Here is a 55,017-nt window from a genome sequence, read left to right as displayed (position 1 = left end):
ACCGCCTGGTCCACGTCCGGGTAGCCATGCAGCACGGTGATGTCGTTCATGTTCTCCGTGTCGCCGTACTCGGTCGGGTAGACACGGTAGTTGCCGCTGTCGTTGACCGGTGCGCCGTTCACCGTGACGCCGATCTGGTCGTTGGTGAATCCGCGGATCTGGTAGTTAGCGTCGAACAGGCCGCTCGGGTCGTCGGTGATGGCGACGACGCCGGGAATGGTGTCGATCAGCTGGGCGTAGGTGGCACTCGGCGCCGCTTCCTCGATGGCGGCGCGGGTGATGGTGGAAACAGCCTTGGGCGCGACCTGCACGGACATCAGCCCGCCGCCGATCTGCTGCCGCCCGTTGATGGACACCTTGTCCAGCAATTCGATCGTGCTCTTCGTCGCGTTCGCGTTCGTCGTGTTGGACGTCGTCGACGCATTGGCGCGCTGGGGCGCCTTGTCCGGTGCCGCCGCAGCATCCTTCCCGGCGTCCTTCGCCGGCTCGCCTGCGGTCTGCGCGCGCGCCGCACCGGCCGCCACCATGGCAGTCACCGCCACGCTCAGCGCCGTGAGGGCAAAACGGCCAAATTTCTGATGAGTCATCCCGATCACTCCTGTCAAGCGCGCAGCGCTTCCTCGCAAAAAAAGCCGCCCTGATCGGGTGGCCGATTCGTACTACTTAGTAAATTATTTGCAGGTTTCATGACAGCAGCTATTGCGGGGAATACCGATGACGCACGATGTTGTGAATTTGCGCCAGATTGCCGTGCCACGGCATCAAGCCCGGAATGGAAATAAAACTTCACAGACAGGCGGCAGCCGTCCATAGGGATGGGGTATTTCCAGGCAAGAGCGGCCGGGTGGCCTGAATGGGCGCGGCTGGCGACAGCCCTGCCACTGACGCCGTGCGGCTTGCAGACGATGATTGAGCCGGAAAGCTCCCGTTCGAGCAGCCGGTTAGGCCGGTCGGGCCGTGCAGCAACAATGGGGCAGAACCCAGGCGGGCCAGCGCTCTTTGCACCTATATTGGCAACCACCATATCTAGGGCGCCTCATGATTGTGCGGGCCGCATGGTTATCGTGCGATTCACCTGTCCGCCGCGCCATCGGCATATCTGCGGTGCAACCCGCCTATTTGTTGTGCAGTTTGCTTCGTTAATGTGCAGTTGGTATTTCGGCCATCGGGGCCTGCGGCGCCCGTCACGCCGCACGACATGATGCGCCGCGCGCTGCTGAAGTTGCTGATCACCGCCGCGGGCTTCTACGTCGCGGTGCTCGCCGCGCTCTGGTGGGGGCAGGAGAAGCTGCTGTTCGCACCGGATCGCCTGCCCGCCGACCACGTCTTCCACTTCGGCAACGATGTGCACGAGGTCAGCGTTGCGCGCCCCGACGGCGCCCGGCTGGACGCGCTGCACCTGCGCCTGCCGGCGCCACGCGGCATCGTGTTCTACCTGCACGGCAATGCGGGCGATCTGCAGTCCTGGTTCGGCAATGTCGACGTCTATCGCCGCGCCGGCTACGACCTCTTCATGCTGGACTACCGCGGCTACGGCAAGAGCACCGGCCGCATCGCCAGCGAGGCCCAGCTGCGCGAGGACGTGCGCGCTGCCTGGCAGCAGATTGCACCCCTGTATGCCGGCAAGGTGCGCGTCATCGCCGGCCGCTCGCTAGGCACCGGCCTCGCCGCAGGCCTGGCAGCCGAGGTGCACCCGGAGCTGACCGTGCTGATCTCGCCCTACCGCAGCATGCGGCGGCTGGCCGCCGAGCTCTACCCCTGGGTGCCGGGCGCGCTGCTGCGCTACCCGCTGGACACCGAGGCGCTGGCGCCGCGCATCACCGGCCCCGTGCTGCTGCTGCATGGCGACCGGGACTCGCTGATTCCGCCGGCCCACAGTGCGGCGCTGCAGGCCCTGCTGCCACACGCGCGCTTCATACCCATCGACGGCGCCGGCCACAACGACCTGCAGCACTTCCCTGCGTACACGCATGCCGTGCGCGAGGCGCTGGACGCGGCGGCACAGCGGTAAGAATTCAGTCCCTCGTCAGCCGCAAGAAACGTCGCGTCATGCGAATCAACTAGGCTGTCGCGACGATGCCGTCCCTCGCAACCACACCCTCCCCTTCCCCGTCGTCGCGGCTGCGCGCCGCGGCACCACTGATCCTGCTGGCGCTGTGGCTGCTGCTGGGCGCGCCCTGGCGGCAGGTCGCCCTGCCCGACGAAGGCCGCTACGGCGGCGTGGCGTACGAGATGCTGAGCAACAGCGACGCGCTGACGCCCACGCTGTTCGGCCTGCCCTACTTCCACAAGCCGCCGCTGATGTACTGGATCGACATGGCCGCGATCCACCTGCTGGGCCCGGTGCCGCTGGCGCTGCGCGCGGCGCCGCTGCTGGGCGCCTGGCTGCTGGGCCTGGCGCTGTGGATCGAGGCACGCGCCCGCTACGGCACGGACGTCGCGCGGCAGGCGCTGGCCTGGCTGGCCGTGCTGCCGCTGTTCTACCTGGGCGGCCAGTACGCCAACCACGACATGCTGGTGGCCGGCTGGATCTCGCTGGCCATCGTCAGCGTGCGCCGCGCCTTCGATGCCGAACGCCACCGCCTGGCCTGGCTGTGCGGTGCCTGGGCCGCGATGGGCTTCGCGCTGCTGTCCAAGGGGCTGATCGGCGTCGTGCTGCCAGGGCTCGTGGTGCTGCCCTGGCTGGTGGTGCAGCGGCGCTGGGCCGACATCCGCTTCGCCCTGCATCCGCTGGCGCTGGGCGTGTTCGCCGCCATCGCGCTGCCGTGGATGCTGGCCATGCAGCAGCGCTTCCCGGGCTTCTTCGACTACTTCATCGTCGAACAGCACTTCCGCCGCTACACCGAGGCGCGCTTCAACAACGCCCAGCCCTGGTGGTTCTTCCTCGCCGTGCTGCCGCTGGGCACGCTGCCGCTGTGCCTGCGGCTGCCGGCGGCGCTGCGCCGCGTCGGCTTCGACCTGTGGTGGATCATCGTCATCGTCGCCTTCTTCTCGGCGCCGCGCTCCAAGCTGGTGGGCTACGTGCTGCCGGTGCTGCTGCCGCTGGCGCTGCTGCTGTTCGAGGCCTGGCGAGGCCGGCGCGGCGCGCGCTGGGCGTGGGGGCTGAGCGCGCTGCTGTGCGTGGCCATCGTGCCGGCCGTGATGCGCTGGAGCAAGCCGGACACCTCCGACGTGGGCGCCGCGCTGCGCGCCCGCCTGGCGCCGGGTGACCGCGTGCTGGTCACCGGTGACCCGTTCTTCGACCTGCGCCTGCAGGCACGCCTGACCGCACCGCCGGCCGCGCTGGCCGACTGGGACGCGGTGCGCGCACAAGGCGGCGACAACTGGAAGCGCGAGCTGCTGGACGCCGCCCGCTTCGCCCCCGAGCACGGGGAGCAGGTGCTGTGGACACCCGAGCGCCTGGCCCGCGAGCGCTGCGCGCCTGGGCGGATCTGGCTGGTGGCCATGCCAGAAGACACGCTGCCCGGTGCGCAGGCCGTGTTCGCCGGTCGGCGCGGCACGCTGTACGAACTGCCGCGGCCGACCTCGTGCCCGTGAGGCTCAGCCCAGCGTGACGCCGAACTCGTCCAGGTCTTGCGCGAACGCGTCGCTGGCGAGGTAGGCCATCTCGTTGGCCCGCGCCGCGGCGATGGCGTCGCCCGGGTCGGGCTCGCCCAGCGCCGGATGGCAGAACAGCAGCGCGCCATCGGGCGCGTCGCGCAGCCAGCCCCGCACCAGCGCACGGTAGTCGGCACGCGGGTCGAAGCCGTAGACACCCACCAGCGCCGACGCGGTGGACAGGCGCCGCGCCTGCAGTTGCCCGGCCAGCGCACGGCCGCCGCAGGCCTCGATGACGCGGCGCTTGAACGCAAAGCCGGGGCCCAGCACGCGGCCGGTGTTGCGCACCGGCAGCTGCAGGCTCTGCGCAGCGGCCAGCACGACGGGCCGCACGCCGGGCAGCGCATGCACATGCTGGTGTCCATCGATGAAGGCCGGCCCGCGTCCCATGACGTCGACGAAGCGCTGCAGCTGGACCTGGAACTCGTCGGCCAGCGCGGCGGGCAGGCGGCCGAGGTGGGCCTGGGCGATCAATGCGCCGAGGCCGGGGAAGCGCGGCCAGTGCCGGCGCAGCGCGGCGCTCAGTGGCTCGCCTTCGGTGAGGTTGAAGTGCAGCCCCGCCGCCACGTCGACCTCGTGCAGCGCCGGACCGGCGTGGGGCCAGCGCGGCGGCGTGACGAGGCAGCTCAACGCCGTGATGCGGCCCCGGGCCGCCAGCGCAAGGATGCCGCGGTCTATGGCGGCGCCCTGGCCGTAGTCGTCCGCGCAGACGGCCAGCCGGCGCGTGGCCGTCATGTCGGGTCGCCCGTGTCCTGCGCGACGAGGTAGACCGGCCGCTGCTTGACCTCGTCGAAGATGCGGCCCACGTACTCGCCGATGATGCCGATGGACAGCAGCTGCACGCCGCTGAAGAACATCAGCCCCACGACCACCGTGGGCCAGCCCGGAATGGGGCTGCCGTAGACGAAGTGCTCGATGACGATCCAGCTGCCGTAGCCCAGCGCGCAGACTGCGATGACGCCGCCCAGCGCACTCCAGATGCGCAGCGGCAGGTTGCTAAACGCCGTCACGCCGGTGAAGGCCAGCCGCAGCAGCCGCCCCAGCGAGAAGTGGCTGCGCCCGCCGGCACGCGCCTGTGGCGTGTAGGGCAGGAACTCGGTGCGGAACCCCACCCAGGCGTAGAGGCCCTTCATGAAGCGGTTGCGCTCTGGCAGCGCGTTCAGCGCGGCGACGACACAGCGGTCCATCAGACGGAAGTCGCCCGCATCCGGCGGGATGTGCAGCGTCGTGAACGCATTGACGAGGCCGTAGAACATCCGCGTGCCCAGGCGCTTCAGCGCCCCTTCCTCGTCGCGGTTGGCGCGCACGGCGCAGACCATGTCGGCGCCACGCAACCAGGCGGCGCGCATCTCGGCGACGAGATCGGGCGCGTGCTGGCCGTCGGCATCCATCAGCAGCACGCAGTCGGCGTCGGCCAGCGCCAGGCCGGCGGTCAGCGCAGCCTCCTTGCCGAAGTTGCGCGACAGCCGCACGTAGCGCAGCGGCAGGCCGGAGCGGATGGCGGCCAGCGCGACGGCAGGGGTGTCGTCGCGGCTGCCGTCGTCAATGAGCAGAAGGCGCCAGCGCGGCGTGAGCGCACTGAGCATACGCTGAAGTTGCGCGAACAGCGCAGGCAGGTTGGCGGCCTCGTTGAACGCCGGCAAAACCACGTCCAGGCTGGCACCGGGATCTCGGGTCACGGCAGTCATGCTCCTATTGTTAGACAGCGGCATGACAGCCGCCTTGTGATTGACTGACCGCTGGCTTTCCCGAGCGGCAGCGACCGACGCGCGCTGCGCGCCCGCGGTTAGGCTGCAGCGATGCTCAGTCGGCTCCGACTCTACCTGCGCCAGCTCGGCCCCGGCCTCATCACCGGAGCCGCGGACGACGATCCCAGTGGCATCGCCACCTACTCCCAGGCCGGCGCCCAGTTCGGCTTCTCGATGCTGTGGAGCCTGGTGTTCACACTGCCGCTGATGGCGGCCATCCAGGTCGTCAGCGCGCGCATCGGCTACGTCACCGGCCGGGGCCTGGCCGCCAACTTCAAGAACGCCTTCCCGCGGCCGGTGCTGCTGGCGCTGGTGGGCCTGCTGCTGGCGGCCAACACGCTCAACATCGCCGCCGACATCGCCGCGATGGCCGAGGCCGTGCGCCTGCTGGCGGGCGGCTCGGCGCATGTCTACGCGCTCACGTTCGGGCTGGGCAGCGCGGTCATGCAGGTCTTCCTGCCCTACCAGAGCTATGTGCGCTGGCTGAAATGGCTGACGCTGGGCCTGCTGGCCTACGTGGGCGTGGTGCTGGTGCTGGACTTCGACTGGCGCGAGGTGCTGCTGCGCACCGTGCACCCCGACATCCGCTGGAACCGCGACACACTGCTGATGGTGGTGGCCGTGTTCGGCACGACGATCAGCCCCTACCTGTTCTTCTGGCAGGCCGGGCAGGAGGTCGAGGACCGCGGCGCCGGCGCGCCGCACACCGCGCAGGAGGTGAAGCGGCATCTGCGGCGCATCAAGATCGACACCAACATCGGCATGAGCTTCTCCAACCTCATTGCCTTCTTCATCATGCTGTCCACCGCCGCCACGCTGCACGCGGCCGGCGTGACGGACATCCAGACCTCGGCCCAGGCCGTGGAGGCGCTGCGCCCGGTGGCCGGCCAGCACGCGGCACTGCTGTTCGCGCTGGGCATCATCGGCACGGGCATGCTGGCCGTGCCGGTGCTGGCCGGCTCGGCGGCCTACGCGGTGGCGGAGGTGGCGGGCTGGCGCGGCTCGCTGAACCTCAAGCTGGAACGCGGCGAGGGCCGCGGCTTCTACGGCGTCATCGCCGCAGCCACGCTGGGTGGCGTGGCGCTGTGCTTCTCGACCATAGACCCGGTCAAGGAGCTGTTCTGGTCTGCCGTGTTCAACGGCGTCACGGCCGTGCCCATCATGGTGGCGATGATGGTGCTGGCGTCGCGCCCGTCCGTCATGGGCGGCCACGCCATCGGCCGGCGGCTGCGCGCGCTGGGCTGGCTGGCCACGGGCGTCATGGCGCTGACGGTCGTGGCGCTGGTGGTGAGCTAAGCCGACGCGCTCATCCCGTCACTGTTTTTTCGAAGCCGCCGCTTGCGGCCGGCTTCCCCTCCAGCGGCTGTCGTGGAACTGGCTTTGCCAGGCCACTGACAGCTGCCAAGGCCAGAGGCCTTGTCCTTCGCCAGGCACAAACAGTCCTCAGGACTGTTTGTGTCCGGGCTCAGCCCCCTTGAGGGGGAGGCGCGTGAGCGCCTCGGGGGTGGGTCAACCCACGCGGCAGACCTTCAGCATGTTCGTGCCGCCGGGGTAGCCCATCGGCTCGCCGCAGGTGATGGCGTAGGTGTCGCCCGGCATCAGCACGCCGCGCTCGACGAGCAGCTTCTCGGCCGCAGCCAGCGCCTCGTCGCGGTCCTTGAACTCGGGCATCAGCAGCGGCTTGACGTTGCGGTACAGCGCCATGCGGCGCTGGCTGACGGTCTGGCTGGTCAGGCCGAAGATGGGCACGTTGATGCGGTGGCGGCTCATCCACAGCGCCGTGGAGCCGGACTCGGTCAGCGCCAGGATGGCCTTGCAGCCGAGGTGGTGGGCCGTGAACAGCGCGCCCATGGCGATGGACTGGTCGATGCGGCCGAACTGGCGGCCGGCGAAGTCGGTGTCCAGCGTGACGAACTCGGCGCGTTCGGCTTCCAGCGCGATGGCGGCCATCTGCTCGACGGTCTCGATCGGGAACTTGCCGGCGGCCGTCTCGGCGGACAGCATGACGGCGTCGGTGCCGTCCAGCACGGCATTGGCCACGTCGGACACCTCGGCGCGCGTGGGCACCGGGTTCACGATCATGGATTCCATCATCTGCGTGGCCGTGATGGAGACCTTGTCCAGCTCGCGGGCCATCTTGATCATGCGCTTCTGCAGCGCCGGCACAGCCGCGTTGCCGACCTCGACGGCCAGGTCACCGCGCGCGACCATGATGCCGTCGCTGGCCTTCAGGATGGCTTCGAGGTGGGGGATGGCCTCGTAGCGCTCGATCTTGGCGATCATGGCCGGCTTGTGGCGCCACGGCTCGCCGGCCACGTTGGCCAGCTGGCGCGCCATTTCCATGTCGGTCGCATTCTTCGGGAAGCTGACGGCCAGGTACTCGCACTGGAACGACATCGCGGTCTTGATGTCGTCCATGTCCTTGCCGGTCAGCGCCGGCGCCGTCAGGCCGCCGCCCTGCTTGTTGATGCCCTTGTTGTTGGACAGCTCGCCACCCAGCTTGACGATGGTGTGCACCTGCGCACCGCGCACGGCCTCGACGGTCAGCACCAGCAGGCCGTCGTTCAGCAGCAGCGTGTCGCCGGGCTTCACGTCGCGCGGCAGTTCCTTGTAGTCCAGGCCGGCGACTTCCTGGTTGCCCAGCTCGGTGCGGTCGGCATCGAGGATGAAGGACGCGCCGGGGACCAGCTCGATCTTGCCGTTCTCGAACTTGCCGACGCGGATCTTGGGGCCTTGCAGGTCGGCCATGATGGCCACCGACTTGCCGACGCGCTCGGCCGCGGCGCGGACCATGTTGGCGCGGTCGATGTGGTCCTGGGCCTTGCCGTGCGAGAAGTTCAGGCGCACGACGTCGACGCCGGCGCGGATCATCTTTTCGAGCACCTCCGGCGTGTTGGAAGCGGGGCCGAGGGTGGCGACGATCTTGGTGGCGCGGGTCATGGCTTGTCTCAACTTTCTAGGGGCGGCGGAATTATGGGCCGCCCAGCCCCGCAGAAGTTTCGCCGCGTTTCAGTGCGCGATGAGCGCCAGCCGCTTCTCGAAGAAAACACTCAGCGGGTCGAGCGCGTAGCCGCCAAAAGGCTCGCGCTCGATGTAGCCGAGCCGCCGATACAGCGCCAGCGCCTCGGGCTGGTGGATGCCGGTCTCCAGCCGCGCGAGCGGCACGCCCCGCGCCAGCAGCTCGACCTCTAACCGTGCCATCAGCTGCCGCGCCAGCCCCTGGCCGCGCTCGCTGTCGAGCACGAACAGGCGCTTGATCTCGCCGTAGGCGGGCTCATCACCGACCGCCACATGCTTGACGCCGCCACAGGCCAGCAGTTGCTCGCCGCGCCAGATGCCGAAGAAGCTGCCGCCCGGTTCGCGCAGGCCATCGGCGGGCTCGAAGTGGTTGCTTTCGGCCGGGTAGAGCGCGCTCATCAGTGCCTCGGATTGCGCCATCAGCGCCTGCGCGTCGGGGTGGCCGGGGTCCAGGGGTTCAAGGCGAAGGGCTGGGTCAGCGGTCATCGTGGTTCGATACCAGTTACAGCGTGGGCACCGTCATCGCGAGCAGATAGCGCGCAGGCTCGGTGCCCGGGTTGGCGAAAACGCTGCGGCCGGCGCAGCGGAAGCTGATCGAGTCGCCCGCGGCCAGCTCGAACACCTGGCCCTGCAGCGTGAGCCGCGCGGCACCGTCGAGCAGGCACAGGTGGTGCTCCAGCCGTGCAACAGTGGGCTCGTCGTAGACCAGTTCGGCGCCGGGCGCGAGCCGCGCCTCGATGACCTCGGTCGCGAAGCCGGCCAGCGGCGGGCAGCGCATCAGGCGCTCGAAGCCGCTCTGCTGGTCGTGCCAGCGCGGCTGGTCGGCCGCGCGCAGCAGGCGCACGGGCAAGGCCTCGGCGTCGGCCAGCAGCCGGCTCAGCGGCAGGCCGTGGGCGCGGGCCAGGCGGGACAGCAGCGTCGCCGTCGGGCTGGTCTCGGCCCGCTCCAGCCGGCTCAAGGTCGCCCGGCTGACACCGCTCCTCGAAGCCAGTTCGTCCAGTGACCAGCCCGCCGCCGTGCGCAGCGCGGCCAGCCGATCGGCCAGTTGGCGCTCGAATTGACCTTCCTCGACCGAATCAGAGAATTCTTCTCTCATATGGGAATATGCTAGCGCAAATGAACGATCGCCATACCCCTCCCCTGCTCGCCGCGCTGGCCGTCGTGCTGGTCTGGGGCCTGAATTTCCCGCTGCAGAAGGCGCTTTTCGGGCAGATCGGGCCGGTGGGTTTCCTGGGCCTGCGCTACCTGCTGATGCCGTTCTGCGCCGTGGCGCTGCTGTGCTGGCGCTTCGGTACGCGCTGGCCGCGGCTGGACCGCGGCGAAGTGTGGCCGCTGGTGCGCCTCACGCTGGTGGGCCAGGGCCTGCACCTGTCGCTGTCGGCGCTGGGCATGCAGGGCTCCACCGCCTTCAGCGCAAGCGTGCTGCTGGCCTGCGGACCAGTGTTCACGCTGCTGATCCTGCGCGCCAGCGGCGTGGAGAAGCTCTCCCGCGGCCAGGTCGCCGGTGTCGCGACCGCGGCGACGGGCGCGCTGCTGTTCACGTCCGACAAGCTGCTGTCGGCCGACTGGCACGCCGGCCTGGGCGACCTGACGCTGCTGGCCGCCGCCGCGCTGTTCAGCTACTACACGGTCGCCAGCAAGCCGCTGATCCAGCACCACGGCGGCGTGACGGTGCTGGGCTACGGCAGCCTGATCTGCACGCTGCCGATGCTACTGTGGTGCGCGCCGACGCTGGCCACGCTGGAGTGGGCCGCCCAGCCGGCCTGGGTGTGGACGGGCACCGTCTGGCAGGTCGCCGGCGGCGGCTTCGTCGGCTGGCTGGCCTGGGGCTGGGCCAACGAGAAGCGCGGCGTCGCGCGCACGGCGCCGCTGATCTACCTGATGCCGCTGGTCGCCGGCCTCGCCGCGTGGGCCTGGGGTGGCGAAGTGTTCACGCTGCCGAAGCTGCTGGGCGCCGGCGTCATCCTCGCCGGCGTCGCCTTGGCGCAATTCAGCCGCGGCAACACAGCCCCTCGCCCAGTCTCGCCTCGCTGAACGCCGGCGAAGCTGGTCAGTCCCCGAGGGGACGGCGATGCCCGCGGCATCGAGCCGCGAGCACATCGCCTGACGGGCCGGCTAGGGAGCGGCCCGTCGCTTGGCCCGAACAACGCTGCGAGTTGCGGTCAACCGCGGTGCAACCTAGCTTCGTGCACGTCGGCCACCGCCAGAGCCGTCATGTTGACGATGCGGCGCACCGTGGCCGACGGCGTCAGGATGTGCACCGGCGCGGCCGCGCCGAGCAGGATGGGGCCGATGGTCACGCCCTGGCTGGCGCTGATCTTCAGCACATTGAACAGGATGTTGGCGGCGTCCAGCGTCGGCAGCACCAGCAGGTTGGCAGCACCCGTGAGCTTGCTGTCGGGCAGGAAGGCCTGACGCACGCTCTCCGACAGCGCTGCGTCGCCGTGCATCTCGCCGTCGCATTCCACCTCGGGGTGGGCCGCCGAGAACAGCTCGTGCGCGCGGCGCATCTTCAGCGCCGACGGGCGCGTGCTGGAGCCGAACATCGAGTGGCTGACGAAGGCCAGCTTGGGCGGCAGGCCGAAGCGGCTGACCTCCTCGGCGGCCATCGCGGCGATGTCGGCCAGTTCCTCGGCGGTCGGGTCGTCGTTGACGAAGGTGTCGGTGATGAACAGCGTCATCTTGTCCAGCATCAGCGCGTTCATCGCCGCAAACTGGCGCGAGCCTTCACGCAGGCCGACGAGGTCGCGCACCTGCTCGAGGTGGCGGTCGAAGCGGCCCACCAGGCCGCAGATCATCGCGTCGGCGTCGCCCAGCTCGATAGCCAGCGCGCCGATGGCCGTGTTGGAGCGCCGCACGGCCGACTTGGCCATCTCCGGCGTCACGCCGTTGCGCTTCATGCGGGCGTGGTACGCCTCCCAGTACTGGCGGAAGCGCGGGTCGTCCTCGGGGTCGATGACGGCCACGTCGTCACCCAGCTTCAGGCGCAGGCCGGCGCGCTGGATGCGCGCTTCGAGCACGGCGGGCCGGCCGATCAGCGTCGGCTTGGCGATGCCCTCGTCCAGTGCCACCTGCACCGCACGCAGCACGCGCTCGTCCTCACCCTCGGCGTAGATGACGCGCGCCGGATCGGCCTTGGCAGCGGCGAACACCGGGCGCATGAACATGCCGGTCTGGTAGACGAAGCGCTCCAGCGATTGGCGGTAGGCCGCCAGGTCTTCCACCGGGCGCGTCGCCACGCCGTCGGCCGCAGCAGCCGCCGCGACGGCGGGCGCGATGCGCAGGATCAGGCGCGCATCGAAGGGCTTGGGGATGAGGTAGTCGGGGCCGAAGGCCAGCTCCTGGCCAGCGTAGGCCGCGGCCACTTCATCCGACGTCTCGGCCTTGGCCAGTGCGGCGATCTCGCGCACGCAGGCCAGCTTCATGCCCTCGGTGATCTTGGTGGCGCCGCAGTCCAGCGCGCCGCGGAAGATGTAGGGGAAGCACAGGACGTTGTTGACCTGGTTCGGGTAGTCGCTGCGGCCCGTCGCGACGATGCAGTCCGGCCGCACTTCCTTGGCCAGCTCGGGGCGGATCTCCGGCTCCGGGTTGGCCAGCGCCAGGATGATGGGCTGCGTGCCCATGGTCTTGACCATCGCCGCCGTCAGCACGCCGGCCGCCGAGCAGCCGAGGAAGACGTCCGCGCCGTCGACGACATCGGCCAGCGTGCGCGCCTTGCTCACCTGGCAGTAGCGCTGCTTGGACTCGTCCAGCTTGCCGCTCCGGGCATCCTCACGCTCGCTCTGGATGACGCCGCGCGAGTCGCAGACGAACACGTTCTCGCGCTTCACGCCCAGGCCGACCATCACGTCGAGACATGCAATCGCAGCGGCACCAGCACCCGACACGGCGACCTTGACGGTGGCGATGTCCTTGCCCACCAGCTCCAGCCCGTTCAGCAGCGCGGCCGACGAGATGATGGCCGTGCCGTGCTGGTCGTCGTGGAACACCGGGATGTTCATGCGCTTGGACAGCTCGCGCTCGATGTAGAAGCACTCGGGCGCCTTGATGTCCTCGAGGTTGATGCCGCCCAGCGTGGGCTCCATCGCAGCGATGATGTCGATCAGCTTGTCCGGGTCGCGCTCGGCCAGTTCGATGTCGAACACGTCGATGCCGGCGAACTTCTTGAACAGGCAGCCCTTGCCTTCCATGACCGGCTTGGCGGCCAGCGGGCCGATGTCGCCCAGGCCCAGCACGGCCGTGCCGTTGGTGATGACGCCGACGAGGTTGCCGCGCGACGTGAACTCCGCTGCCAGCGATGGGTCCTGCTCGATGTCTAGGCACGGGTAGGCCACACCCGGCGAGTAGGCCAGCGACAGGTCGCGCTGGTTGCTGAGCGCCTTGGTCGGCGTGATGGAGATCTTGCCGCGCGTGGGGCTGCGGTGGTACTCGCGGGCGGCGTCGCGCAAGGCGGCTTCGGCGGGCGACAAGGGAGCGTTGTTCTTTTCCATGGCGGTCGGTTTCGCAGAGGGAACCCGCGAGGTTACGCCGCGTTTCAGCCTCGCCCGATGCAGGTTTCTTGGCGATTCATGCCGAAGCCGATATCACCCGGTCGCGCCCGCCATGCTTGGCACGGTACATGGCCTGGTCGGCCTCGCGCATCGCGGCCTCCAGCCCCGCCTCGTTGGGCGCCTCCGCCACGCCCCAGCTGGCCGTCACGGCGAGGCCCGCCGGCCACGGCGTGCGTTGCAGCACCGCACGCAGCCGCTCCGCCACAGCCACCGCCTCCTCGGCCGGCGTCTGCGGCATGACGATGACGAACTCCTCGCCACCCCAGCGCGCCACCAGATCGTCGCGCGGCAGGTTGGCGCGCAGCGTCTGGGCCAGCAACGTCAGCACCTGGTCGCCCACGTCGTGGCCGTGCTCGTCATTGACGCGCTTGAAGTGATCGGCGTCGACGAACACCACCGACAGCGGGAAGCTCAACTCCCCCTGCGCGCGCAACAGCAGCTCCAGCGCGCGGTTCAGGCCTTCGCGGTTGGCCACCTGCGTCAGCGGGTCGCGCAACGCCAGCTTCTCCAGCGCCTGCGAACGCCGCATGGATCGGCGCAGGCGCGCACGCACCGCCCAGCTCTCCCACACCAGATAACCCAGCAGGCTGGCCATCCACAGCATCACCAGGCCCAGGCGGAAGGTCTCCGGCGCCACCCAGTTGCCGATCAGCTCGGCACGATCCAGCCGGATGACATGCATGCCCGGCAACACCTGCCCGCCGGTACTGAAGCTGATGGCGCGCACGCGATCCAGTTGCGGCCCCATCAGCGGCACCGGCAGTGGGTGGGTCTGCGCCCACCAGGAGCTGACCATGAACTGCGACAGCCGCAGCTCCACCGGCAGTGTCAGCCCGGCCGGCGCGAAGACGACTTCATGCGGCTTGAGATCTTCACCGACGCCGTGGCCCGGGTAGCCCGGATGGAAACTGCGCAGGAAAACCCGCAGTTGCGCCGGGCCGGCGTCCTTCTGCGGGCCCTGCACGGTCACCCACAGCCGCAGGCTGCTGAAGCGGGTCAGGTCCAGCTCGCCACGCTTTGGCGTGATCTGCAGTTCGCAGAACGGCCACTCGAAGCCCGGCTTGATCTCGCAGCGCATCGTCTGCGCACCGTCGGGCGACGTGACCAGCTCGGCATGGCTGGCTCCGCCGCTGCCACTGTCGTCCACCACCTCGGCCTGCTGGCCCGGGCCGCGCCCGTCCAGCGCCAGCCGGCGTGTCATCCAGTGTTCGTTGGCAAAGAGACCCAACAACGTCGTGACGACGAGCAGGGCGAGCAGCCAGCGCAAAACCATCGGGCCATTCTGGGCGCCGAAGGCGCAGGCGTCCATCCGGGACGCCCGCGCGAGCGTGACGGCCTCACGCCGCCACGCGCGGGATCAGCCGGCCGCGCGCTTGCTGAGGATCTCGAAGGCCGGCAGCGTCTTGCCTTCCAGCACTTCGAGGAAGGCGCCGCCGCCGGTGGAGATGTAGCCGACGTCCTTCTCGATGCCGTACTTGGCAATGGCCGCCAGCGTGTCGCCACCACCGGCAATGCTGAAGGCGACGCTCTCTGCGATGGCGCGGGCGATGGCTTCGGTGCCGTGGGCGAAGGCCGGGAACTCGAACACACCCACCGGGCCGTTCCAGACGATGGTGCCGGCGGCCTTGAGCTTCTCGGCCAGCTTGGTGGCCGTCTTGGGACCGATGTCGAGGATGAGGTCGTCGTCTTCGACGTCCGCTGCCGCCTTGACGGAGGCCGTCGCGCCGGCCGCGAAGGTCTTGGCGGTGACGACGTCTTCGGGGATGGGCACCTCGGCGCCGCGTGCCTTCATGGCTTCGATGACGGCCTTGGCCTGGTCGACCAGGTCCGGCTCGGCCAGCGACTTGCCGATCTTCAGACCCGAGGCCAGCATGAAGGTGTTGGCGATGCCGCCGCCGACGATGAGGCCGTCGACCTTGTCGGCCAGGCTCTGCAGGATGGTCAGCTTGGTCGAGACCTTGGAGCCGGCGACGATGGCCACCAGCGGGCGGCGCGGGTTGGCCAGGGCCTTGGTGATGGCGTCGATCTCGGCCGCCAGCAGCGGGCCGGCACAGGCGATCTTGGCGAACTTGGCGATGCCGTAGGTCGTGGCCTCGGCGCGGTGGGCGGTGCCGAAGGCGTCGTGCACGAAGATGTCGCACAGGCCGGCCAGCTTGCGGGACAGCTCCTCGCTGCACTTCTTCTCGCCCTTGTTGACGCGGCAGTTCTCCAGCAGCACCAGCTGGCCCGGCGCGACGGAGACGGCGTCGACCCAGTCGCGCTGCAGCGGCACGGGGCGGCCCAGCAGCTCGGCCATGCGCTCGGCGACGGGCGCCAACGAGTCTTCGGGCTTGAACTCGCCCTCGGTCGGCCGGCCCAGGTGGGACGTGACCATGACGGCGGCACCGGCGTCCAGCGCCATCTTGATGGCCGGCAGCGAGGCGCGGATGCGGGTGTCCTCGGTGATCTTGCCGTTGTCGTCCTGCGGCACGTTGAGGTCGGCGCGGATGAAGACGCGCTGGCCGGCCACCTTGCCGGCGGCGATCAGGTCGGAGAAGCGGATGACGTTCATGGTCGGGGCGGGTGCGGTTGGGTAGAGAAACTGCCGCGATTCTCGCCGCCCGCGCGCTCCCGACGGTTACCAACCGAGTCCGAGCTTGAGCGGCAGCATTACGGCCATGCCGACGAGGATGGTCCCCAGGATGCCCTTGCGCCAGAAGTAGTAGCCCGTCGCGGCCACCGCAGCGGGCCAGCGCGCGTCCTGCCAGGTCGTGATGACGTGGCCCTGCGTCATGAAGATTTCCGGCGCAACGACGGCCACCAGTGCGGCCAGCGGCGCGACCTTCAGCAGCTCGCGCAGCCAGTCGGGGATGGGCAACGGCCGCTCGCTGATCATGAAGAAGCTGCGCGTCAGCACGCTGATCGCGGCCAGGCCGAACAGGGCCACCCAGGTCATCGCGTCACTCATGGCGCGCCTTTCGCGTGTCCAGCCACCAGCCCACCGCACCGGCCGCGACGATGGCGCACAGGATGTTGAGCTTGAGCGGCAGCGAGTAGGTCGCGATGGACACGGCGCCCGCCGTCACCGCCACCCACCACAGCAGGCGCTCGCTCAGCAGCGCGTAGGACAGCCCCAGCAGCGCCAGCACGCCGGCGAAGCCGATGCCCCATTGCGTCGGGATGCGGTCGGCCAGAAAAATGCCGGTGAAGGAGCAAACCTGCCAGGTCGGCCAGTTGATCGCGACGCCGCCCCAGAAGTAGCGCTGCTGGCCCGGTGCCGGCACCGGGTCGGGGTAGCGCTTCACGAAGTAGACGAAGTTCAGGTCGGCCGACAGATAGCCGCTCAGCAGCCGGCGCCAGCGCGGCAGATGCGCCCAGTAGCTGCGCCATTGCGCGCTGAAGATGACGAAGCGCAGGTTCACGCAGAAGGCCGTGGCCAGCAGCACCCACAGCGGCGCGCCGGAGGCGATCAGCGGCAGCGCCGTCAGCTGCGCGCTACCGGCGAAGACGAGCAGGGACATGCCCATCGCCAGCGGCAGGCTGAGCCCGCTCTTCACCATCGTGACGCCAGCCACCAGCCCCCAGGCGGCCAACCCCAGCGAAGGGGAGGCCATGTCGCGCGCGCCGTGCTGGAAGTCGGGATCACCGACCAGCGCGCGCAGCTTTTGAATCAACTGCATGCCGCCATTGTCGGCGGCCGCGTTTACTTCTCGAGACGACGCACCTTGCCGCTGCCGGCGATGGAGCTGGTGATCTCCGGCGAGCCCGTGTACTTCACGTCGCCGCTGCCCGCGATGGAGACGTTGAGCCTCTTCGCCGCGTTGACCTGCGCGTCGCCGCTGCCGGCAATACTGACCTTGACCTCGTCGGCCGCCAGGTCGACGGCGCGCACGTCGCCGCTGCCGGCGATGGAGACATGGGCGTTATTGCAGCGACCGGCAGCGACGATGTCGCCGCTGCCGCTGACGCGCATGCCCAGACGCTCGGCGTCCAGCTGCGCGAAGCGGATGTCGCCCGAGCCGGCGATGTCGGCGTCGACGCCGCCGGTCTTCATGGCCTCGACCTGGACCTTGCCGGACCCCGCCACCGATACCGCGCGCAGCGCCGGCATCTCGATGACGAGGCTGGGCGTGAAGGACGTGGAGAAGCTGGTGTTCTTGCGCGGTCCGATCCGAAGCGTGCGGCCCTTGCTGCCGTCGACGACATCGGTCTCGATGTAGGGCAGCAGGTTGCGGTCGGCCTTGACCTCGACCTTGCCGCCCTTGCCCTGGCGGATGACGACGTTGAAGCCGCCGCTCAGCGCCACGCCGTCGAAGGCGCCGGTGTCGCGCACCTCGGTCGCGACGTCTCCATTGCCGGTGACGCGCTCGCTGCTGCCCCAGCTCCAGGCTTCGGCAGCGCCGCACAGGCTGGCGGCGACGAGGCCGAGGGCGACAAGACGGCGGGAGGTGTTCATGGCGGGCTCCATCAAGGTTGCGATGGACGCCATGTTGTCGGGCCGCCCGGCCCCGCCCCAGCGCCACGCGACGACCCGCAGGATTCGGGGGCCGAGATGCGCCTGCGGCGCACCGGTCAGTGGGCCTTGGGCTTCTCCGCAGCCTTGTCGGCTGCCTTGTCGGTGCTCTTTTCGGTACTCTTCTCGGCCGGTTTTTCGGCGGGCTTGTCGACGGTGTCGTCGTCGGCCTGCTTCACGGCCCCGGGGCGCGGCACGACGGGCACGATGCCCTCGAGCTTGTTCTCGCGCATGTACTCGTCCATCTCGCGCCAGCCGGCATAGACGGCAGCTTTCTGGGCCTTGGGGTTGAGAACGTAGCAGTCTTCGATGGCGCGCATCGCATGCCGGCAGGCGCTGCCGATGGCCTTGCCGTCGGCCTCCTTGGCGGCGGCCACCTTGACGGGGTCGTCGATGCCCAGCTGCTCGCAGGCGCTCAGGGCTGCGAGCAGGGGCAGGGCAAGAAGGAGATGCTTCATCTGCTCAGGTATCGGCGGCGGGGTGGGGAACTTGAGTATCAGCGCCTGGCCATCGCCAGCAACCGTGCGATGCGCTCTTCGGTCGGCGGATGCGTGGAAAACAGCCCGCTCAGGCCACCGCCGGACAGCGGGTTCATGATCATCATCTGCGCCGTCTCGGGGTGCGCCTCGGCGGTGCCGAGCGGAATGCCCTGGGCAACGCGATGGATCTTGTCCAGCGCCGACGCCAGCGCAGCCGGGTCGCCGGAAATCTCGGCGCCGCCACGGTCGGCCTCGAACTCGCGGGCACGGCTGATGGCCATCTGGATCAGGCTGGCCGCCAGCGGCGCGAGGATGGCCACCGCGATGCCGGCGATCGGGTTGGTCGGCCGGCCATGCTCGTCACGGCCGCCGAAGAAGGCGGCGAAATTGGCCAGCATCGAGATCGCACCGGCCATCGTCGCGCTGATGGTGCTGGTCAGGATGTCGCGGTTGGCCACGTGGGCCAGCTCGTGCGCCATGACGCCACGCAGCTCGCGCTCGGACAGCACGCGCAGGATGCCGGTCGTCGCCGCGACGGCCGCGTGCTCGGGGTTGCGGCCCGTCGCGAAGGCGTTGGGCGCGTCTTCCTCGATCAGGTAGACCTTCGGCATGGGCAGACCGGCGCGCTGGGCCAGTTCGGCCACCAGGCCGTAGAACTGCGGCGCTGACGACGCATCCACCTCGCGGGCGTTGTACATCTTCAGCACCATGTCCGCGGAGAACCAGTAGCTGAAGAAGTTCATGCCGACGGCCACCAGCAGCGCGATCAGCATGCCGGCCCGGCCGCCGATCATGACGCCCACGGCCATGAACAGCGCCGTGATGGCGGCCATCAGCATGGCAGTCTTCACGAGGTTGAACATCGGGTGAGGCTTTCCGGAGTGACAGATGACGTGGCAGATGGTGCCACGCCCGGTGCTTTCAAGCTGGCTTCAAGCGTCGAAGCGTTCGCCGACGGCGATGGGCCGGGCCTGCAGAAAGGCCGCCGCCGGGCCGCGCTTGCCGCCGGCGCGCTGCAGCTCGGTCAGCTTCAGCGCACCCTGACCGCAGGCCACGACGGGGCCGGCGGCGATGACCTCGCCCGGCGCACCGCTGCCGTCGGCCAGCTCGGCACGCCAGACCTTGACCGTCTCGCCGGCCAGCACAGCCGCGCCGCCCGGGAAGGGATCGAAGGCGCGCAGGCGGCGCTCGATCTCGGCCGCGGACTGGGTCCAGTCGATCGTGCTCTCGGCCTTCTCGATCTTGTGCGCGTAGGTGACGCCCTCGGCCGGCTGTGCCGTGCGCGCCAGCGACGCGGCCTGCAGCGCCTGGACGATGAGCCGCCCGCCCAGGTCTGCCAGGCGGTCGTGCAGCACCGACGTCGTGTCGTCGGCACGGATGGCCTCGCGGCCGATGAGCAGCATGTCGCCGGTGTCCAGGCCGGCATCCATCTGCATGATGGTGATGCCGGTCTCGGCGTCACCGGCCTCGATGGCACGGTGGATGGGCGCAGCGCCGCGCCAGCGCGGCAGCAGCGACGCGTGGATGTTCAGGCAGCCCCGCCGCGGGGTGTCGAGCACCCACTGCGGCAGGATCAACCCGTAGGCGGCGACGACCATCACATCGGCATCGGCCGCCAGCAACGCCTCACGGGCCGCGGCCGCATCGACGGCGTATTTGCCATCGAGCTTCAGCCCCTGCGGCTGCGCCACCGGGATACTGGCCGCGACGGCACGCTGCTTCACGGCCGAGGCCTGCAGCTTCATGCCGCGACCCGCCGGGCGGTCCGGCTGGGTCAGCACCAGCGGCACGGTGAAACCGGCGGCCAGCAGCGCATCCAGCGCGACGGCGGCGAACTCCGGCGTGCCGGCAAAGACAACGCGCATGGCAGTCAGAAGCGCTGCAGGCGCTTCTTGGCCTCGGCCTCTTCCTCGCGCGTCTTCTTGACCATCTTGGTCTTGATGCGGTCGCGCTTGAGCGGGCTCAGGTACTCGACGAACACCTTGCCCATCAGGTGGTCCATCTCGTGCTGCACGCAGACGGCCAGCAGGCCATCGGCGTCGAACTCGTAGACCTCGCCGTCGCGGTTGGTCGCCCGCACGGTGACTTCGGCGTGGCGCACAACCTTGTCGTAGATCTGCGGCACCGACAGGCAGCCCTCCTCGCCGTCGACCATGCGCTCGCTGGTTTTCACCAGTTCGGGGTTGATCAGCACGCGCGGGGTGTCGCGTTCCTGCGACGTGTCGATGACGATGACACGCTCGTGTACGTCCACCTGCGTCGCAGCCAGGCCGACGCCGTCGGCGGCATACATGGTTTCCAGCATGTCGTCGACGAGCTGGCGGATGCGTTCGTCCACGGCCGTCACGGGTTTGGCGACGGTGTGCAGGCGCGGATCGGGGTAGCGGAGGATGTCGAGTTGAGCCATGGCGCCTTGTAAGCACTCGCAAACGAGCGCTAGCGGTTGTTGGTTGCCCCCGGTAATGCGGGCAGAATCGCCCAGATTTTCGCCGATCCGGCAATCCCTTCGGAGACCGCGCCTGATGCCTGCTGCCCGCCCCGCCCACATTTCTGTCCTTGTGGCCTGCCTGACCCTTGCGACGACCTCGGCCTGGGCCCAAGCCAGCAAGCTGCCCGTCACTCCCGAGCAACGCCGCGTGGCCGACCAGGTCGCCAGTGCCGGCGTGCCGCTGTCCGAGCTGGCACCCAACGCGCCCGACAGCCACACCGTCGTGGCTGGCGACACCCTCTGGGACATCTCCAAGCTGTTCCTCAAGAGCCCGTGGCGCTGGCCCGAGCTGTGGGGCATGAACCGCGACCAGATCCGCAACCCCCACCTGATCTACCCGGGCCAAGTGCTGCTGCTCGTCAAGGGGGACGGCCGCGCGCGGCTGCAGATCGGCCAGCAGGTGGGCGGCGGCGCGGCGGGTGACACCCTCAAGCTCAGCCCGCAGATGCGCATCTCAGCGCTGGACTCCAGCGCCATCCCCAGCATCCCGCTGCACCTGATCCAGGCTTTCCTGACCGACGCCGTCGTCTTCGACACCGACGAGCTGGCCAAGGCGCCGCGCATCGTCGCTTCGCAGGAAGGTCGCGTGGTGCTGGGCCAGGGCGACCTGGCCTACGCCCGCGGCGACTTCGGCGGTGCGACCGACTTCCGCGTCTTCCGTACCTCGCGCCCGCTGATCGACCCGACCACCAAGGAAGTGCTCGGCTACGAGGCCCCCTACGTCGGTACGGCCGACCTGATCCGCCCCGGCGAGGACCGCAAGACCGCTGACGGCAAGACCGAGATCGTGCCGGCGACGATGCAGATCAAGCAGGTCAAGCAGGAAGTCGGCGTCGGCGACCGCTTGGCACCGACCCCGCAGCGCAACCTCGACCGTTACGTCCCCCACGCTCCGGACCACGAGATCAAGGGCCAGATCGCTGCCCTCTACGGCGACGCATTGAACGCCGGCCAAAACCAGATCGTGGCGCTGAACCGCGGCAGGCGCGATGGCGTCGAGCGTGGCCATGTCTTCGCGCTGTGGCGCGATGGCCAAGCCGTCGTCGACAAGACCCAGGACCGCGCCCAAGCCATCAAGCTGCCCGACGAGCGCCACGGCGTGCTGTTTGTCTTCGAGGTCTACGAGCGCGTGTCCTACGCGCTGATCATCTCGGTGAAAGAACCGGTCAAACCGGGCGACCGCTTCACGCAGCCCTGATGCTCTCTCCGGCCGAGCTGGCCGCCTGGCTGCGGCTGACCGAGAGCGTCGGCCCAGGGGCGGCGCGGCGACTGCTGGCGATGGCCGGCAGCGCCGAAGCCGTGTTCGAGCTGCCCGCCGCGGCGCTGGACCAGGCGCTGCCGCCCAAGCAGCGCGAGGCCTTCAACCGGCCGCCCGAACACCTGGACGAGCTGATCGCCAAAGCCGGGGACTGGCTGGCCGAACCCGGTCACGGCCTGCTGACGCTGGCCGACCCCGACTACCCGCCCCAACTGCTCGCCACCGCCGACCCGCCGCTGCTGTTGTGGCTGCAAGGCCGGCGCGAACTGCTGGCCACGCCGTCGCTGGCCATCGTCGGCAGCCGCAACCCGACCGCCCAGGGCGGCGACAACGCCCGCGCCTTCGCCCGCGCGCTGGCCCGGGCCGGCTACACCATCGTCTCCGGCCTGGCGCTGGGCGTTGACGCCGCCGCCCACGAGGGCGCGCTGGATGCCGAAGGCGCCACGATCGCCGTCGTCGGCACCGGGCTGGATCAGGTCTACCCGCGCCGCAACGAGAAACTCGCCGCCCGGCTGCTTGCCGCCAACGGCTTGATCCTGAGCGAATACTCGCTGGGTACGCCGGTCCTGCCCGCCAACTTCCCCAAGCGCAACCGCATCATTGCCGGGCTGACGCATGGCTGCCTCGTCGTGGAGGCCGCCGTGCAGTCAGGCTCGCTGATCACGGCCCGCCAGGCCGTCGAAGCCGGGCGCGAGGTCTTCGCCATCCCCGGCTCCATCCACTCGCCGCAGGCGCGCGGCTGCCATGCGCTGATCCGCCAGGGCGCCAAGCTGGTCGAGTCGGCCGAGGACATCCTGGAGGAGCTGCCACCGCTGGGCGTGCCGATCGCCGCCGCACCGGAGGCCGTGGACACGCCGCACGAGCAGCAGGCGCTGCTGGATGCGATGGGCTTCGACCCGGTCAGCCTGGACGCACTGATGGCCCGCAGCGGCTGGCCGGCGGCCGAGCTGAGCGCGGCCCTGCTGGAGCTGGAACTGGACGGCGAAGTGGCGCGCCTGGCGGGCCAGCTGTTCCAGCGCCGCAAGCAGGGCTAGCCCGACGGGACAGCGAGCTTAACCCCGGATATCAGCGGTCGAACCGGGGGGTTATTCGCAGCCGGGCGGTCCGAAACGCTGGGCTATCATCGGCTCACGATGTTCGATGTCCTGGTTTATCTCTACGAGACCTACTGGCGTCCCGACGCCTGCCCCGACACGGCGCAACTGACGCGCAAGTTGACGGCGGTGGGCTTCGAGAACGATGAAATCCAGGAGGCGCTGAACTGGCTGCAAGGCCTGGCCGCCGCGGGCGAAGCCGTCCATACCGAGCAGAGCCCGCACGCGCTGCGCGTCTACTCGGCCAGCGAGATCGAGCATCTGGGTGAGGCGTCCATCGGCTTCATCAGCTTCCTCGAATCCGCCGGCGTGCTGCCCGGCCCGATGCGCGAGATGGTCATCGACCGCGCCATGGCCATCGGCGGCAACGCGATGGACCTGGAAGACCTGAAGATCATCGTGCTGATGGTGTTCTGGAGCCTGGGCGAGGAGCCCGACGCGCTGATCCTCGACGAGCTCTTCGTCGCGCCGGAAGACCGGCTGATCCACTGAGCAAACTTCGCACAGCAAAACGGCGCCTCAGGCGCCGTTTTTCATTTCAACCGTCATTTCAGCTGGGTCGGATCGGCGTCCAGCTTGGCCAGCGCCTTGCGCGTGGCCTGAACCGTCAGCGCTTCGTCCTGCGCCGGCAGCAGCAGGCCGGCCTGCAGGAAAGCGGCCATGCGGTTCAGCGAGAACAGCACGCCGCGGCCCTTGGGTGTGACGAACAACGCCAGCTGCTTGCGCAGGCCGCGCCAGGCCAGCTGCACCTGCTCGTTGCGGCCGCGGTAGTCCAGCATGAACCAGCCGCCCACCTGCAGCTCGCGCGCCCAGGCCACCATGGCCGGCGTCGGCGCCGAGCCGCCCTCAGCGACGACCTCCATGCCGTCGGACTCGTGGCCGGACAGGTCGCGCACCAGCATCTCGTCGACATGGGTGTCGCCATCGATGTCCTCGGGCAACATGGCCTCCAGCGTCTCGAGCTGGTCCATCAGCTCGTCGAGGCGCTCGCGCGGGATGGCGGCCGTCTTGGCCGTGAAGGCCGCGGCCAGCGCATTGTTGAGCTGGCGGACATGATCGTCCTGCTTGTCGACGGGCAGGCCGGCATGGCTCATGCCGTCGCGCAGCGTCTTGAGCAGCGGCGGCAGGCGCCGGATGACGTCGGCGCGTTCCTCGCGCGATGACTTCGCGCTGGCGGACCAGATCAGGTCGGCCGCGGCGCGCTTCATGGACTTGGTGACGTCGGCCTGGGCGCCCGAGCGCACGGCGGTGACGGCCAGCACATCGGCCCAGACGTGGAACAGGAAGTCGCGCACGCCGTCCTGCACCGGCACCTCGGACAGCATCTTGCGCAGCTCGATGGTGTACTGGATGGCCAGCGTCTCGCGCTGCTCGACCTGCTGGGCCAGCGACACGCCGCGCTTGGAGGCCTGGTTCTCGTTCTCGAAATAGTGGTCGAGGAACTTCTCGAACTCGGTCAGCACGGTGGTGAAGACGCGCCGGCCGGTGTCCGGGTAGGCCTCGACGACCTGCACGACGCGCTTGATCTCGCGCTCCAGCGCGTCGTTGCTGGCGCGCTCGGCACCGGGCGCGCCGGGCTGAGCCACGTTGAAGCCCATCACGCAGGCGCCCATGCGGTCGATGAGCCGGCGCGCCGGGTGGTCGGCCGCGGCGAAGAAGTCGGGCTCGGAGACGGCCACGCGCAACACGGGCATCTGCAGCCGCGCGAACCAGACGCGCACCGAGGCGGGGATGCGCTCCTCGGTCAGGATGCTCTGGAACATCATCGCGACGATCTCGATGGTCGCGCGCTCGGCCGGCGTGCTCGCCGCCTGCTTCAGGACCTGCTTGAAGGCCTGGTTGCGGGCGCCGATCTCTTCCAGCTGGCGCGGCGCGCTCTGGGCACTGTCGGTGCCACCGCCGGCCACCGCCGGTCGCCGCTGCAGGGACTCCTGCGCATGCTTGATGGCGCCTGCGAGCCGCGGCGAAGCCGCGTTCACCGCCGGAGACGCATCGGCCAGCGAAGGCCTGGCACCACCGCCCTCCGCCGCGGGCATGCCACTCAGCCCGGCCAGGCTGGGCTTGCCGGCACCGGGGCGGGCCGGCACCTGGCTCTTGACGACCGGGAAGCCGGGCACGTGGCGGGCCAGCACGCGCTGCAGCTGGGCCATGACCTCGTCAGCCTGCGACGTGGCGCGGCTGCGCGGCAGCTCGCCGTTGCCGGAGGGCGAACTCAGTGGCGCCAGGCCCGAGGCGGGCGCGGGCGCCGCCGGCGTGGGCGGCGGCGCCACAGGGGCGGGCAGGCCGCTGGCGGCGGCCGTCGCGTCCCTGGCGGCCTGGGCCGTGCGACGGATGAAGGGGCGCAGGTCGACCTCGGGCAGCACCTTCTGCGCGATCAGCCAGCGGTTGGTCTCGTGGTAGGCCTCGCTGATGAGCTGAGCGAACTCCTCGTGCAGCTCATGGTGCAACAGCTGCCAGATGTTGGCGTCCAGGCCCACGCGGGTCCAGGCGTCCAGCGCGATGCGGGCAACGACGTGGGCGCGCAGCAGGTCCAGCGGCTCCAGGTCGTCGTGGGCCTCCAGCGCCTGCATGCGGGTGCGCAGGTCGGTGAACTCCCAGGTGGCACGGTCCATCATGACCAGCGCCAGGCGCGAGCTGGTGATCTCGCGCTCGATGGTCGAGTCGTCGACCAGGCTCATCTTCTGTGACTGGGCCTGCACCGTCGGTTCGTGGTCGCGGCCGGTGTCGGCCACGCCGTGCACGGCCGCATGGCGCAACGCGCCGACGACGGCCATCTGCCAGTTCGGACCCAGCTTCTGCCAGGCCTGCACCGCATCACGCCGGGCCGACGCGATGGTGTGCGGCGCGGCCTGCAGCAGCAGCTGCGCGCCGCCCTGCCCGATGGCGGCTACCAGCGGGGTCATGCCCCGCACCAGGGCCTCGAGGTAGACGCGCCGTGCCTGCGTGGCCAGGGCCTGGTTGCGGGCGGCGGTCATGAGGGCGTTAGGGCGGCGCGGCGAGAGTGGCAGTTACGAGCCACTCTACACGACGGCTCCGGCATTCGGATCGTTCGGATCGTCACGGCTCACGGCAGTCTTCACCAGGTCGTCACGCTTCACGCCCAGCCACATCGCGATGGCCGCGGCAACGAACACCGACGAGTAGATGCCGAACAGGATGCCGATGGTCAGCGCGACGGCGAAATAGTGCAGCGTCGGACCACCGAACAGCAGCATCGAGATCACCATCAGCTGCGTGCAGCCGTGGGTGATGATGGTGCGGCTCATCGTCGACGTGATCGCGTGATCGATCACCTCGTGCGTGTTCATCTTGCGGAACTTGCGGAAGGCTTCCCGCACCCGGTCGAAGATGACGACGGACTCGTTCACCGAGTAGCCCAGCACCGCCAGGATGGCCGCCAGCACCGCCAGCGAGAACTCCCACTGGAAGAAGGCGAAGAAGCCCAGGATGATGACCACGTCGTGCAGGTTGGCGATGATGCCGGCCAGCGCGAACTTCCACTCGAAGCGGATGGCCAGGTAGATCATGATGCCGACCACCGTGGCCGCCAGCGCATAGGCGGCGTCGTGCGCCAGCTCGGCACCCACGGCGGGGCCGACGACCTCGGAGCGCGACAGCTTGATCGGCTCGGTGCCATCGGGCTTCTTGCAGATCTGCTTGCTGACCTGCTCACCCTGGGCCGTCACTTCCTGGTGCTCGCTGACCGCGCCGCTTTCGGCCGTGCACAGTTCGGCGAACACCTTGCCGACCAGTTCGGTCTGCTTGACGTCGCCGCGGATGGGCAGGCGGATCATCACGTCGCGCGACGAGCCGAAGTTCTGCACCTGGACTTCACCGAAGCCCATCTTCTCGACAACGTGCCGGGTCTTCTCGATCTCGGCCGCCTGCGGGTAGGCCACCTCGATGACAGTGCCGCCGGTGAACTCGATGGAGAAGTGCAGGCCGCGCGTGATCAGGAAGAACACGGCGGCGGCGAAGGTGATGAAGGAGATCGCGTTGAAGATCAACGCGTGCTTCATCAGCGGCAGATCACGCTTGATGCGAAAGAGTTCCATCGTCTTGTCCTTCAGCCTTCGGTGACGGCGGTGGTGGTTTCGTCGCCTTGCGGCTTCCAGATCTGCCCGATGGACACGCTCTTGAGCTTCTTCTTGCGGCCGTACCAGAGGTTCACCAGGCCGCGCGAGAACACGACGGACGAGAACATCGACGTCAGGATGCCCAGGCAGTGCACGACGGCGAAGCCCTTGATCGGGCCGGAGCCGAACACCAGCAGCGCGACACCGGCGATCAGCGTCGTCACGTTGGAGTCCAGGATGGTGGCCCAGGCGCGTTCATAGCCGAGATGGATGGCCTGCTGCGGCGACGCGCCGCTACGCAGCTCCTCGCGCACGCGCTCGTTGATCAGCACGTTGGAGTCGATGGCCATGCCCAGCACCAACGCGATGGCGGCGATGCCCGGCAGGCTCAGCGTGGCCTGCATCATCGACAGCACGGCGATCAGCAGCAGCAGGTTGAAGCCCAGCGCCAGCGACGAGAAGACGCCGAACAGCAGGTAGTAGATGCACATGAACACCGCCACCGCGGCAAAGCCCCAGGTGACGGAGGCGATGCCCTTCTCGATGTTCTCCTTGCCCAGGCTCGGGCCGATGGTGCGTTCCTCGATGATCTCCATCGGCGCGGCCAGCGAGCCGGCGCGCAGCAGCAGCGCCGTGTCGGCGGCTTCCTGCGTGGTCATGGAGCCGGAGATCTGGAAGCGGTTGCCCAGTTCGGAGTTGATCTTGGGCGCCGTGACGACCTCACCCTTGCCCTTCTCGAACAGCAGGATGGCCATGCGCTTGCCGATGTTCTCGCGCGAGGTGTCCTTCATGATCCGCGCGCCCTTGGCGTCGACGGTCAGGTGCACGGCGGGGTTGTGGTTCTCGTCGAAACCCGGCTGCGCATCGTTCAGGTTGTCGCCGGTCAGGATGACCTGGCGCTTGACGATGATGGGGCCGAAGCTGCGGTCCATGTAGCGCTCGTCACCGAAGGGGACGGGGCCGTTGCCCTTGAGCGCCTCGAGGGCCTCGGCGCTGTCGTCCACCATGCGCAGCTCCAGCGTGGCGGTGCGGCCGATGATGTCCTTGGCCTTGGCCGTGTCCTGCACGCCCGGCAGCTGCACGACGACCCGGTCCAGCCCCTGCTGCTGGATGACCGGCTCGGCCACGCCCAGTTCGTTGACGCGGTTGTGCAGCGTCGTGATGTTCTGCTTGATCGCGGCGTCCTGCACCGCGACCTGGGCCTTCGGGCTCAGCACGCCGGAAATGCCGCCGTCGTCTTGCGGCGTCCAGGTGACATCGGAGAGCTGGTTCTTCAGCAGCTCCAGCGCCGCGGCACGCTGCTCGGCGTCGCGGAAGGCGATCAGCACCGTGTTGCCGTCACGCGTGATGCCGCTGTGGCGGATGTTCTTCTCGCGCAGCATGGAGCGCACGTCGCCGGTGAGCGCCTCGGCGCGCTTCGTCAGCGCCGCCTTCATGTCGACCTGCATCAGGAAATGCACGCCGCCGCGCAGGTCCAGGCCCAGGTACATCGGGTTGGCATGCAGCGCCGTCAGCCACTGCGGCGAACGGGACAGCAGGTTCAGCGCGACGATATAGGTCGGCTCGTTCGGGTCGGTATTCAGCGCCTTGCTGATCGCATCCTTGGCCTTGAGCTGCGTGTCGGTGTCGGCGAAGCGCGCCTTCACCGAGCTGCCGTCGAACTGCACGTAGTCCGGCTGGACCTTGGCCTCCTTCAGCACGGCCTCGATGCGGCTTTGCAGCGCGCCGTCGACCTTGACGGTCACCTTGGCGCTGGACACCTGCACCGCCGGCGCTTCGCCGAACAGGTTGGGCAGGGTGTACAGGGCGCCGATCAACAACGCGACGAGCAGGATCGCGTACTTCCAGAGCGGATAGCGGTTCATGGGAACTTCCTTGTCAGCGCCAGGACGGCGTGGCCCGGGACATGGGCACGGGGACGCTTACTTCAAGCTGCCCTTAGGGAGAACCTGGGTGATGGCGCTGCGCTGCAGCTGCAGCTCGACGCCGCTGGCCACCTCGACGTGGACGAAGCTCTCGCCCAGCTTGCTGATCTTGCCGATGACGCCACCGGCGGTGACGACCTCGTCGCCCTTGGCCAGGGCTTCTAGCATGGCCTTCTGCTCCTTCTGGCGCTTCATCTGCGGGCGGATCATCACGAAGAAGACCACCACGAACATGGCGACCATCATCAGGAGGCTGGGCAGGCCGGATTCGGCACCGGCGGCCGGAGCGGCGGCCTGGGCGTAGGCGTTGGAGATGAACACGATGTTTTCCTAGGGGTGAAGGTGGCCAAGGCCACCGCAAAGCAACCTTGAATTCTAGTGCGCCGCCGCCTGCCGCCTCCCGCGGCTGCTAACCTGCCGCGGCCCCACGCGCCCGCGCCGACCTGCCGGCCTGCAAGACCACGCCCGATGCCTCACGCCCCCGACCTTGCCGCCCTGCGCCGCCACGCCGTCGCGCGCAGCCTGTTCACGCCGACGACGCTGGTCAAGGCCGTCGAGAAGCTGGGCGGCTTCGTGCAAGCCGACCCGCTTCGCGCACCCGCCCGCGCCCAGGACCTGACGCTGCGCCACCGCGTCAAGGGCTACCAGGCCGGCGACCTGGAGCGCCGCTACCCGCGCCTGCCGCTGCAGGAAGACTTCTTCATCAACTACGGCTTCGTCACGCCCGGCCTGCGCGCGCTGATGCACCCGCGCACGACGCGCCGCGTGTGGGACAAGCCGCGCTGGAAGCTGGCCCATGCCGTGCTGGCCGAGGTCGAGCGCCTGGGCGAGGCGCACCCGACCGACGTCGACGCGGCGCTGGGCCACGGGCCCGTGAAGAACTGGTTCGGCGGCAACAGCCGGCTGTCCACCGAGCTGCTGGACGGCCTGCACTACCGCGGCCACCTGGACGTGGTGCGGCGCGACAGCGGCACGCGCGTCTACCGACTGGCTCAGCCGTGGCAGGCTCACCCCGACCCGCAGGCGGCGATGGACGCGATGGCCGACGCACTGGTGCAGAAGTACGCGCCGCTGCCGGCCGGCAGCCTGTCCACGCTGATCAGCATGCTGGCCGGCGCCGCGCGGCAATGGCAGGACCTGCGCAAGCCCACCCTCGCCCGCGCGAAGGACCGGCTGGCCCATGCCCGCGTCGACGGCACCGACTGGTACTGGCCCGCTGACGAGGACCCGGCGCGGGGCTGGCGCATCCCGGCGCAGGTGCGGCTGCTGGCGCCCTTCGACCCAGTCGTCTGGGACCGCCGCCGCTTCGAGCTGCTTTGGAGCTGGGCCTACCGCTTCGAGGCCTACACGCCGGCGGCCAAGCGGGTGCGCGGGCATTACGCGCTGCCGCTGTTGTGGCGGGATCAGGTTATCGGCTGGGCCAACGCCGGCGTGAAGGGCGGCGTGCTGAACGTGGACTGCGGCTACATCGCGGGCCGCGCGCCGCGCGAGGCCGGGTTCAAGGCGGCGCTGGAGGAGGAATGCCTCAGGATGGCAGAGTTCCTGGGAGTCGCGTGGGCGTAGGTGCGGCGGCGGCTTGCGGCCAGTTGCAGACAGCCGCGGCCGGCGGCTTTCAGGTAGCCTCCCCTGTGTGACAACCAGTTGGGGCTCATTAACAGAATGAAAACCTCCCGCACACAGACGATTTGCGAGTGGGCACAGGTTCAGCCGCAGTCGCCGTTGCCTTGCTCGAAAGTCGGCTTGGCCATGTCTTCTTTGAAGCGACAGCCAATTCACGGCATGCGCATTGCTCCTACCGAAACCACGAATGGCTGGTACATCTGGTGCGGTGACCTGTCGGATGCCGATGACTTCTTTTCTCCACTGCACGTGGAGCATCTTGACGAGCATCTGCCTGCCGCTGCCGAGTACCTTGACTTGCCGCCCGGCTATCGCTTCCTCATCGATGGGGCGAACTACGAGGATGTCTGGTTCGACGCGAGTCTCTTAGAGCAGAGTTGAACGCCCGCTATCGGGTGCCGAACCCAGAGCCATCAACCGGCAGCTCCGGGTCGATACCTGACCGCCACGCCCGTCGGCAATGCAAGGACCGGCTTCGCAGCCGTCATCGCGGCAGCTTCCTGCCGCTACACCGCTGGGCCTGCCGCAAATTCACCGCATTGGCCTAGACGTTGACGCTACTCATCTGCGCCGCCGGGTAGCGCGTGCCCTCGATGGCGTGCGCGGCCAGCAGCGCGGCGATGCGTTCGCGGCGGCCGGCGTCGAGGTGGATGCGCGCCGCTCGCGCGTTCTCGTCCAGCCGCGCGATGCTGCGCGTGCCGGGGATGGGCACGATGTCGTCGCCCTGGTCCAGCAGCCAGGCCAGCGCGAGCTGGGCCGGCGTGCAGCGCCACTCGTCCGCGAGCGACCTGAGCGCATCCGCCAGCGCGAGGTTGTGGTCCAGGTTGCCGCCCTGGAAGCGCGGATGGATGCGGCGGCGGTCGTCGGGCGCGAGCTGTTCGGCCGAGCGAATCGCGCCGGTCAGGAAGCCGCGGCCCAGCGGGCTGTAGGGCACCAGCGCGATACCCAGCTCGCGGCAGGTCGGCAGGATCTCGGCCTCGACGTCGCGGCTCCACATCGAGTACTCGGTCTGCACGGCGGCGATGGGGTGCACCGCGTGCGCCCGGCGGATGGTGGCGGCCGACGCCTCGGACAGGCCCAGGTGGCGCACCTTGCCGGCCTTCACCAGCTCGGCCATCGCGCCGACCGTCTCCTCGATGGGCACGGTCTTGTCGACGCGATGCTGGTAGTAGAGGTCGATGTGGTCGACGCCGAGCCGGTCCAGGCTGGCCTCGCAGGCCTGTCGCACATAGGCCGGGCTGCCGTCGATGCGCGTGACCGCGCCATCCGCGGATCGCACGTGGCCGAACTTGGTGGCGAGCACGACCTCGTCGCGGCGCGCCCGCAGCAGCGGCGACAGCAGCCGCTCGTTGGCGCCGATGCCGTACATGTCGGCCGTGTCGAGGAAGTTGACGCCGATATCCAGCGCGTGGTGCAGCACGGCCAGCGACTGCGCGTCGTCGGCCGGGCCATAGAAGTCGGACATGCCCATGCAGCCCAGGCCCAGGGCCGAGACCTCGGGGCCGGCGGTGCCGAGGCGGCGGCGGGGGAAGTTGATATTCGTCATCGCTACTCCTTGAATGAATCGTCGACGGGACGGCCCGGAGCTTAGAAAACCTGCCCCACCGCCAGCCAGCACAAAGCTGGCGCATGCTTGCCCGATCCTCCGGGCCATACCCCTCGACCCCGCCAGGCCTGCAGGGGTGTTTGCACAATCGCCCGCATGCCGATCGACGACGACCTCTCTGCCCTGCGCGAGCGCACCATCGCGCTCGCCCTGGACCGCGCGCCCGCCGACGGCCTGCACGGGACCGCCCTGCCCTGGCTGCGGGTGATCCGCGCCAGCGCGCCGGCACTGCCCGTGCCGGCCATCTACGAGCCCGGCCTCGTCCTCGTGCTGCAGGGCCGCAAGCAGGCGCAGATCGGCGAGCGCACCGTGCACTACGACGCGATGCAGTGCCTGCTGGTGCCGGTGACGACGCTGCCGCGCGGCCGCGTCGTCGAGGCCAGCGCGAGCAAGCCCTATGTGTGCCTGCGCCTGTCCTGCGAGACCCAGGCGCTGGCCGAACTGCTGCTGGACGGTGATGCGCCCGCCGCCGATGGCGACGCCGGCCTGCAGGTCGCGCCCGTGACCGCACCGCTGCTGGACGCCGCGCAGCGGCTGCTGCAACTGCTGGACGCGCCCCAAGACCTGAAGACGCTCGCGCCGCTGCTGCAGCGCGAGATCTTCTACCGCGTGCTGACCGGCCCGCTGGGCCCGCGGCTGCGAGCGCTGGCGCAGGGCGACGGCGTGGCGCGGCGGCTCAACCGCGTCATCGAGCAGCTGACACGCCGCTTCGACCAGCCATTCTCCATCGACGAGCTGGCCGCGCTGGCCCACATGAGCCCGTCGACGCTGCACCTGCGCTTCAAGCAGCTCACGGCGCTGTCGCCGCTGCAGTTCCAGAAGTCATTGCGGCTGCAGCATGCGCGCCGGCTGATGCTGAGCGACGGGCTGGACGCCGCCAGCGCGGCCCACCGCGTCGGCTACGAGAGCCCGTCGCAGTTCAGCCGCGAGTACCGCCGCCTGTTCGGCGCGCCGCCGCGGGAGGACATCGGGCAGCTGCGCGCGCGGGCCTGACGCCGGGCGCGCCGTGTTGACCGGGATCAAGGCCGCCCGCCAGCCTGGCGCGCAGCATCGTCATCTCGCTGTCACAAGGATTCACGCCGATGCCCGCCTCGCCACGCGCCCCGTCCCGCAGCTCCAAGCCCTCACGGCCCGCCAGGCGCAGCGCCAGCGCGCGACAGGTGGCCGCCGGCGATGTCCCGCCCCGGCTGGACGCCGGCAGCCTGGAGCGCCACCGCGTGAGCCGGGCCCAGACGCGCCATGACGTGGTCGCCAGCGAGACGCTGGCCGAGTTGCTGCGCCGTCACCAGGACGGCGGCGGCGCCGAGTCGCTGGCCCAGGATCTGGACACGCTGCTGACGGGCAGTTCGCCGGACGAGCGCCGGCAGCTGCGCCGGGCGTTGCGGCAGCACGAGGACACCCAGCGGCCGCCCGCCGACGTGGAGGCGGACAACCAGCTCAGCCCCGGATGGCGACAGGGCAGCTACCCGTACAGGAACCTGCTGTCCCGCAAGAACTACGAGCGCCAGAAGTACCGCCTGCAGGTCGAGCTGCTGAAGCTGCAGGCCTGGGTGAAGGAGACCGGCGCCCGCGTCGTCATCCTGTTCGAGGGCCGCGATGCAGCCGGCAAGGGCGGCACCATCAAGCGCTTCATGGAGCACCTGAACCCTCGTGGCGCACGCGTCGTGGCGCTGGAGAAGCCCAGCGAGGTCGAGCGCGGCCAGTGGTATTTCCAGCGCTACGTGGAGCACCTGCCGACGGTCGGCGAGATCGTGCTGTTCGACCGCAGCTGGTACAACCGCGCCGGCGTCGAGCGCGTGATGGGCTTCTGCAGCGAGGCCGAATACCAGGAGTTCCTGCGCCAGACGCCCGAGTTCGAGCGGCAGCTGGTGCGCTCCGGCATCCACCTGTTCAAGTTCTGGTTCTCCGTCAGCCGCGAAGAGCAGCGCCGCCGCTTCAAGGAGCGCAAGCTGCACCCGCTCAAGCAGTGGAAGCTGTCGCCCATCGACATGGCCTCTCTCGACAAATGGGACGACTACACGCGGGCCAAGGAGGCGATGTTCCTGCACTGCGACACGTCCGACGCGCCGTGGACTGTCATCAAGAGCGACTGCAAGAAGCGCGCACGACTGAACGCCATGCGCTTCGTGCTGAACCGCCTCCCGTACGCCGAGCGCAAGCCGGCGAGGATCGGCGCGGTGGACCCGCTCATCGTGGGCCGGCCGGCGCTCGTGTCCATGCCGGGCGACGATTTGTTGGCACCCGGCGGCGCCGGCTGACGCACCGGATGGCGTGACGGGTCGCTAGAATGGCGGGCTTCCGAGGAGCGTTGCAACCTCAGCACCCCTTGAGGCCAGGCTCGGAACATTCATCTGCAACCGCGCTCACCCGCTGGCCAACCGTGCCTGGGTGATGACCGATCCCCGTGCGACGCCAGCGGCTTCATTCGCTTGAAGGAGCCCGCATGACCGCCAACCTCCCCGCCCACATCGTCAAGGACCTGTCGCTGGCCGACTGGGGCCGCAAGGAAATCAAGATCGCCGAGCACGAGATGCCGGCGCTGATGGCCATCCGCAAGGAATACGCCGCATCGCAGCCGCTGAAGGGCGCTCGCGTCACCGGCTCGCTGCACATGACCATCCAGACGGCCGTGCTGGTCGAAACGCTGCAGGCGCTGGGCGCCGAAGTGCGCTGGGCGTCGTGCAACATCTTCTCGACGCAGGACCACGCCGCCGCCGCGCTGGCCGCCGTCGGCACGCCAGTGTTCGCCTACAAGGGCGAGACGCTGGAAGACTACTGGGACTACACGCACCGCATCTTCGAGTTCGCCGGCAAGGGCGAAGCGGGCGAAGGCCCCAACATGATCCTGGACGACGGCGGCGACGCGACGCTGCTGATGCACCTGGGCCAGAAGGCCGAGAAGGATCTGTCCGTGCTGGCCAACCCCGGCAGCGAGGAAGAGCGCATCCTGTTCGCGGCCATCAAGAAGAAGGTCGCCGAGGACGGCACCTGGTACACCCGCAAGAGCGCCGAGATCATCGGCGTGACGGAAGAGACGACGACGGGCGTGCACCGCCTGAAGGAAATGTCCGCCAAGGGCACGCTGCTGTTCCGCGCCATCAACGTGAACGACTCGGTCACGAAGAGCAAGTTCGACAACCTGTACGGCTGCCGCGAGTCCCTCGTGGACGGCATCAAGCGCGCGACCGACGTGATGGTGGCCGGCAAGATCGCCGTCGTGGCCGGCTACGGCGACGTGGGCAAGGGCTCGGCGCAGGCGCTGCGCGCGCTGTCGGCCCAGGTCTGGGTGACCGAGATCGACCCCATCTGCGCGCTGCAGGCCGCGATGGAAGGCTACCGCGTCGTGACGATGGAGTACGCCGCCGACAAGGCCGACATCTTCGTGACGACCACCGGCAACAAGAACGTCATCCGCCACGAGCACATGGCCGCGATGAAGAACAACGCCATCGTCTGCAACATCGGCCACTTCGACAACGAGATCGACGTCGCGTCGCTCGAAAAGTACCAGTGGGAAGAGATCAAGCCGCAGGTCGACCACGTCATCTTCCCGGACGGCAAGCGCATCATCCTGCTGGCCAAGGGCCGCCTGGTGAACCTGGGCTGCGGCACGGGCCACCCGAGCTATGTGATGAGCTCGTCCTTCGCGAACCAGACCATCGCCCAGATCGAGCTGTTCGCGCACAAGGATGCCTACGACATCGGCAAGGTCTACGTGCTGCCCAAGCACCTGGACGAAAAGGTCGCGCGCCTGCAGCTGACCACGCTGAACGCGCAGCTGACCGAGCTGACCGAGGAGCAGGCCGCCTACATCGGCGTGCCCAAGGCCGGTCCGTACAAGCCCGATACCTATCGCTATTGATCGATGCGCGCTGACCAGCTCCTCGTCGCCCAGGGCCTGGCGCCCACGCGCTCGGTCGCGCAACGCCTGATCAGCAACGGCGCCGCCGAGTGGGCCTCGCCCACCGGCTGGGCCCAGTTGAAGAAGGCCGGCGAGGACCTGCCCGAGACGGCGCAGCTGCGCGTCACCGACGACGCGGAGCTGCGCTACGTGTCGCGCGGCGGGCTCAAGCTGGAAGGCGCGCTGGACCGCACGGGCTTCGACGTCTCGCACCACACGGCGCTGGACGTCGGCCAGAGCACCGGCGGCTTCACGGACTGCCTGCTGGCACGCGGCGCGCGGCACGTCGTGGGCATCGACGTGGGCCACGGCCAGCTGCACGCGCGGCTGCAGTCCGACCCGCGCGTGACGGCGCTGGAAGGCCTGCATGTGCGCGACCTCGGCGGCATGCTGCGCCCGCACGCGCCGACGGGCGGCTTCCCGCTGATCGTCGGCGACCTGAGCTTCATTTCCATGGTGGGCAGCCTGCCCGAGCTGCTGCCCTGGCTGGAGGCGCACGGCCACCTGCTGCTGCTGATCAAGCCGCAGTTCGAGCTGGGCCCGCAGGCGCTGGACAAGCGCGGCCTCGTCAAGGACGAGGCCGACTACCCGCGGCTGGAAGCCCGCGTGCGCCTGGCCTGCACGGCCCTCGGGCTCAAGGTGCTGGACTACTTCGACAGCCCCATCACCGGCGGTGATGGCAACCGCGAATTCTTCTTGTGGGCCTCACGATGACGACCCCTGTCTCTTTCGAATTCTTCCCCCCCAACACGCCGGTCGGCGTCGAGAAGCTCAAGACCGTCGTGCAGGAGCTGGGCGCGCTCAAGCCCCAGTACTTCAGCGTCACCTACGGCGCCGGCGGCTCCACGCGCGACAAGACGCTGTCGGCCGTCATGGACATCGCCGGCGCCGGCTTCGAGGCCGCGCCGCACCTGTCCTGCGTGGGCTCCACGCGCGAGAACATCGCCGAGATCCTGGCCACCTACCGCGCCCGCGACATCCACCGCGTCGTCGCGCTGCGCGGCGACCTGCCCAGCGGCACGGCCACGGCAGGCGAGTTCCGCTACGCGTCGGAGCTGGTCAGCTTCATCCGCGAGACACAAGGCAAGGACTGGCACATCGAAGTCGCCGCCTACCCCGAGGTGCACCCGCAGCAGCGCTATGCGGCGCGCGACCTGCAGCATTTCGCCGACAAGATGCGCGCCGGCGCCGACGGCGCGATCACGCAGTTCTTCTTCAACGCCGACGCCTACTTCCACTTCGTCGACGAGGCCCGCCGCCTGGGCGTCACCCAGCCCATCGTGCCGGGCATCATGCCCTTCCACAACTACGGCCGCATCGCGCAGTTCGCGCAGCGTGACGGCATCGAGATCCCGCGCTGGGTGCAGATGAAGATGGAGGGCTTCATGGACGACGCCGCCAGCATCCGCGCCTTCGGCCTGGACGTGGTGACCAAGCTGTGCGAGCGCCTCATCGACGGCGGCGCGCCGGGCGTCCACTTCTACACGCTGAACCAGTCGGCGCTGACGCTGGAGTTGTGCAAACGCCTCGGCCTCGCCACCAAAGATTGATCCATCACAAGATGCCGCACTGACCGCCCGCGCCGACCGGCGCGGTGTTGTGTTGCCTCAAATCGCGCCGTGCGGCCGGCGCGTTCAATGACTTCATCGGGACACGTCCCATTCACCAGGAGTCATTGATGAAGTTCGCTACCACCCTCCGCCTGGCCGCCATCGCCGCCGCTGCTTTCGTCCTGCAACCCGCCCAGGCTGATGAGGGTCCGCTGCTGGTCCGCGTGCGCGCGCTCAACCTGCACTCGGCCAACAAGGACAGCACCGGCCTGGGCCTGTCCATCAACAACAAGACTTTCCCCGAGGTCGACTTCAGCTACTTCTTCGCGCCCAACATCGCGGCCGAGCTGATCCTGACCTACCCGCAGAAGCAGACGCTGTACTCCAACGGCGCCGAGATCGGCTCGCTCAAGCACCTGCCGCCCACGCTGACGCTGCAGTACCACTTCATCCCCAATGGCACCGTGCGTCCCTACGTCGGCGCCGGCGTGAACTACACGAACTTCTCCAGCGTCAACTTCGCCCCCGCCGTGCAGACCGCCCTGCATCCCGGCATCAAGCACAGCAGCTGGGGCGCGGCCTGGCAGATCGGTGCCGACGTCGCGATCGCGAAGAACACCTACCTGAACTTCGACGTGAAGAAGGTCAGCCTCGGCACAACGGTCTATTCGAGCGGCGTGTCGGCCGGCAAGTTCAAGGTCGATCCGACCCTCGCGAGCGTGGGCCTGGGCTGGCGCTTCTGAGCGACGCATTGCACTCATGTAAATGAGCGCTTGACGTGACATGAGGTAACGGCGCGTCAGCAGAATGCGCGGCCATGAGCCGCCTTCTCCTCGCGCTGGCCGCGGTCTGCAACATCGCCATCAGCGCTGTTGCCGCAGCGCAGACGCCGCCGCCCCACCCCTCCGCCAAGCCCACCGCCGCCGCCTCGGCGGCTTCCGCGCCTGCCAGCGCCGCCAGCGGCGTGGCCAACCGCCTCGACCGCGTCGAGGTCAACGGCGGCCCGACGGCCAACAGCCGCCGGCGCAACAGCACGGCCAGCAAGATCGTCATCGAGCGCGAGGACCTGGACCGTTATGGCGACACGGTGCTGGGCGACGTGCTGCGCCGCCTGCCCGGCGTCACCATCGGCGGCCGGGCCGGCCGCGGCGGCGACATCCGCATGCGCGGCCTGGGCAGCGGCTACACGCAGATCCTGGTCGACGGCGAGCGCGCGCCCGCCGGCTTCGCCGTGGAGGACCTGCTGCCCGACCAGGTCGAGCGCATCGAGATCTACCGCGCCCCCACGGCCGAGACCGGCGCGCGGGCCATCGCCGGCACGATCAACGTCATCCTGCGCGAGCCGCTGCAGAAGTCCAACAACGAGCTGCGCTTCACGCTGGGCCAGGACCGTGGCGAGCCGCAGGCCGACTTCAGCTGGACGCGCAATCTGAAGTGGGGCGGCCCCAATGGCGACGACGTGGCCGGCGCGCTGTCCACCAACGGCGGCGTGCACCGGCGCTTCAACAACATCGACTCGCACAACCGCGTCACGGACACCGACACGAACCAGGTCACGGACGACATCGCGCAGATCGGCACGAGCATGGGCCGCAGCACCAACCTGAACGGCAACGGCCGGCTGCGCTGGAAGTACAGCGACACGCTGAGCTTCAACTTCTCGCCGTTCTTCGCGCTGTCGCAGAACACCGGCACGAGCCAGAACATCGCCCAGGGCTTCAACACGGGGCAGGACCCGCTCAGCGGCCTGCCCGTGCAGACACCCTATCTGCGCGACGTCCACGGCGACTCCGACGGCCACATGCACAACGTGCGCGTCAACCTGTCGGCCAGCTACAAGCCCCAGGCCGGCGAGAGCTGGGACCTGCGCCTGGGCCGCGGCAGCTTCAAGAACGTCAGCAACAGCGAGCGCCGCGAGACCAAGACCGCCAACGGCCTCGACACGCAGCGCGTGCAGGACGACCACAACACCGCCACCGAGGACCAGACCAGCCTCGGCGCCAAGTGGAGCCTGAAGACCGCGCAGGAGCACCAGTGGGTGACCGGTGCCGAGGGTGAGCGCAGCGACCGCGTGCAGGTGCGGGATACGCTGGTCAACGGCGAGGTCATCCCCGGCCTCGTCAAGTTCGGCAACACGCTGGGCTCCAACAGCCAGCGCTTCGCCACCTACACGCAGGACGAGTGGAGCCCGACCAAGCAATGGTCGGTCTATGCCGGCATCCGCTACGAGCGTATCGAGACCCGCGCCGATGCCGCGGGCACGCTGCCCGAGACGCGCAACGTCTCGCAGGTCACCTCACCGCTGTTCCACCTGCTGTGGAAGCCCGAGGCCTTCCCCAAGGACCAGGTGCGCATGAGCGTGACGCGCAGCTACCGCTCGCCCAACCTCAACGACCTCATCGCGCGGCCGTCGATCAACTCGACCTACCCCGAAGGCCCCAACTACCAGACCTACGCCGACCGCGCCGGCAACCCCGACCTCAAGCCGGAGCTGTCCACCGGCTTCGACCTGAGCCTGGAGCACTGGCTGCCCACCGGCGGCATCGTCTCGGGCAGCGCCTTCCTGAAGGACATCAAGGGCGTGATCCGCAACCAGGTGCTGCTGGAGACGGTGTCCTGGGACACGTCGCAGCGCTGGGTCAGCCGCCCGCGCAACATGCAGGACGCGCGCACGATGGGCTTCGAGTTCGAGGTCAAGGCCCGCATGGACGAGTTGTGGGAGGACGCGCCGCCCGAACTGCAGCTGATGCTGCTGCGCTTCAACTTCGCGCTGTTCAAGAGCGAGGTCAAGGGCATCCCCGGCACCAACAACCGGCTGGACCAGCAGCCCAAGGGCAGCCTGAATTTCGGGCTGGACCACCGCTGGAAGGCGCTGGGCCAGAACTTCGGCAGCGGCTTCAACTTCAACTTCGTGCCGGCCAGCCGCGTGCAGCAGACCGAGACGCTGCGGCGCGACGAAACCGCCCGCCGCCAGTTCGACGCCTACCTGTCCTGGGCCAGCGGCGCCGTGCGCGACGGCGTCAACTGGCGCCTGTCGATGGCCAACCTGTTCCCGCGCGACGCCTCCGTGTCGACCGAGGGTATCGACGTGGACAACCACCGGCTGACCGACAGCTGGTCGAACAACAAGACCTTCCGCGTGATCTCGCTGCGGGCCGACATGCGGTTTTGACGAGCCCCTCGTCCAGGGAATACCTGGCCCGGACCGCTCTGCGGCCACTGGCCGCAGAGCTTCGGCAGGCACAGGCCGTCCACTGGACGACCTGCGTCCGGCCTCAGCCCCCGAGGGGACGGCGATGCTTGCGGCATCGAGCCGCAAGCACATCGCCCTACGCGGGCCGGCTAGGGGCGGCCCGGCGCTCGGCCCGCAAAATCCGCTCCCATGAGCACGCGCCGCATCCTCTTCTTCTGCATGGGCAACATCTGCCGCAGCCCGACGGCCGAAGGCGTCATGCGCGCCAAGCTGGCAGCCGCGGGGCTGGACGTGGAGGTGGACTCGGCCGGCACGCACGGCTATCACGTCGGTGAGCCGCCCGACGAGCGCGCACAGGAACACGCTGCAAAGCGCGGCTACAACCTGAGCCCGTTGCGCGCCCGAAAGCTGCTGGCCGAGGACTTCGAGCGCTTCGACCTCGTGCTGGCGATGGACGCCGACAACCTCGCCAACGCCCACCGACTGTGCCCGCCCGCGAAGCGGGACCGGTTGAAGCTGCTGATGAGCTACGCGCCTCAGGCCGGCAACCCGCATGTGCCGGACCCGTACTACGGCGGCGAGGCAGATTTCGAGGCGGTGCTGGACCTGGTGGAAGCGGCGTGCGACGGGCTCATCGCGTCGCTGCGCACCCGTTGACCGGCGGCGTGCCGCCTACTTGCACGCCAGCTGCGGCCGCCCGCCGGCCTCCGAGTACCGGCACACCGCCACCGGCTGCACCAGCTTCACATCGACCGATGCCTTGCCGTAGTGGCAGCGGACCGTGACCAGGCGCCCCTGCGCGTAAATCGGCTTGACGGTGTAGGTGTAGGCGCCCTGGCGGTCGTCGTCGGCCGCCAGGAACGCCTGCTCGGCCGGGTCGCCGTCGAAGATGTCGATCTGGCTGGGCGAGGCACCGGCGCGCAGCGGGCAGACGCTGGCAGCCTCGCCCGGTGCGCGCGGGGGCTCGACAGCGTGGGCGGCGGCCACGCCAGCCAGCGCCAGAAAGGTGATGCGGCAGAGACCGTGAGGCAAACGCGCGCGGAGAGTTTGCGGGCGGCTCATTCGTCGATAGGGGCGCCGCGCCCGTCGGAGACGAAGCCGCCCTCTCCCATCACTGCCATGGCCCGCACGCCGTTGCGCTGGGCCGAGGCCAGCACGGCGATGACGGCACCGTAGGCCACAGGCCCGTGTGGCTGAATGTGCACTTCGGCCTGCTCATCACCAGGCAAGGCCCCCACGGCCCGCATCTGCGCGTCGAGGGCGACAACGTCAGCCAGGGCTCGCCCGTCCCAGAACAGCCGGTTGTCAGCATCGACGACAACCGTGCGGACGGCGGCCGAGGGCGCGGCCGGACCGCGGCAAGGCGCCGCGGCGTACAGGGCAACGACATGCGTCGGCGCCGGCATGGCCGCCGTCCAGAGTGCCAGCAGCGACAGCAGCACGCCCGCCAGCGGCGCCATGGCGGCGCTCAAGAGCGACGGCGGACCCGCGCTCCAGAATTCCGAATCGCTGATGTCCACGCGGTGCCTCCCTCGCTCGCGCAGGACGGCGCGTGCCCGCCGGATGTTGGCAGCAACCCGCCGGAAGGCAACCCGGTCAGGCCCGCGCCGACAGCTCCATCCCCTGTGGCGCCAGCTTGTTGTTTCCCCAGCACTGCTCGTAGGCCCAGCCCGTCAGTTCCTCGGCCACGGCGCGGGCCTCGGGCGGCGCGTCGACGATGCGGCCGCCGGCCTTGATGCGGGCGATCTCTTCCAGCAGGATCGCGTGGTTCTTGCGGTCCAGCTTCATCTGCGTCGTGTAGTAGACGCCGCCCAGGCCCAGGCCGATGACGCCCAGCGTGAAGATGCCGATGATGGCGTCGATCGCCGTGTCCGGCTGCACGGCCTGGCCCGACGCGAAGCCGAATTCACCCAGCACCCAGCCCATCACGAACACGATGACCGAGCGGGTGATCTTGCCGGCGAAGGTCATCGCGCCGGCGTAGATGCCCTCGCGCCGCCGGCCGGTCAGCACCTCGTCGACGTCGGCCAGGAAGGTGTAGACCGTCCAGGGGATGTAGTAGACGCCGCCGGTGCCCAGGCCGAACACGGCCGTGATGGCGAACAGCGCGATGGCGGTGGTCTGCTTGGACCAGCCCAGGTAGTACAGCGCCGTGTAGGCCAGCACGCTGCCGCAGACGACCAGCAGCGCCACGCGGTAGGGCCGCGCGAAGCCGAACCTGATGCACACGCCGATGAACAGCATCGTCGAGACCAGCTGCATCACCGAGCTGAAGCTGTTCAGGTAGCCGACGACCGACTTGTCCTGCCCCATCACGAAGACGATGAAGTACGTGAAGATCGACGCGAACAGCCATTCCGCGCCGAACCCCAGCAGGTACATGCCCAGGTGCTTGCGGAAGATCTTCAGGTGGAAGGTAGACAGCATGTCCACGCCGAGCTTCTTCAGCGCCTGGAGCAGGCTGCCGGCGCGCTCCTGCACCACCTCGTGCGGCGGGCGCTCCCAGGACGTGAAGTACAGCGCCGTCATCGCGGCGCACATGATGAGGGCGTAGATGATGCCGGTCAGCAGGAAGGGCGTGGCCGACTCCTTGCTGTAGACCAGGAACAGCTGCGCCGGGATGAAGGCCGCCAGGAAGTTGGCGCCCTTGCCGAACATGGCCTTGGCACCCGTGAGCCTGGAGCGCACGGCGAAGTCCGTCGTCATCTCGGTCGCCAGGGTTTCATAGGGCACCATGACCGACGTGTAGACGAGCTCGAACAGCGCATACATGCCCAGGTAGTACCAGAACCCGAAGCCCTCGACCCACATCAGCGGATACAGCAGCATCAGCGGAATGCCGGTCAGGATGAAGAACCGCCGGCGCCCGAACCTGCGACCCAGCCGCGTGTTGTAGAAGTTGTCGCTGATGTACCCCATCACGGGGTTGCTGATGGCGTCCAGGATGCTGGCCACCGAAAAGATCGTGGCCGCCTCGACGACCGTCAGCCCGCAGAACGTCGTGTAGAAATAGAGCAGCCAGGCCCCCGCGATGGCCAGGGCGCCGCTGCCCAGCAGGTTCGCACTGCCGTAGCTCAGCGTGTGCTTCAACGAGATGGTTCTGCTCATGGCTGCTGTCTCTTGCTATTTATGGAATGTTGTTCCATTTTTTACGGTCTGCAGTTCCATGGCGAGTATCCCATTTCCGGTTGACAGGGAACCTGCCGGGAACCCTGGGCGGGCGGCCGGCTCCGGATGGAGTCCACGGCCACCCGGCCACCTGCGAAAACGCCCGGTTTCCTCGGGTAAACCGTATTTGTTCGACCGCCGAACAAAACGACGATGCCGGCACTTGAACAAGACCACGTTGGAGACATGAACCCCATCAAGCCCCTGCTGGGCGCGCTGCTCGGCGCCCAGCTCGCGCTCACCGGCGCGTCCGTCGGCGCCGCGCCGCAGCCCGCCGATGCACCCTACGCGTGGAAGCCCGTCGCCATCGTCGGCGGCGGCTTCGTGGACGGCATCGTCTTCCAGCCCGCCGTGCCGGGCCTGGCCTACGCCCGCACCGACATGGGCGGCGCCTACCGCCGCGACAGCGCCACCGGCCCCTGGCAGCCGCTGCTGGACTGGCTGCCGCTGGCCGACGTGAACCTGATGGGCGTCGAGAGCCTGGCCGTCGACGCCAACGACCCCGACGCCCTCTACCTCGCCTGCGGCACCTACACCAACCCGCTGGTGCCCAACGGCGCCGTGCTGCGCTCGCACGACCGCGGCCGCACGTACCAGCGCACCGACCTGCCGTTCAAGCTCGGCGGCAACGAGGGCGGCCGCGGCAACGGTGAGCGCCTGGCCGTGGACCCCAACGACGGCCGCGTGCTCTACCTCGGCAGCCGCCTAGCCGGCCTGTGGCGCAGCACGGATGCCGCCAGGTCTTTCCGGCGCGTCGACGCCTTCCCCGACTCGGCCTGGCAGCGCCAGGCGTCCGACGGCGCCCCGCCCAGCTGGGGCGGCAGTGACGGCAAGGCCACGATCAACTTCGTGCTGTTCGACCCAAAGAGCGGCACGCGCGGCCAGCCCAGCCGCACGATCTACGCGGGCGTGTCCGTCGTCGGCCGGCCCAGCCTGTGGGTCAGCCGCAATGCCGGCGCCAGCTGGCAGGCCGTGCCCGGCGGTCCCACGCAGCACCGCCCCATGCGCGCCGCGCTCGCCGGCGACGGGCAGCTGTACATCGCCTACGCCAGCGACCCCGGTCCGCACCGCATGAAGGACGGATCGGTGTGGCGGCTGGCCCCACGCACCGGCACGTGGACGGACATCACACCCGAGCGCCCCGGCGCTGCCGACCCGTTCGGCTACGCCACCGTCGCCGTGGACGCGACGAACCCGCAACGCCTGCTCGCCAGCACGGTCGGCCGCGGCAAGGGCGACCAGCTGTTCCGCAGCACCGACGGCGGCGCAACGTGGACAAGGCTGTTCCCCGCCGCGCAGTTCGATGCCGCCGCCGCGCCCTACGTCGCCGACACGCCCCTGCACTGGCTCTACGACGTCAGTATCGACCCCGCCAACCCCGACCACGCCCTCTTCACGACGGGCTACGGCGGCTGGGAAACACGGGACCTGACCGCCGCGGACCGCGGCCAGCCCACGCACTGGCAGGTCATGGCCGGCGGCATCGAGGAGACCGTCGCGCTGGCCCTTCACAGCCCCACGAAGGGTGTGCCGCTGGTGACGGCCATCGGCGACTACTCCGGCTTCGTCCACACCGACCTCGACAAGCCTGCCCCCGGCAACCCCAAGCCGCCCTTCTTCGGCAACACGCACGACGTGACGGGTGCCGAGCTGGCGCCCGAGGTCATCGTGCGCATCGGCCACGCACGCGACGGCGGCAGGAACCTGGGCTACTCGCTGGATGGCGGCAAGACCTGGCACGAGCCCCGGTCCGTGCCGGCTGGCGCCACCACCGGCGACGGCTTCATCGCCGTGTCGGCCGACGGCAGGGCCTGGGTGTGGACGCCGAAATCGAAGGATGGCAGCCAGCCCCACGTCAGCCACGACCACGGCGACACGTGGACGCCGGTGCAAGGCCTGCCCGCCGGCACCCGCGTCATCGCCGACCGCGTGAACCCGAAGCGCTTCCACGCGATGGCGCTGTTCGACGACCAGCTGTTCAGCAGCGACGACGGCGGCCTGAGCTTCGGCGCCCGGCCGCTCGCGCTGCCGGACGGCCCGGTGCTGCGCGCGGACGCCGGCAGCAACAACCACAGCACCCGCGGCGACGACCGCGGTGGCCAGGACCGCCTTTACGCCGCGCCCGGCCACGAAGGCGAGCTGTGGCTGCCGGCCTTCCACGGCCTGTACGTCAAGCACGCCGGCCAGGCCTTCCAGCGCCTGCCGGCCGTGAGCGAGATCCACGCCTTCGGCTTCGGCCGCGCGGCGCCAGGAAAGAAGGACCCCGCGCTCTACCTCGTCGGCACCGTCGCCGGCCGCTACGGCATCTTCCGCTCCACCGACGGCGCGAAGACCTGGCAGCGCATCAACGACGACGCCCACCAGTGGGGCCTGATCCTGCAGATCAGCGGCGACCCCAAGGTCTTTGGCCGCGTCTACGTCGGCACGCACGGGCGCGGGGTGCTGTACGGCGACCCGGCCCGACCGTAACGATCTGTCAGCCCACCGCCGCGAACGCGTCCCGCGTCAGGTTCTCCGGCGCCTCGCCCGCGGCGCGGCAGGCCACGTCGTCCTCGATGCGGATGCCGCCGTAGCGCGACAGCCGCTCGACGGCGGCCCAGTCCACCTGCGCCGCATTCTTCGACGCCCGCAGCTCGCGCAGCAGCATCGGGATGAAGTACAGGCCCGGCTCGATGGTGACCACCATGCCGGCCTGCAGCGGGCGCGTCAGGCGCAGGTACCGGTGGCCTTCGGGCTTGGCGGCCACGCCACCGGTCTCGCTGGCCATGAAGCCACCGACGTCATGCACCTGCAGGCCCAGCAGATGGCCGATGCCGTGCGGGAAGAAGGGCTTGGTGACGCCCTCTTCCACCATCGCCTCCTCGCTCATCGTCACGATGCCGGCATTGCGCAGCACGCGCGCCGTGCGGCGGTGGGCGCTGAGGTGGATGTCACGGTAGTCCACGCCTTCGCGTACCTCGTCGACGAGGCCCAGTTGCTCGACCTCCATCGCCGCGATCAGCGCCGCGAACTCGTCATGGCCCGGCGCGCTCCAGGTGCGCGTGATGTCACTGGCATAGCCGTTGACCTGCGCGCCGGCGTCGATGAGAAAGCTGCGCAGCTCGGCCGGCGGGCTCTCGTCCTGGTACTGGTAGTGCAGCACCGCGGCGTGCTCGTTGAGCCCGATGATGTTGGTGTAGGGCAGGTCGCGGTCCGTGTGGCCGCTGGCGACGAGATAGGCGCGGTGGATGCCGGCCTCGCCGGCGCCGGCCAGGAAAGCCTGGTGCGCGGCCCGATGGGCCGGCACCGCCCGGCGCTGGGCGGCGCGCATCTGCGCCAGCTCGTACGGCGTCTTCACGCCGCGCGCCCAGTGCAGCAGGTTCAGCAGCGGCTCGGGGTTGTTGGGCGCCAGCCCGGGCAGCGCCGCATCGAGCTCGCCGATGACGGCCGTGCGCGGCGTGACGAGGTCGGCCAGCGCCTGGGCCGCTTCCTCGGGCTCGCGGATGACGACCAGCTCGACGGCATCCACCCACTCGCCGCTGGGCGCACTGGGCGGCACATGCCAGTAGTCGTCGGGCTGGAAGTAGACGACGCGCGGCTTCTTCCCCGGCCTCACGGCGATCCACGAGTGCGGGTGGTTCGTCAGCGGCAGCCAATGCTTGAAGTGCGGGTTGGGCTGGAAGAGATAAGGCCGGTCGTCGAGGAAGGCGTACTTCTCGATGCCGGACGCGATCAGCAGCGCATCAAAGCCGGTGCGCTCCAGCGCCGACTCGGCCTGGCGCTGCAGCGTGGCGAGGTGGTCGAGGTAGAGGCTCACGGCCCGGGCCTCACTTGCGCACGTAGGTCAGCTTCTTGGTGCCGGCCTCGCAGCTGCCGACGACCTGGGCATCGCCGACCTTGTCGCTGTCCACGATGGCGAGTTCGTAGTTCTTGACGCCCTTCTCGTCGAGCTTGGCCGCGATCTCGGCCTTGAGTTCGTCGCAGGGCTTGGGGGCGGCCTGGGCGGCCTGGGTCAGCAGCAGCGCGGTGGCGGACAGGATCAGCAGGGTGGTCTTGGACATGGCGGGTTTGCTGGTGGCGAAGAGGGAGTTGAGATTGTGTGGCACCCAAAGTGCGTCGTCACCGCACGACATGGTGGCACCTGGGCATACTCGCGGCGGCCTCGCCAGCGACATCCATCCACTTTGAAGGGAGTCCCATGTCATCCATCCGCGCAACCGTCGGCGCCACGCTCCTCGCTCTGGCCAGCGCCGCCGGGGCTCAGCAGCAAGGCCCGAAGCAGCCATCACCGGAAGAGTTGAAGCAGATCATGGAAGCGTCCATGGGCGCCATGGTCCCGATGATGGGGCGCATGACCGAGGCCATGATCGACGCCCAGTTGCGTACGGCCGAGAAGCCCGAGACGGCGGCACGTATCGCCAGCTTCAAGAAGAATCTCTACGACGCCTTGGTCAAGCAAGGCTTCAGCCAGGATCAGGCTTTCCAGATCGTGCTGAACACGTCACTGCCGTCGGCAACGCCCTCATCCAAGTAACGCCGAGGCTCACCCCTCCCGATCCCACACCACGCCCTCCTCCGTCAGCATCGCATCCAGCGGCATGTCCAGCGGACTGGGCTTCAGCAGCGGCAAAAAGCCGTGCGCATAGCCGATGCCCACCGCCGCCGGGCGCGGCGACATCTCGGCCAGCGTCTTGTCCATGAAGCCGCCGCCGTAGCCCAGCCGCAGGCCGCAGGGCCCGAAGCCCAGGCAGGGCACCAGCATCAGCTGCGGCTGGAACTCCTCGGTGCCCTTGGGCTTGGGGATGTGGAAGGCGTCCTCCTCCATCGGGCAGCCCGGGTACCAGACGTGAAAGCGCAGCGTGCCGTGCACCTTGTCGACGACCGGCAGGCCGATGCGGCGCTCGGGGTGGTTCTCGCCCCAGCGGTACAGCGTGGGCAGCGGGTCGAACTCGCCCTTGATGGGCCAGTAGGCGCCGATGGTGCGCTCCTGGCGGCGCAGCAGCCAGACGCTGAGCACCTCCTGCAATTCGGCAGCGAGGTCCAGCCGGTTGGGCAGGGCCAGGCGTTGTTCGATGAGCTTGTGCCGGATGGCGGCGCGGTCGTTGGCGTCCAAGGGTGCTGCTTCCTCGCGGGCCTGTGAATCCGGCCATTGTGTGCCAGGCGCCGGCCTCGTTAGAGTCGCGCCTCGCAACAGCCACGCAGGGAGAACCCATCAGATGCTGAACCGGATCAATCAGCTCAGCGAGTCGAGCGGCGAGCTCAAGCCGGGCACCGGCCTCATCACGGGCGTCATCGCGCTGGTGCTGGCCATCCTGTGCTTCCTGGGCGTGCTGGCCTTCCACTTCCCGCAGTACCTGACGACGCCGCAGCTGCGCCAGTCCTACGACGTGGACGTCATCCGCCGGCTCATGTACTGGTCGCTGGTCGTCGCGGGTGCGCTGGCGCTGTTCAACATCGTGTTCAGCCGCATGCGCTGGCTGGCGCTGTGGACGTTTGTGCTGCTGGGCCTGGCGCTGGCGCTCGGCGGCAACCGGGTCGAGGTGGACCCGAACTTCCCCGACCACACGCCCTACGTCGGGCTGGACTGGTTCATCCTGGACCTGCTGGGCTCGACGCTGATCTTCGTCTTCATCGAGAAGCTGTTCGCGCTGCGCCGCGACCAGCCGGTGTTCCGCCCCGAGTGGCAGACCGACTTCCACCACTTCATCGTCAACCACCTGGCCGTTGGCTTCGTGCTGCTGGCGACCAACCTGCTGGTGCACAAGCTGTTCGGCTGGGCGGCCAAGGACGGCATCCGCGCCTGGGTGCAGGACCTGCCGTTCGGCGTCGCGCTGTTCCTCATCATCCTCGTCGCCGACCTCGTGCAGTACTGGACGCACCGCGCCTATCACGAGGTGCCGACGCTGTGGCGGCTGCACGCGGTGCACCACAGCGTGAAGAGCATGGACTGGCTGGCCGGCTCGCGGCAGCACATCCTGGAGCTCATCATCACGCGCACGCTGGTGCTGGCGCCGATCTTCGTGCTGGGCTTCAGCAAGGAGGTCATCGACACCTACATCGTCATCGTCGGCTTCCAGGCCGTGTTCAACCACGCCAACGTCAGCGTGCGGCTGGGCCCGCTGCGCTACGTCATCGTGACGCCCAACTTCCACCACTGGCACCACTCGCAGGACCAGGAGGCGCTGGACAAGAACTACGCGGCCCACTTCGCCTTCCTGGACCACCTGTTCGGCACCGCCGTGCAGTCCGAGCGCAAGTGGCCGGAGCAGTACGGCGTGCTGGGCGACTACGTGCCGGACGGCTTCCTGAAGCAGCTGCACTTCCCGTTCACCTGGAAAGGTTGAGGCCACCAGGATGGACGCCTTCACCGAACTCTGCGTGGAGATGCTGTCGCCGCTGGGCCCGGTGCGCACGCGGGCGATGTTCGGCGGCCGGGGCGTCTACGTGGACGATCTCTTCGTCGCCATCATCGACGACGGCCAGCTGTTCCTGAAGGCCGACGACATGACGCGCGAGCGCTTCGTCGCGGCCGGCTGTGCGCCCTTCACCTACCCGACCAAGGACGGCGAGCGCATGGTGATGAGCTACTACCGCCCGCCGGAAGAAGCGCTGGAGTCGCCGCCGCTGATGCTGCCGTGGGCACGCCTGGCGCTGGAGGCGGCGCTGCGGGCCGCCAACGCGAAGGTCAGGAAGTCAGCCGCCAAAAAGCCGGCGGCCAAGAAGCCCGCCGCGGCCCGGCGCCGCTGAGCAAGGCGGCACCAGCAGTTCGAACTCGGCGGCCGGCCAACCTTCCAGCACCGCCGTCTGGCCCGGCGCCAGCGCCACGGCCTCGCCGGCTTCCAGCCAGCAGTCCTCGGCCGGGCGGTCGGTGGTGCCCGACAACGTCAGCCACACACGGCCACGTGACACGGCCAGCCGCCGGGCTTCGGCCGCACCGGCCAGCGTCAGCGCCCGGCCGTCGGCAAGGTGCCAGAGGGATTGCGCATCGCTCATGATGTCTCTCCTGGGTTGATGTCAGGGATTCTGCTGATCCACACCTATGGCAGTCCAATGATTGCGCCGCAGCGATTGATACCATCGGCGCATCAATCCGGACCGGACCGCCTGCGCATGACCGACCAGCCCCTCATCCGCCAACGACCGCTGTCCGTCGGCCCGCTGCGCGCCTTCGAGGCGGTGGCCCGGCTGCTGTCCTTCCGCGCCGCAGCCGAGGAACTGAGCCTCACGCAGTCGGCCGTCAGTCGCCAGATCCAGGCGCTGGAGGAGGAGATCGGCTGCACGCTGTTCCTGCGCGGCACGCGCAAGGTGGAGCTGTCCGGCGAGGGCGCCGTGCTGCTGCCCACGGCCGTCTCGGTACTGTCCAAGCTGGACCAGACCGTGCGCCAGATGCGCCGCACGCGCGGCCGGCGCATCGTCAACGTGACGACCTTCGCGTCGTTCGCCTCACTGTGGCTGATCCCGCGGCTGGAGGCCTTCCAGCGCCAGCACGCCGACATCGACATCCGCGTGTCCGCCTACGACCGCAAGGTGGACCTGGAGGACGGCGAGAGCGACCTTGCGCTGCGCTACGACCACCGGCCCGACGTGCCGCCGCATGCCGAGCAGCTGTTCGAGGAGGCGCTGTCGCCCTGCGTCAGCCCCTGGTACCTGAACAAGCCACCGGCACCGCTGAAGCGCCCCGCGGACCTCGCTGGCCACGCGCTGGCCGAGGAGGACGACCCGCGCCCCAGCGCCGAGTACCTGGGCTGGCGGCGCTGGCTGACCGAACAGGGCGAACCCGACCTGCAGCCGCGCCGCTGGCTGTACCTGAACTTCACCTACCAGCAGGTGCAGACCGCGCTGACCGGCCAGGGCATCGCGCTGGCGCGGCTGCCGCTGGTGCATGAACAGCTGCAGCGCGGCGAACTGGTCGAGCCCTTCGGCAAGGCGGGGCGGCTGGGCAGCCCGTTCAGCTACTGGCTGATCGTCGGGCCCAATGCGGCGCGCAGGCCGGAGGTGCAGCAGTTTGCGGACTGGGTGAGGGAGCAGGCGGCGATCACACGGGATCAGTTGGCGGGGGTGTGAGTCCCTCGAGCCGGCTGCCTCGGCGGCCGACTACGCTTGATAAGCATAGGGATAGGGCTCGAGCTGAACGAATGGTTCCAGCCACAGCATCATGCCGTAGGGGGCTGCGCCTGTATGGTCGTAGCGACCACCGAACATCGTTCCTCCAGCGAATTCAATGCCCAAACCCCGTTTGTCTCGGACCACTCTGGCGCCAGGGCAATTGAGCAGGTCGAACTTCGCAATTGGCTCGACCTGCGCCTCCGAGTAAATCCGCACCCTCACATCTGGATCCATGGGCCAGATCGAAAGCTCAAGGCGCAGCCCCGGCCGCGTCACGACGTATCGATAGGAGATGCCGTACTCCTCCTCTTCCGGCACAACGCCTAGCGCCTCGAGGAATTCCAATGGCTCCCACGCAAACTCTGGCATGTAAGACCTTATCTGTTGTTGCAATCAGCGCACCGCGCTGCGGCTCAGCCCGCCCTCAGTGCGCCGCAGCCACCTGAGGCTCACTCACCACCGTCGCCAGCGCCTGCGCCAACGCCTGCTGCGACCGCAGCACTTCGTTCACGCCCGCATCGCGCAGCCACTGCGTCTCTTCCTGCGTGTGCGCGACGACTGCACAGCGCAGCTCCGGGTTCAACTGCCGCGCCAGCGCCAGCATCGCCGGCACGCCGCGCACGTCGGTGACGGCGATGACCAGCCACGCCGCCTGGGCGATGTGGGCCTGTACCAGCGTCATGGCCTCCGTCGCCTCGCCCAGCACGGCGGCATGGCCGTAGGCGCGCAGCTTCTCGACGACGTCGCGGTCTCGGTCGATGACGACCAGCGGGCGGCTGCCCAGTTCATCGTGCAGCGCCGTGCCCAGCGTGCCGTGGCCCACCAGCACGATCTGGCCGGCCAGCGCACTCTGCGGCGTGTCGGACGGCAACTCGGCCAGCGGATCGTCGCGCGCCTCCAGCTTGCGCGCCCAGGCCGAGCGCTTCAGCACCCAGCGCCGCAGCGGCTCCACGCCCGAGAACAGCAGCGGGTTCAGCGCAATGGACACGATGGCGCCGGCCACCACCAGGCTGGTCGCCTCGGCCGGCACGAGGTGCAGGCTCTGGCCCAGGCCCAGCAGGATGAAGCTGAACTCGCCGATCTGCGCCAGGCTCACCGCCACCGTCAACGCCGTGGACAGCGGGTAGCGCAGCAGCAGCACCAGCACCCCGGCCGCCACCGTCTTGCCGACGAGGATGACGGCCACCGTCGCCAGCACGGCCAGCGGCTGCTGGATGAGGATGCGCGGGTCGAACAGCATGCCCACGGCAACGAAGAACAGCACCGCGAAGGCGTCGCGCAGTGGCAGGCTCTCGTGCGCGGCACGCTCGCTGAAGGCCGACTCGCGCAGCACCAGGCCGGCGAAGAACGCGCCCAGCGCGACGCTGACACCGAACAGCGCCGCCGCCCCGACGGCCAGCCCGACGGCCGCAGCCACGGTAGCCAGCGTGAACAGCTCGCGCGAGCCGGTGCGATTGACCTGCCACAGCATCCACGGCAGCAGGCGCCGGCCGGCGATGAGCATCACCGCGACGAACGCGGCGACGGCCAGCAGCGTCGTGACGATGGTGACGGCCAGGCTGCTGCCGGCACCGCCTTCACCCTTGCCACCCAGCACCGGAATCAGCACCAGCGCCAGCACCATCGCCAGGTCTTCCACGACCAGCCAACCCACGGCGATGCGCCCGTTGCCGGTGTGCAGCAGCTCGCGCGACTCCAGCGCGCGCAGCAGCACCACCGTGCTGGCCACCGACAGCGCCAGCCCGAAGATCAGCGACGCCGCCAGGTCCCAGCCCCACAGCCCATGCGCCAGGCCCGCGCCCATTGCGGTCGCAGCGGCCATCTGCACCAGCGCGCCGGGCAGCGCGATGCCCTTCACCGACATCAGGTCGCCGACTGAGAAGTGCAGGCCCACGCCGAACATCAGCAGCATGACGCCGACCTCGGAGAGCTGCTGCGCCAGGTGCACATCACCGACGAAGCCGGGCGTGTACGGCCCGATCAGCACGCCGGCCAGCAGATAGCCGACCAGGGCGGGCAAGCGTGCCCACTGCGCCAACAGGCCCAGCACCAGGGCAAGGCCGAACGCGGCGGCCAGCGTGGAGATCAGGGTCATGTTGTCGTGCATCGTGTCCTTTCAGTCGGGGGCGATGAGTTCGCGTTCGGTGAGGATGAGCGTCAACGCGCGGTCATGCGCCTCGACGGGAAAATGGGTCTCGGCGCCGGACCAGGCCAGGCCGATGGTCGTCACGCCGGGATGCTCGGCCAGCCAGCGGTCGAAGTAGCCGCCGCCGTAGCCGAGGCGGAAGCCCTCGCGCGTGAAGCCCACGCAGGGCACCAGCACGACGTCGGGCACGGCCACCGCGCCGGTGGCCGTCGCGATGCCGCATTCGTCCTTGGCCGCGGGCTCCGCGCCGTCCCAGCGGCGGAACTGCATGGCCACCGGGTCGCGCTTCGCGAACGGCAGCGCGCGCGGCCAGGGCTGGCTGCCGATGTCGAACTCGCCGCCCAGCGGCCAGTACACGCCCAGCAGCTCGGGCTCCAGTTGCTCCAGCAGCGGCACGAGGGCCTGACGCACCGCGTGCTCGGCGGCCTGGAAGGCCGGCGTGGCGGCGAAGGCACGGCGCTCGGCCAGCAGGCCGCGGCGGAGGTCGGAGCGGTCGTGGGAAGCAGCAGCGGTCATGGGCGTCCGGCGGTGGAGTCAGCGCCTATTGGAACCCATGAAACATGACGCCCCCGTCAGCCGCAGCCGTCGGGGGCGTGAGTGGGGCCGTCGCGGCTCAGCGCGCGCGGCGTCGGCGCAGCACCGCCAGCCCGGCGGCACCGCCCATCAACAGCGCCCAGCTGGCGGGCTCGGGCACTGCGGCGGGCACGGCCAGCACCTGCCGCACGACGATGCCCTGGTCCGCGTAGTTGAAGTCGCCGCCGCCCTTGAGATCCTCGAAGGCGATGTGCACGCCGGCCGGCACGCTGGCGTCGCCGGCATAGGGCGAAGCCCAGGCATGGTTGATGTGGTCTACGTTCAGCGCCCTGTCGCTGTAGTACCGCGTCGTGACGTTGTCGTAGGGCCTGTTCACGCTACGGGAGTAGGCCGCGAAGGCCCGCCGCCAGGGGCCAATCAAGGCGCGGCGCGCAGCCCGCATTGATATGCGGGCCAGCGGTGCAACGCTGAGTGGCCCCTGGCGGCGGG

At 69.2% G+C, this 55,017-nt stretch carries 54 protein-coding genes and 1 riboswitch (1 of these 55 only partly in view); of the genes, 22 read left to right on the top strand and 32 right to left on the bottom strand.

The features are described from left to right. On the bottom strand, positions 1 to 587 hold the 5' portion of the coding sequence (locus ACG04R_RS24830) for a TonB-dependent receptor (RefSeq protein WP_394416517.1). 1,969 nt of this gene lie to the left of the window's left edge; the window shows 587 of its 2,556 coding nt (coding positions 1-587); the start codon lies at positions 585 to 587; its stop codon lies beyond the left edge, outside the window. Positions 588 to 1,198: 611 nt separating this feature from the next. On the opposite strand from ACG04R_RS24830, the gene ACG04R_RS24825 reads away from it, so the two are divergent. Next, positions 1,199 to 2,011: an alpha/beta hydrolase gene (locus tag ACG04R_RS24825; protein ID WP_394416515.1), complete on the top strand. Its 813-nt coding sequence runs from the start codon at positions 1,199 to 1,201 to the stop codon at positions 2,009 to 2,011. 65 nt (positions 2,012 to 2,076) lie between these two features. Beyond that, positions 2,077 to 3,537: a glycosyltransferase family 39 protein gene (locus tag ACG04R_RS24820; RefSeq protein ID WP_394416513.1), complete on the top strand. Its 1,461-nt coding sequence runs from the start codon at positions 2,077 to 2,079 to the stop codon at positions 3,535 to 3,537. A gap of 3 nt (positions 3,538 to 3,540) precedes the next feature. Here ACG04R_RS24820 and ACG04R_RS24815 read toward each other — a convergent pair whose 3' ends face one another. Further along, complete coding sequence (locus ACG04R_RS24815; RefSeq protein WP_394416511.1) at positions 3,541 to 4,332, bottom strand: ChbG/HpnK family deacetylase; 792 nt, start codon at positions 4,330 to 4,332, stop codon at positions 3,541 to 3,543. Further along, a complete protein-coding gene (locus tag ACG04R_RS24810; protein ID WP_394416509.1) occupies positions 4,329 to 5,285 on the bottom strand; it encodes a glycosyltransferase family 2 protein in 957 nt (318 codons plus the stop codon). The genes ACG04R_RS24815 and ACG04R_RS24810 overlap by 4 nt, the downstream gene beginning before the upstream one ends. A gap of 111 nt (positions 5,286 to 5,396) precedes the next feature. Here ACG04R_RS24810 and ACG04R_RS24805 point away from each other — a divergent pair, with 111 nt between their 5' ends. Beyond that, positions 5,397 to 6,641: an NRAMP family divalent metal transporter gene (locus ACG04R_RS24805; RefSeq protein WP_394416507.1), complete on the top strand. Its 1,245-nt coding sequence runs from the start codon at positions 5,397 to 5,399 to the stop codon at positions 6,639 to 6,641. Between the two features lie 213 nt (positions 6,642 to 6,854). On the opposite strand, the gene pyk is transcribed toward ACG04R_RS24805, so the two are convergent. From pyk to ACG04R_RS24790, 3 genes are all read right to left on the bottom strand, one after another. Beyond that, positions 6,855 to 8,285, bottom strand: a complete 1,431-nt coding sequence (pyk, locus tag ACG04R_RS24800; RefSeq protein ID WP_394416505.1) for a pyruvate kinase — start codon at positions 8,283 to 8,285, stop codon at positions 6,855 to 6,857. Positions 8,286 to 8,354: 69 nt separating this feature from the next. After that, positions 8,355 to 8,849 (bottom strand): GNAT family N-acetyltransferase, encoded by a 495-nt coding sequence (locus ACG04R_RS24795; RefSeq protein ID WP_394416503.1) that lies wholly within the window; start codon positions 8,847 to 8,849, stop codon positions 8,355 to 8,357. Positions 8,850 to 8,865: 16 nt separating this feature from the next. Further along, a complete protein-coding gene (locus tag ACG04R_RS24790) occupies positions 8,866 to 9,459 on the bottom strand; it encodes a helix-turn-helix domain-containing protein (protein WP_394416501.1) in 594 nt (197 codons plus the stop codon). Between the two features lie 20 nt (positions 9,460 to 9,479). On the opposite strand from ACG04R_RS24790, the gene ACG04R_RS24785 reads away from it, so the two are divergent. Next, entirely contained in the window at positions 9,480 to 10,397 is a 918-nt protein-coding gene (locus tag ACG04R_RS24785; protein WP_394416499.1) for a DMT family transporter, read from the top strand. Between the two features lie 128 nt (positions 10,398 to 10,525). Here the strand turns inward: ACG04R_RS24785 and ACG04R_RS24780 are convergent, their stop codons facing one another. The 10 genes from ACG04R_RS24780 to def all read right to left on the bottom strand — a co-directional run bounded on the left by ACG04R_RS24780 (position 10,526) and on the right by def (position 20,291). Next, on the bottom strand, positions 10,526 to 12,853 hold the full coding sequence (locus tag ACG04R_RS24780) for an NADP-dependent malic enzyme (protein WP_394416497.1): 2,328 nt from the start codon (positions 12,851 to 12,853) through the stop codon (positions 10,526 to 10,528). 76 nt (positions 12,854 to 12,929) lie between these two features. Further along, on the bottom strand, positions 12,930 to 14,186 hold the full coding sequence (locus ACG04R_RS24775; protein WP_394416495.1) for a GGDEF domain-containing protein: 1,257 nt from the start codon (positions 14,184 to 14,186) through the stop codon (positions 12,930 to 12,932). 84 nt (positions 14,187 to 14,270) lie between these two features. Then, entirely contained in the window at positions 14,271 to 15,464 is a 1,194-nt protein-coding gene (locus tag ACG04R_RS24770; RefSeq protein ID WP_394416492.1) for a phosphoglycerate kinase, read from the bottom strand. Positions 15,465 to 15,530: 66 nt separating this feature from the next. Next, a complete protein-coding gene (locus ACG04R_RS24765) occupies positions 15,531 to 15,860 on the bottom strand; it encodes an AzlD domain-containing protein (RefSeq protein ID WP_394416490.1) in 330 nt (109 codons plus the stop codon). Continuing rightward, positions 15,853 to 16,572 (bottom strand): AzlC family ABC transporter permease, encoded by a 720-nt coding sequence (locus tag ACG04R_RS24760; protein WP_394416488.1) that lies wholly within the window; start codon positions 16,570 to 16,572, stop codon positions 15,853 to 15,855. The genes ACG04R_RS24765 and ACG04R_RS24760 overlap by 8 nt, the downstream gene beginning before the upstream one ends. Positions 16,573 to 16,595: 23 nt before the next feature. Beyond that, positions 16,596 to 17,348, bottom strand: a complete 753-nt coding sequence (locus ACG04R_RS24755) for a head GIN domain-containing protein (protein WP_394416486.1) — start codon at positions 17,346 to 17,348, stop codon at positions 16,596 to 16,598. Between the two features lie 116 nt (positions 17,349 to 17,464). Then, positions 17,465 to 17,863 (bottom strand): hypothetical protein, encoded by a 399-nt coding sequence (locus ACG04R_RS24750; RefSeq protein ID WP_394416484.1) that lies wholly within the window; start codon positions 17,861 to 17,863, stop codon positions 17,465 to 17,467. 38 nt (positions 17,864 to 17,901) lie between these two features. Beyond that, positions 17,902 to 18,747: a zinc metalloprotease HtpX gene (htpX, locus tag ACG04R_RS24745; RefSeq protein ID WP_394416482.1), complete on the bottom strand. Its 846-nt coding sequence runs from the start codon at positions 18,745 to 18,747 to the stop codon at positions 17,902 to 17,904. 69 nt (positions 18,748 to 18,816) lie between these two features. Then, positions 18,817 to 19,749 (bottom strand): methionyl-tRNA formyltransferase, encoded by a 933-nt coding sequence (fmt, locus tag ACG04R_RS24740; protein ID WP_394416480.1) that lies wholly within the window; start codon positions 19,747 to 19,749, stop codon positions 18,817 to 18,819. A 5-nt stretch (positions 19,750 to 19,754) separates the two neighbouring features. Next, entirely contained in the window at positions 19,755 to 20,291 is a 537-nt protein-coding gene (def, locus tag ACG04R_RS24735) for a peptide deformylase (RefSeq protein WP_394416478.1), read from the bottom strand. Positions 20,292 to 20,406: 115 nt separating this feature from the next. Here def and ACG04R_RS24730 point away from each other — a divergent pair, with 115 nt between their 5' ends. The 3 genes from ACG04R_RS24730 (at position 20,407) to ACG04R_RS24720 (ending at position 23,216) form a co-directional block, all read left to right on the top strand. Next, entirely contained in the window at positions 20,407 to 21,570 is a 1,164-nt protein-coding gene (locus tag ACG04R_RS24730) for a LysM peptidoglycan-binding domain-containing protein (protein ID WP_394416476.1), read from the top strand. Further along, positions 21,570 to 22,664: a DNA-processing protein DprA gene (gene dprA, locus ACG04R_RS24725; protein ID WP_394416474.1), complete on the top strand. Its 1,095-nt coding sequence runs from the start codon at positions 21,570 to 21,572 to the stop codon at positions 22,662 to 22,664. Before ACG04R_RS24730 ends, dprA begins: the two co-directional genes overlap by 1 nt. 99 nt (positions 22,665 to 22,763) lie before the next feature. Beyond that, the gene (locus ACG04R_RS24720) at positions 22,764 to 23,216 is read left to right on the top strand and encodes a Smg family protein (RefSeq protein ID WP_394416472.1); all 453 of its coding nucleotides are present in this window, start codon (positions 22,764 to 22,766) and stop codon (positions 23,214 to 23,216) included. Between the two features lie 53 nt (positions 23,217 to 23,269). Here ACG04R_RS24720 and ACG04R_RS24715 read toward each other — a convergent pair whose 3' ends face one another. Genes ACG04R_RS24715 through yajC form a run of 4 tightly spaced genes read right to left on the bottom strand, consistent with a single transcriptional unit; the run spans position 23,270 to position 29,046 of the window. After that, positions 23,270 to 25,699, bottom strand: a complete 2,430-nt coding sequence (locus tag ACG04R_RS24715; RefSeq protein WP_394416470.1) for a DUF1631 family protein — start codon at positions 25,697 to 25,699, stop codon at positions 23,270 to 23,272. Positions 25,700 to 25,744: 45 nt separating this feature from the next. Beyond that, positions 25,745 to 26,779 (bottom strand): protein translocase subunit SecF, encoded by a 1,035-nt coding sequence (gene secF, locus ACG04R_RS24710; RefSeq protein ID WP_394416468.1) that lies wholly within the window; start codon positions 26,777 to 26,779, stop codon positions 25,745 to 25,747. 11 nt (positions 26,780 to 26,790) lie between these two features. Further along, complete coding sequence (gene secD / locus ACG04R_RS24705; protein ID WP_394416466.1) at positions 26,791 to 28,665, bottom strand: protein translocase subunit SecD; 1,875 nt, start codon at positions 28,663 to 28,665, stop codon at positions 26,791 to 26,793. A 57-nt stretch (positions 28,666 to 28,722) separates the two neighbouring features. Then, positions 28,723 to 29,046, bottom strand: a complete 324-nt coding sequence (gene yajC, locus ACG04R_RS24700) for a preprotein translocase subunit YajC (protein WP_394416464.1) — start codon at positions 29,044 to 29,046, stop codon at positions 28,723 to 28,725. A gap of 147 nt (positions 29,047 to 29,193) precedes the next feature. Between yajC and ACG04R_RS24695 the strand changes: the two genes are divergently transcribed. Both ACG04R_RS24695 and ACG04R_RS24690 read left to right on the top strand, forming a co-directional pair. After that, positions 29,194 to 30,288: a DNA glycosylase AlkZ-like family protein gene (locus tag ACG04R_RS24695; RefSeq protein WP_394416462.1), complete on the top strand. Its 1,095-nt coding sequence runs from the start codon at positions 29,194 to 29,196 to the stop codon at positions 30,286 to 30,288. Positions 30,289 to 30,384: 96 nt separating this feature from the next. After that, positions 30,385 to 30,726 (top strand): immunity protein Imm33 domain-containing protein, encoded by a 342-nt coding sequence (locus ACG04R_RS24690; RefSeq protein ID WP_394416460.1) that lies wholly within the window; start codon positions 30,385 to 30,387, stop codon positions 30,724 to 30,726. Positions 30,727 to 30,889: 163 nt separating this feature from the next. On the opposite strand, the gene ACG04R_RS24685 is transcribed toward ACG04R_RS24690, so the two are convergent. Continuing rightward, on the bottom strand, positions 30,890 to 31,891 hold the full coding sequence (locus ACG04R_RS24685; RefSeq protein ID WP_394416458.1) for an aldo/keto reductase: 1,002 nt from the start codon (positions 31,889 to 31,891) through the stop codon (positions 30,890 to 30,892). Positions 31,892 to 32,047: 156 nt separating this feature from the next. On the opposite strand from ACG04R_RS24685, the gene ACG04R_RS24680 reads away from it, so the two are divergent. From ACG04R_RS24680 to ACG04R_RS24645, 8 genes are all read left to right on the top strand, one after another. Continuing rightward, a complete protein-coding gene (locus tag ACG04R_RS24680) occupies positions 32,048 to 32,944 on the top strand; it encodes an AraC family transcriptional regulator (protein WP_394416456.1) in 897 nt (298 codons plus the stop codon). Between the two features lie 89 nt (positions 32,945 to 33,033). Further along, a complete protein-coding gene (gene ppk2 / locus ACG04R_RS24675; protein WP_394416454.1) occupies positions 33,034 to 34,209 on the top strand; it encodes a polyphosphate kinase 2 in 1,176 nt (391 codons plus the stop codon). A 36-nt stretch (positions 34,210 to 34,245) separates the two neighbouring features. Beyond that, positions 34,246 to 34,323, top strand: a riboswitch (S-adenosyl-L-homocysteine riboswitch). A gap of 71 nt (positions 34,324 to 34,394) precedes the next feature. Further along, the gene (gene ahcY, locus ACG04R_RS24670; RefSeq protein WP_394416452.1) at positions 34,395 to 35,813 is read left to right on the top strand and encodes an adenosylhomocysteinase; all 1,419 of its coding nucleotides are present in this window, start codon (positions 34,395 to 34,397) and stop codon (positions 35,811 to 35,813) included. A gap of 3 nt (positions 35,814 to 35,816) precedes the next feature. Next, positions 35,817 to 36,566, top strand: a complete 750-nt coding sequence (locus tag ACG04R_RS24665) for a TlyA family RNA methyltransferase (RefSeq protein ID WP_394416450.1) — start codon at positions 35,817 to 35,819, stop codon at positions 36,564 to 36,566. After that, on the top strand, positions 36,563 to 37,402 hold the full coding sequence (metF, locus tag ACG04R_RS24660; protein ID WP_394416448.1) for a methylenetetrahydrofolate reductase [NAD(P)H]: 840 nt from the start codon (positions 36,563 to 36,565) through the stop codon (positions 37,400 to 37,402). The genes ACG04R_RS24665 and metF overlap by 4 nt, the downstream gene beginning before the upstream one ends. Before the next feature lie 128 nt (positions 37,403 to 37,530). Beyond that, entirely contained in the window at positions 37,531 to 38,145 is a 615-nt protein-coding gene (locus tag ACG04R_RS24655; protein ID WP_394416446.1) for an OmpW/AlkL family protein, read from the top strand. 74 nt (positions 38,146 to 38,219) lie between these two features. Then, positions 38,220 to 40,574, top strand: a complete 2,355-nt coding sequence (locus ACG04R_RS24650; RefSeq protein WP_394416444.1) for a TonB-dependent receptor plug domain-containing protein — start codon at positions 38,220 to 38,222, stop codon at positions 40,572 to 40,574. Positions 40,575 to 40,784: 210 nt separating this feature from the next. After that, positions 40,785 to 41,252, top strand: a complete 468-nt coding sequence (locus ACG04R_RS24645) for a low molecular weight protein-tyrosine-phosphatase (protein ID WP_394416442.1) — start codon at positions 40,785 to 40,787, stop codon at positions 41,250 to 41,252. 15 nt (positions 41,253 to 41,267) lie between these two features. Here the strand turns inward: ACG04R_RS24645 and ACG04R_RS24640 are convergent, their stop codons facing one another. The 3 genes from ACG04R_RS24640 to ACG04R_RS24630 all read right to left on the bottom strand — a co-directional run bounded on the left by ACG04R_RS24640 (position 41,268) and on the right by ACG04R_RS24630 (position 43,703). Further along, positions 41,268 to 41,627, bottom strand: a complete 360-nt coding sequence (locus ACG04R_RS24640) for an STY0301 family protein (protein WP_394416440.1) — start codon at positions 41,625 to 41,627, stop codon at positions 41,268 to 41,270. Between the two features lie 26 nt (positions 41,628 to 41,653). Further along, on the bottom strand, positions 41,654 to 42,115 hold the full coding sequence (locus ACG04R_RS24635; protein ID WP_394416438.1) for an ExbD/TolR family protein: 462 nt from the start codon (positions 42,113 to 42,115) through the stop codon (positions 41,654 to 41,656). A 76-nt stretch (positions 42,116 to 42,191) separates the two neighbouring features. After that, on the bottom strand, positions 42,192 to 43,703 hold the full coding sequence (locus tag ACG04R_RS24630; protein ID WP_394416436.1) for an MFS transporter: 1,512 nt from the start codon (positions 43,701 to 43,703) through the stop codon (positions 42,192 to 42,194). Positions 43,704 to 43,949: 246 nt separating this feature from the next. On the opposite strand from ACG04R_RS24630, the gene ACG04R_RS24625 reads away from it, so the two are divergent. Next, positions 43,950 to 46,232: a hypothetical protein gene (locus ACG04R_RS24625; protein WP_394416434.1), complete on the top strand. Its 2,283-nt coding sequence runs from the start codon at positions 43,950 to 43,952 to the stop codon at positions 46,230 to 46,232. 7 nt (positions 46,233 to 46,239) lie between these two features. Here the strand turns inward: ACG04R_RS24625 and pepQ are convergent, their stop codons facing one another. Continuing rightward, a complete protein-coding gene (pepQ, locus tag ACG04R_RS24620; protein ID WP_394416432.1) occupies positions 46,240 to 47,559 on the bottom strand; it encodes a Xaa-Pro dipeptidase in 1,320 nt (439 codons plus the stop codon). A gap of 10 nt (positions 47,560 to 47,569) precedes the next feature. Further along, positions 47,570 to 47,803, bottom strand: coding sequence for a DUF1161 domain-containing protein (locus ACG04R_RS24615; protein ID WP_394416430.1), 234 nt, complete (start codon positions 47,801 to 47,803; stop codon positions 47,570 to 47,572). 137 nt (positions 47,804 to 47,940) lie between these two features. Here ACG04R_RS24615 and ACG04R_RS24610 point away from each other — a divergent pair, with 137 nt between their 5' ends. Further along, positions 47,941 to 48,276, top strand: a complete 336-nt coding sequence (locus ACG04R_RS24610) for a hypothetical protein (RefSeq protein ID WP_394416428.1) — start codon at positions 47,941 to 47,943, stop codon at positions 48,274 to 48,276. Between the two features lie 9 nt (positions 48,277 to 48,285). On the opposite strand, the gene ACG04R_RS24605 is transcribed toward ACG04R_RS24610, so the two are convergent. Beyond that, positions 48,286 to 48,855: a 5-formyltetrahydrofolate cyclo-ligase gene (locus ACG04R_RS24605; protein WP_394416426.1), complete on the bottom strand. Its 570-nt coding sequence runs from the start codon at positions 48,853 to 48,855 to the stop codon at positions 48,286 to 48,288. A 103-nt stretch (positions 48,856 to 48,958) separates the two neighbouring features. On the opposite strand from ACG04R_RS24605, the gene ACG04R_RS24600 reads away from it, so the two are divergent. Both ACG04R_RS24600 and ACG04R_RS24595 read left to right on the top strand, forming a co-directional pair. Continuing rightward, the gene (locus ACG04R_RS24600) at positions 48,959 to 50,086 is read left to right on the top strand and encodes a sterol desaturase family protein (RefSeq protein ID WP_394416424.1); all 1,128 of its coding nucleotides are present in this window, start codon (positions 48,959 to 48,961) and stop codon (positions 50,084 to 50,086) included. Positions 50,087 to 50,096: 10 nt separating this feature from the next. Then, on the top strand, positions 50,097 to 50,489 hold the full coding sequence (locus ACG04R_RS24595) for a TfoX/Sxy family protein (RefSeq protein WP_394416422.1): 393 nt from the start codon (positions 50,097 to 50,099) through the stop codon (positions 50,487 to 50,489). Here the strand turns inward: ACG04R_RS24595 and ACG04R_RS24590 are convergent. Next, positions 50,436 to 50,735, bottom strand: a complete 300-nt coding sequence (locus ACG04R_RS24590) for a DUF2917 domain-containing protein (RefSeq protein ID WP_394416420.1) — start codon at positions 50,733 to 50,735, stop codon at positions 50,436 to 50,438. The two genes, ACG04R_RS24595 and ACG04R_RS24590, sit on opposite strands and share 54 nt — an antisense overlap. Positions 50,736 to 50,852: 117 nt before the next feature. On the opposite strand from ACG04R_RS24590, the gene ACG04R_RS24585 reads away from it, so the two are divergent. Continuing rightward, positions 50,853 to 51,806, top strand: coding sequence for a LysR substrate-binding domain-containing protein (locus tag ACG04R_RS24585; RefSeq protein WP_394416418.1), 954 nt, complete (start codon positions 50,853 to 50,855; stop codon positions 51,804 to 51,806). A 30-nt stretch (positions 51,807 to 51,836) separates the two neighbouring features. Here ACG04R_RS24585 and ACG04R_RS24580 read toward each other — a convergent pair whose 3' ends face one another. From ACG04R_RS24580 to ACG04R_RS24565, 4 genes are all read right to left on the bottom strand, one after another. Further along, positions 51,837 to 52,217: a hypothetical protein gene (locus ACG04R_RS24580; RefSeq protein WP_394416417.1), complete on the bottom strand. Its 381-nt coding sequence runs from the start codon at positions 52,215 to 52,217 to the stop codon at positions 51,837 to 51,839. A gap of 55 nt (positions 52,218 to 52,272) precedes the next feature. Beyond that, positions 52,273 to 53,955 carry a cation:proton antiporter domain-containing protein gene (locus tag ACG04R_RS24575; protein ID WP_394416415.1) on the bottom strand — a complete coding sequence of 561 codons (1,683 nt, stop codon included), beginning with the start codon at positions 53,953 to 53,955 and terminating at the stop codon, positions 52,273 to 52,275. Between the two features lie 9 nt (positions 53,956 to 53,964). Beyond that, on the bottom strand, positions 53,965 to 54,510 hold the full coding sequence (locus tag ACG04R_RS24570; protein WP_394416413.1) for a 5-formyltetrahydrofolate cyclo-ligase: 546 nt from the start codon (positions 54,508 to 54,510) through the stop codon (positions 53,965 to 53,967). A 97-nt stretch (positions 54,511 to 54,607) separates the two neighbouring features. Beyond that, a partial coding sequence (locus tag ACG04R_RS24565) for a DUF4114 domain-containing protein (RefSeq protein WP_394416411.1) occupies positions 54,608 to 55,017 on the bottom strand: 410 nt, incomplete at its 5' end.

It is taken from the genome of Pelomonas candidula (assembly GCF_043555985.1).
GTDB classification, from domain to species: domain Bacteria; phylum Pseudomonadota; class Gammaproteobacteria; order Burkholderiales; family Burkholderiaceae_C; genus Pelomonas; species Pelomonas candidula.
The sequence above is the reverse complement of the archived record's forward strand: the minus strand, read 5'-3'. Positions and strand labels throughout refer to the sequence as shown.

Excerpts from the sequence above, each read along its gene's own strand:
- ACG04R_RS24795 (WP_394416503.1), bottom strand. The coding sequence starts at position 8,849 with ATGACCGCTGACCCAGCCCTTCGCCTTGAACCCCTGGACCCCGGCCAC.
- secD (WP_394416466.1), bottom strand. The coding sequence starts at position 28,665 with ATGAACCGCTATCCGCTCTGGAAGTACGCGATCCTGCTCGTCGCGTTG.
- ACG04R_RS24600 (WP_394416424.1), top strand. The coding sequence starts at position 48,959 with ATGCTGAACCGGATCAATCAGCTCAGCGAGTCGAGCGGCGAGCTCAAG.
- ACG04R_RS24595 (WP_394416422.1), top strand. The coding sequence starts at position 50,097 with ATGGACGCCTTCACCGAACTCTGCGTGGAGATGCTGTCGCCGCTGGGC.
- ACG04R_RS24755 (WP_394416486.1), bottom strand. The coding sequence starts at position 17,348 with ATGAACACCTCCCGCCGTCTTGTCGCCCTCGGCCTCGTCGCCGCCAGC.
- def (WP_394416478.1), bottom strand. The coding sequence starts at position 20,291 with ATGGCTCAACTCGACATCCTCCGCTACCCCGATCCGCGCCTGCACACC.
- ACG04R_RS24610 (WP_394416428.1), top strand. The coding sequence starts at position 47,941 with ATGTCATCCATCCGCGCAACCGTCGGCGCCACGCTCCTCGCTCTGGCC.
- ppk2 (WP_394416454.1), top strand. The coding sequence starts at position 33,034 with ATGCCCGCCTCGCCACGCGCCCCGTCCCGCAGCTCCAAGCCCTCACGG.
- ACG04R_RS24655 (WP_394416446.1), top strand. The coding sequence starts at position 37,531 with ATGAAGTTCGCTACCACCCTCCGCCTGGCCGCCATCGCCGCCGCTGCT.
- ACG04R_RS24590 (WP_394416420.1), bottom strand. The coding sequence starts at position 50,735 with ATGAGCGATGCGCAATCCCTCTGGCACCTTGCCGACGGCCGGGCGCTG.
- ACG04R_RS24815 (WP_394416511.1), bottom strand. The coding sequence starts at position 4,332 with ATGACGGCCACGCGCCGGCTGGCCGTCTGCGCGGACGACTACGGCCAG.
- ACG04R_RS24720 (WP_394416472.1), top strand. The coding sequence starts at position 22,764 with ATGTTCGATGTCCTGGTTTATCTCTACGAGACCTACTGGCGTCCCGAC.
- ACG04R_RS24770 (WP_394416492.1), bottom strand. The coding sequence starts at position 15,464 with ATGAACGTCATCCGCTTCTCCGACCTGATCGCCGCCGGCAAGGTGGCC.
- ACG04R_RS24570 (WP_394416413.1), bottom strand. The coding sequence starts at position 54,510 with ATGACCGCTGCTGCTTCCCACGACCGCTCCGACCTCCGCCGCGGCCTG.
- ACG04R_RS24630 (WP_394416436.1), bottom strand. The coding sequence starts at position 43,703 with ATGAGCAGAACCATCTCGTTGAAGCACACGCTGAGCTACGGCAGTGCG.
- ACG04R_RS24695 (WP_394416462.1), top strand. The coding sequence starts at position 29,194 with ATGCCTCACGCCCCCGACCTTGCCGCCCTGCGCCGCCACGCCGTCGCG.
- ACG04R_RS24765 (WP_394416490.1), bottom strand. The coding sequence starts at position 15,860 with ATGAGTGACGCGATGACCTGGGTGGCCCTGTTCGGCCTGGCCGCGATC.
- ACG04R_RS24625 (WP_394416434.1), top strand. The coding sequence starts at position 43,950 with ATGAACCCCATCAAGCCCCTGCTGGGCGCGCTGCTCGGCGCCCAGCTC.
- ACG04R_RS24685 (WP_394416458.1), bottom strand. The coding sequence starts at position 31,891 with ATGACGAATATCAACTTCCCCCGCCGCCGCCTCGGCACCGCCGGCCCC.
- ACG04R_RS24780 (WP_394416497.1), bottom strand. The coding sequence starts at position 12,853 with ATGGAAAAGAACAACGCTCCCTTGTCGCCCGCCGAAGCCGCCTTGCGC.
- ACG04R_RS24665 (WP_394416450.1), top strand. The coding sequence starts at position 35,817 with ATGCGCGCTGACCAGCTCCTCGTCGCCCAGGGCCTGGCGCCCACGCGC.
- secF (WP_394416468.1), bottom strand. The coding sequence starts at position 26,779 with ATGGAACTCTTTCGCATCAAGCGTGATCTGCCGCTGATGAAGCACGCG.
- ACG04R_RS24615 (WP_394416430.1), bottom strand. The coding sequence starts at position 47,803 with ATGTCCAAGACCACCCTGCTGATCCTGTCCGCCACCGCGCTGCTGCTG.
- pyk (WP_394416505.1), bottom strand. The coding sequence starts at position 8,285 with ATGACCCGCGCCACCAAGATCGTCGCCACCCTCGGCCCCGCTTCCAAC.
- ACG04R_RS24650 (WP_394416444.1), top strand. The coding sequence starts at position 38,220 with ATGAGCCGCCTTCTCCTCGCGCTGGCCGCGGTCTGCAACATCGCCATC.
- metF (WP_394416448.1), top strand. The coding sequence starts at position 36,563 with ATGACGACCCCTGTCTCTTTCGAATTCTTCCCCCCCAACACGCCGGTC.
- ACG04R_RS24825 (WP_394416515.1), top strand. The coding sequence starts at position 1,199 with ATGATGCGCCGCGCGCTGCTGAAGTTGCTGATCACCGCCGCGGGCTTC.
- ACG04R_RS24690 (WP_394416460.1), top strand. The coding sequence starts at position 30,385 with ATGAAAACCTCCCGCACACAGACGATTTGCGAGTGGGCACAGGTTCAG.
- ACG04R_RS24645 (WP_394416442.1), top strand. The coding sequence starts at position 40,785 with ATGAGCACGCGCCGCATCCTCTTCTTCTGCATGGGCAACATCTGCCGC.
- ACG04R_RS24715 (WP_394416470.1), bottom strand. The coding sequence starts at position 25,699 with ATGACCGCCGCCCGCAACCAGGCCCTGGCCACGCAGGCACGGCGCGTC.
- ACG04R_RS24820 (WP_394416513.1), top strand. The coding sequence starts at position 2,077 with ATGCCGTCCCTCGCAACCACACCCTCCCCTTCCCCGTCGTCGCGGCTG.
- ACG04R_RS24575 (WP_394416415.1), bottom strand. The coding sequence starts at position 53,955 with ATGCACGACAACATGACCCTGATCTCCACGCTGGCCGCCGCGTTCGGC.
- ACG04R_RS24810 (WP_394416509.1), bottom strand. The coding sequence starts at position 5,285 with ATGACTGCCGTGACCCGAGATCCCGGTGCCAGCCTGGACGTGGTTTTG.
- ACG04R_RS24805 (WP_394416507.1), top strand. The coding sequence starts at position 5,397 with ATGCTCAGTCGGCTCCGACTCTACCTGCGCCAGCTCGGCCCCGGCCTC.
- ACG04R_RS24580 (WP_394416417.1), bottom strand. The coding sequence starts at position 52,217 with ATGCCAGAGTTTGCGTGGGAGCCATTGGAATTCCTCGAGGCGCTAGGC.
- ACG04R_RS24585 (WP_394416418.1), top strand. The coding sequence starts at position 50,853 with ATGACCGACCAGCCCCTCATCCGCCAACGACCGCTGTCCGTCGGCCCG.
- ACG04R_RS24760 (WP_394416488.1), bottom strand. The coding sequence starts at position 16,572 with ATGCAGTTGATTCAAAAGCTGCGCGCGCTGGTCGGTGATCCCGACTTC.
- htpX (WP_394416482.1), bottom strand. The coding sequence starts at position 18,747 with ATGTTCAACCTCGTGAAGACTGCCATGCTGATGGCCGCCATCACGGCG.
- ACG04R_RS24750 (WP_394416484.1), bottom strand. The coding sequence starts at position 17,863 with ATGAAGCATCTCCTTCTTGCCCTGCCCCTGCTCGCAGCCCTGAGCGCC.
- ahcY (WP_394416452.1), top strand. The coding sequence starts at position 34,395 with ATGACCGCCAACCTCCCCGCCCACATCGTCAAGGACCTGTCGCTGGCC.
- ACG04R_RS24730 (WP_394416476.1), top strand. The coding sequence starts at position 20,407 with ATGCCTGCTGCCCGCCCCGCCCACATTTCTGTCCTTGTGGCCTGCCTG.
- ACG04R_RS24775 (WP_394416495.1), bottom strand. The coding sequence starts at position 14,186 with ATGGTTTTGCGCTGGCTGCTCGCCCTGCTCGTCGTCACGACGTTGTTG.
- ACG04R_RS24785 (WP_394416499.1), top strand. The coding sequence starts at position 9,480 with ATGAACGATCGCCATACCCCTCCCCTGCTCGCCGCGCTGGCCGTCGTG.
- ACG04R_RS24790 (WP_394416501.1), bottom strand. The coding sequence starts at position 9,459 with ATGAGAGAAGAATTCTCTGATTCGGTCGAGGAAGGTCAATTCGAGCGC.
- dprA (WP_394416474.1), top strand. The coding sequence starts at position 21,570 with ATGCTCTCTCCGGCCGAGCTGGCCGCCTGGCTGCGGCTGACCGAGAGC.
- ACG04R_RS24680 (WP_394416456.1), top strand. The coding sequence starts at position 32,048 with ATGCCGATCGACGACGACCTCTCTGCCCTGCGCGAGCGCACCATCGCG.
- fmt (WP_394416480.1), bottom strand. The coding sequence starts at position 19,749 with ATGCGCGTTGTCTTTGCCGGCACGCCGGAGTTCGCCGCCGTCGCGCTG.